Below are 57,671 nucleotides of genomic sequence, written 5' to 3' on the forward strand. Positions count from 1 at the left end.
AACTTTTGCCCTAGAGGCAAGCAACGCTTTAGGAGAATCGACCTCTACTCTGACTGGAGCAATCCAGAAGCAGCAAGTTGACTCGTAGATTAAAGAATCCCTGCGCGTTCACGCCAGGGAGTGTCAAATTGTCCGCCTTGATGAACAAACAGGTAATGTGTTTATTTTGGCAGGAGATAACATAGAGGTAGAAATCTATCGCAATGGTCTTTGGAGGTTCTTGTGATTGAGCCAGAATTTAGCAGCATGAGCAAAACCGAGTTAAGAGCCTTCGTCATTGCTCACCCCGACAACAAAGCAGCGTTTCGTGCTTTTGTTGACCGCTTTACATCTGAAGCGTCTCCAGAGACTTTTGACATCCCAAAATCGAATGCTGAGATTGAAGAAGTTGAAATTTTGATTAAACAAAAATTAGAACAATTAAAAATGAGCTAGATTTTAGAAGTTTCTTTTAAATGTCGCAAAATTAATTGAATCGAACAACTGTTCGGTTTTGCAACCTACCAAGCTATCCGACTCGGTTTTATATTCGGAGGTTGTCGCCTTCCTCGCTGGTTCAGGTCTGGACTCCCTGATGTACGCTCGATAAATTCCCACTTATCAACTCTGACTTTGGGGAGTACTCACGCCACAGCCACCGCCACCACGCGAAAACCAACAACGTCGTCACGATAGGCGCGCGCGTAGTAGAAACGATTGGCAGAACGGCAATCCCTGGCAACGTAGTCCCAACTACCGCCACGCAGCACCTTTATGTTATTATCTTTACCAGTTAGCCACGCACTACCATCTTCTGGCGCACCCTGGTAATTGTCATTATATACATCTAGACACCATTCCCATACATTACCATACATATCGTATAAACCGAAAGAGTTAGGCGGAAATTTTCCTACATCTGTTGTTTGTTGACGATATTCGCCCTTTGGTGCAGAGGCGTAAGGATAGTCACCGTTGTAGTTAACTAAATCTGTGGTAATCGTTTCACCAAAATAAAATGGGGTCTTGGTTCCAGCACGACAAGCATATTCCCATTCGGCTTCACTGGGTAGCCGATAGGTTTTTCCTGTCCTTTGGCTCAATTTTTTACAAAATTCTACTGCATCATCCCAACTCACCTGTTCTACAGGTCGTTTCTTTGCTTTGAAGTAGGAAGGATTATTACCCATAATTGCTTGATACTGCGCCTGGGTGATTTCATATTTACCCATGAAGAACCCAGGCACTTTTACCTGATGCTGTGGACTTTCATTTTGATATCTCTCTGCTTCTTCTTCGGGTGAACCCATCATAAAGGTTCCCCCTGGTATCTGTACCATTTCCAGGGTGACACCATTCTCTAAATCTTCAACAAAGTGTTTTGCCTCACTATTGCTACGGTTGGTGATATTTCCCCGTGCATCCACCGTGACAACTTCAAATTGAAAGCTTTTTAGGCTAGATGGCCAAAAACGTGGTACTGCAATTGTCAAACCCAACCCAGCAACTGCAAACCCAGCAGTTTGAATTACACGTCGTCGTGACCAGTTAGGTAAGATTGGGTTTTTTGATGGTGTTGAAGGTGTTGAAATTGTAGATGTTGTAAATTGTTCCGCACTAGAAGCCTGAGTATTAGTATTTGTGACTGACTTAGATGCTTGTGGAATTGTTTGCTGAGGTAAATCAGGAATTGCAGAACTATTTCGCAACCGAGCAATTTCTTCCAAGGCTTCTATAGCTTCCATATCTTGACCTGATGCAGCAGCTAGTACCCTAATCCAGAGTTGTTTTGCTAAATCAAAGTCTCTCTTACTCTGAGCGCGATAAGCATCATTTTTTAACGTGGCGATATCTGCTAGAGTTGCGTATCGTGGCACTAGTATTAGGTGGGATTTATTAACAGGTTCAGCAATCACATAAGGCGTTTGCCTTGTATTCTTATACTGGTGAACCAGTTCAGGCACACGAAACTTGAGATATTGCTCCAAGCGTTCAACAGTAGCGCATTTACCTTGAATTCCTAACCCTTCTAGTAATGCCCTGGTAAAAGCACCTTGTTGTAAAGCATTAATTTCATAAGAATACTCCTGGGGAATACAAGAAAAAATGCTGATAACTCCTTGTTGACGTGCTTCTTCTGCGGTTTGTCGCCCAATTCCTTCACCTGTTTTTTTACCTTCATTGCGACAAGCATCCAGAATCAAGACAATATTATCAGCACCGCAGCGACGCAGGCGTTCACTCACAAAGTTAATCGCAATTGCCGTATTTTCAATATCCTCTGGATCGCCATCACAGGGCATGAGATAATCACGGTCAGCGTATCTTATCCCATGACCACTGAAGAAAAACCAGAAATTATCCCCTGCTCCCATAAAGGGATTGTCAAATAACTGTCGCAAGACTCGCAGTAAGTTAGTGCGAGTTGGGCGAGTCGATTTTCCAGCAAGTTCAGGGGAGTCATCGGAGAAGAAGAAAATCGGCTCAAATCCGGCTTCATTGCTCAGAAACTCTTGCATTAATAGTGCATCCCGCTTGGCAAAGTTTAGCGGTTGCAGATAATCATACTGGTTAATTCCGATCGCGATCGCCCAATTTTTTGCCATCTCACTGTGATTCTTGGCGCTTGAACTTCAGCTTAATAGCTCCTTTGCTACCAGCTTTGGCACCATTACCAATTAATTTAACTTCTCCTTCCCCACTAATTTCCACCGATAGCTCAATTTCATCTAGCTGCATCTTGGAGTTGACTTTTGCTTGCTGTTGGGCTTGACTAAACAAACTTCCCACGAGTTTGAGAAAGTGAGTCATATTTTGCTCTAATGTTTGAGCGCTAACCTTAACGGCATCTCCTACCCCTTTGCTACCAGTGCTTTCCCTGATAGTTTCCTCTCCCCAACCGCGTGTATTAGTACTCCCGCCTTTAGCACCATCAGGAATCGATATTTGCGGCACTTCATCCGTCACAATCCAAATGCCGTCATCTTGGGGTGTTTCTGACATATTACTTTAAATATTTACATGAAATTTTCCTATAAATTATACATACAACAGTAGAGATAGCGATTCCGATTACTAGAAAATCTCACAGAGCATCTTAGACATCTCCTTTGCGAACCTCTGCGCTTTCCTTTGCGCCCCTCTGCATTAAAAAGTTTTCTCTAGTCAGGAATTGCGTAGGCAAAGCCCGCACTTCGACTTAGCTCAGTGACCGTCGTAGACATCGCACTCAAATTATCTCAGATTGGATGCGATCGCTTTCCATAAAGTAGTCAAATAAAAAATCTAAATATCTGTAATCCAGTCTTAAGTACAATTATTTGATAACTTTCAGTGCGTTTACAACCCCATGATCAAACCCGCCGATGTCAGCACCAAACGCTTAATCAGCCTTGCACCTGATAACTGGGTAAAATGGGTAACGCAGATTCCTGATATTGTTGCTGGCGAAATTCTCAACTCAGAATTTCAGTGGATAAGTCGAGAAAGTGATGTTTTAATCCGTGTCGAAAGTCCTCAGCATGGAAAATTTCTCGTTCTTAACGAATTACAACTCCGCTATAAACCAGAAATGCCGCGCAGGATGCGTGCTTATGCAGCACTTGCAGAAGAAAAATATAATTTGCCAACGTATCCAGTACTAATTAATATCCTCAAGGCAAGTGATGCTGAAATACCTACAAGTTATGCATTAAATATAGCTGGTTTACGTGCTATTCAAGATTACCGTGTCATTAACCTGTGGGAAGTTGATGTCGAGATTGCTTTTCAACAACCTTTACCATCCTTACTGCCGTTTGTACCCATTCTCAAAGGTGGTGAAAATGAATCTACTATTAGAGAAGCATTACAAATTCTTCGTGCTGATGAACAACTAAACCAACTAGAAACAGTCTTGGCTTTTTTTGCTACGTTTGTTTTAGAGAGTACGCTCGTTCAAGAAATTATGAGGTGGGATATGGCTGTATTACATGAATCGCCTTGGTATCAAGAAATTTTACGCGAAGGAGAAGCACGCGGAGAAGCACGCGGAGAAGCACGCGGAGAAGCACGTGGAGAACTGCGAGGAAGAAAGGAAGAGTTATATTCAGGGATTGAATTAGCATTAGAAATTAAGTTTGGCAATCAAGGTTCAGAATTGATGGCGATAATCTCTGAAATCACGGATTTGCAGAAATTAAAAGCAATTCAACAGGCAATTAAAACTGTAAATACAGTCAATGAATTACAGCAAGTTATGTCAACTAACTTGACATGAAACACCAAAAACATAACCCCTCTCCGCCACCGGAAAGGGGTTAATCACTGCCGAAACTCAGCACTATCTTGTACAGACGCGATTCATCGCGTCTCGATTCATCGCGTCTCGATTCAGCAATCTCTAATAAGCGTCTTGCAACTCGTAGAAATCAGGCGAGATGTAATCCTTCCGCAAAGGCCAACCCACCCAATCTTCCGGCATCAAAAGCCGCTTGAGATTTGGGTGTCCTTCGTAGATAATGCCAAACATATCGTAAGACTCGCGCTCTTGCCAATCTGCGGTCTTCCAAATCCAGTACAGAGAAGGCACTACGGGGTTTTCCCGTGGTAAGAACACCTTAACTCGAACTTCTTCGGGGCGATCGCTATTATCACCCACTTTAATCAAGTGATACACACTCACCAATTCCTGTCCTGGCCCAAGGTCAACGCCACCTTGGAACTGGAGATAATTAAACCCGTAGGCATAAAGGGCTGTAGCAGTAGGAAGCAAGAAATCTGCCGCCACCTTAATTATCTCTACACCATTCTTGTCTGGTGCTAAAAACTCATGGTCAAAGCCATTTTCCGTCAACCACTGGGAAATTTTACCCGCTTGTACCAATGACTCTTCTTTGGCTGCTGGTACTGGTTTAGATTCTTCTTCAGCCACGGGTTTGTTCCTCCTTTTGCGCCTTTTCTGTCAGCAGTGCAGGTGGTATTGGCATACCGATCGCTTCTGTCAATTCCTTCGGTGGTGCAGAGCGAGTTGCTGACTGCAAATACTTACCAGTTAAGATTTCCTCTACTGGTTTCAAATTATGAGTCGTGCTGTAGTAGCGGTGGGTTTGCTTAATTTTATCCCGCTCTTGCATCGATTCATTAGAGATTTTCTTTCGCAGCTTAATGATTGCGTCGATAATTGCTTCTGGACGGGGAGGACAACCAGGCAAATACACATCCACAGGAATCAGTTTATCGACTCCGCGTACTGCTGTGGGGGAATCAACGCTGAACATCCCGCCAGTAATTGTGCAAGCACCCATCGCAATTACATACTTTGGCTCTGGCATTTGTTCGTAAAGACGCACCAGTTGGGGAGCCATCTTCATCGTAATAGTCCCTGCCGTAATAATTAAATCGGCTTGGCGGGGGCTAGAACGGGGAATTAGTCCAAAACGGTCAAAGTCAAATCGGGAGCCAATTAAAGCTGCAAACTCAATAAAGCAGCAAGCAGTACCAAACAACAACGGCCACAGACTAGAAAGCCGCGCCCAGTCGTAGAGATCATCAACCGTAGTCAAAATGACGTTTTCTGAAAGGTCTTGAGTGATTGTAGTCCGCTCAATGGGGTTGATGATTCGTTCTTTGCCCTGGGTTGTTAAGTTAGAATTCAAGACCATTCCAAAGCTCCTTTACGCCATGCGTAAACTAAGGCGACTACAAGAATTGCAATAAAGACTAGTGCTTCAATAAATGCCAATAGCCCCAAACGGTGGAAAGCTACCGCCCAAGGATACAAGAACACAGTCTCCACATCAAAGACGACGAAGACCAAAGCAAACATGTAGTAGCGGATGTTGAACTGAATCCAGGCTCCCCCAATGGGTTCCATGCCAGATTCATAGGTGGTGTGCCGTTCTGGACTGTAACCACTGGGTCGTAGGAGCTTGGAAGCTGAGAGCGCTAAGGCAGGTACTAGGCTACAGATGATGAAGAAGCCTAGAAGGTACTCGTAACCGCTGAGGACAAACACAATGAGTATCTACCGCTTATGGAGTATTTAAAGTAGGGAGTGGGGAGTGGGGAGATGAGGGAGCAGGGGGAGCAGGGGGAGCAGGGGAAGCAGGGGGAGAATAACTAGATTTTTAACCAATGCCCAATGCCCAATGCCCAATGCCCAATGCCCAATGCCCAATGCCCAATGCCCAATGCCCTAACTGCGTAACTTTCTTTTACATTATATCTGTTTGGTTTTTCTGAAATCTGGGAAACAGATACACTTCAACTATTTAATTCGCTTTTGATAGTGATAGAAAAGCCTAACAATTATGTCATAATTTTTAACGTATATTTCAGATTTCTCCTCTGCGAGGCCCTAGCCATGAGCGAACCAGCTGTTGAGACTCCGGTGTTAGACCGCTACGAGTGTCGAGCCTGCGGTTATGTTTACGAACCTGAGAAGGGAGACGACACGCATGATATTCCTTCAGGGACAACCTTTGCAGAACTGCCCGGAAATTGGCGCTGTCCAGTTTGTAGTGCTAAAAAAACCGCTTTTGCCAACATCGGCCCTGTGGGTACTGCATCCGGCTTCAAAGAAAATCTCGGTTACGGTTTGGGTGTCAACAACCTAACGCCAACCCAAAAGAATATCCTAATTTTTGGTGCTTTGGCTCTTGGCTTCTTGTTTTTTATCAGTCTCTACGGCTTACAATGACAGCCGTTATCTCAGAAACAGCGACTAGTGAGTAGGGAAAGAGATTTTCATTATTGATTGTGTGATTATAATCACACAATTATTTTATTTTACCTATTTCCTAGAGCGTTTAATTAAGCGAAGAAATGCTCACTTTTTGACATTGATTAACAGTGTATTCTCTGATAAAATATCAGAGATTCAGGTGATAATCCGTAACGTCAAGCAACCTCTATACTGATAAGTTGCCTCTGAGGTGTTACAGCAACTAATCACAAATATGTTGCTTCTCAAAGCAAGAATCACGCTAGAAGCAAACAAGTAGGAGTGCATAGAACTTGTTTTTATGCATCGATTGATACACCTTGGTTGAGATTGAACTGCTCAACTTATGTATTTGTTAGCAAATGTTAGCAAAAAAGTATCAGTAAACCTTTTAGAGAACAGCTACAGAAATTTAGAAACAAGTTAAGAAATACTAATGCATTCAATTGTGAAAGGTTGGCAACGGATAGCTGCCTTGTTGATAGTAGTCCTCATGTGTATAGGTTGTAGCAAAGTCCCCTCTGTTAGCTACAATCCTTGGAAAGTCATTTCTGTGCCAACAGACTCGAATCTCCTGGATATTGCATTTACTAATAACCCTGAGCATGGCTACTTAGTAGGTAGCAATGCCACCCTATTGGAAACCAATGACGGTGGTAATACCTGGAAACCAATAACACTGCAACTGGATGAGCAAAAATATCGCTTTGACTCAGTAAGTTTTGCAGGTAAAGAAGGCTGGATTGCCGGAGAGCCTGGACTGTTGCTGCACACTACCGATGAAGGTGCTTCTTGGTCGCGTATTCCCCTGAGCGAAAAGCTACCAGGTAGCCCGATCGCAATTAAGGCACTGGCAGATAATACAGCTGAGATGGCTACTGATGTAGGAGCCATATATAAAACCACAGACGGCGGTAGAAATTGGAAAGCTAGGGTTGAATCAGCAGTCGGTGTGGTGCGTAACTTAGAACGTTCTCCTGATGGCAAATATGTTGCCGTTTCCGCCAAGGGTAGTTTCTACTCGACTTGGGAACCAGGACAAGATGCTTGGGTACCCCATAACCGCAATAGTTCTCGGCGGGTAGAAAACATGGGTTTTGCTGAGAATGGGCAATTGTGGTTGCTAGCTAGGGGAGGTCAAATTCAGTTTAGTGACCCAACTAAACCTGAAGAATGGCAAGAGGCAAAATATCCAGAGTTATCCACCAGCTGGGGTTTACTGGATTTGGCATATCGTACACCCAATGAAATTTGGATAGGTGGCGGTAGCGGTAATTTGCTACGGAGTCCCGACGGTGGCAAAACCTGGGAAAAAGACCGTGCAGTAGAAGAAGTTGCTGCTAATTTGTACAAGATTGTGTTCTTAGAGCCAGAACGGGGATTTATAATTGGCGATCGCGGCGTTTTGCTCAAATATCTACCAAATCCTGAAACAACTTCCTCACCAGAAGCGGCTTAGTGGGAAAGGGGGGAGTGGGGAGTGGAGAGTGGGGAGTAGGGGAGATGAGGGAGATGAGGGAGATGAGGGAGATGAGGAAGAAATAAGCAATTCCGAATGCCCCATGCCCCATGCCCAATGCCCCATGCCCAACGTACAATTTCTGAGAAGAACTTTGCAACTTGTAACTCTTTCTTAACTTTGTAGGATAATAAACTCAATAACACTCTATGTATAAGGTAGGGATCTAAATGTCAGGTACCACTGGAGAACGTCCGTTTTCGGACATCATTACTAGCGTTCGTTACTGGGTAATTCACAGCATCACCATCCCGGCATTATTTATTGCCGGTTGGCTATTTGTCAGCACCGGACTGGCTTATGATGCTTTTGGCACACCCCGCCCCGACGAATATTTCACACCAGCGCGGCAAGAAGTGCCCATTGTGAAGAACCGTTTTGAAGCTAAAAAACAAGTTGAACAATTTATTGGAAAGTAGTTTGAGATCATGACTAGCGGCAATAACATCAATCAACCAGTTACCTATCCAATTTTTACCGTTAGATGGCTGGCAGTTCACACTTTAGGTGTACCAACTGTATTCTTTTTAGGCGCGATCGCCGCAATGCAATTTATTCAACGTTAGGAGCAATTATGGCAGAAAGATCGCCCAATCCCAATAATCAACCGGTTGAACTAAACCGGACTTCGCTATACCTGGGACTATTACTAGTTTTCGTTCTGGGGATTCTGTTTTCCAGTTACTTCTTTAACTAACTGGAAATCCTGTTGTTAATCTTTGTTTATTGAACCTGTGTTGATTAGTTGTTAAGGGAGGAGAGAAGCTGTGTCTGGAAGTGGGAGAATTCCCCTGTGGGTCGTCGCTACGATCGCAGGTTTAGGTATAATTACAGTCTTGGGCATTTTCTTTTATGGTGCCTACGCCGGACTCGGTTCTTCGATTTAACATGAGTTAGTTTGAACCGAACACTATAAGTTAGAATTTTCTAGCATTTGTTGAGAAATCAACGTTAAAAAAACCGCCTGTCTCCATGAGATAGGCGGTATTAATTTTGGTCAATAGTCTAGAAATATATCCGACAGAATTGATAGCAATACGGTTCGGATAAGATACCCCCACCTGTGGCGACCTTCTTCAAAAGGGGGTAAAGGAGGAAAATAGCCTGCCAATTGATCGGGAGTCACCGCAATCTTGGAGTCTTCCAAAGTGGAGCAACTGGCGTGGTTTGGGGGGATCTTCGCAGGGTAAACAAGCTAACTGAACTGTATTGGGATTGATAGCACTCGCTTGTCCAAAAACTTGACTATTGACTAATGACTAATGACTAATGACTAGATTAGCCAATATCGTCCCTTTCAATGTATAAAAATAGAAACGCGAAGGTCACAGCTGGCAAAACCCAACCAATGATGGGAACTAAGATAGAAGGCAAAAAGGAAGCTGCCATAGTAAAGGTTCCTGTTAAATAACACTACAATTCAAAATGAGCTTACTGCAAATGCTGCCAAGATTTTTGAAATTCTAAAGATTTTTAACACAGGCAATATGGGGAGTGGGGAGTGGGGGGAGCAGGGGGAGCAGGGGAGGCAGGGGGAGCAGGGGAGGCAGGGGGAGCAGGGGAGAATATTTAACTAGTTCCGTGGGTTTAAGTCCCCCGGTTCTATAACCGACAAGTTTTGTGTTGGGGTTAAATCCCCATTACAAAACAAAATTTACGAAAGCGTTGCGGGGCGAAGCCCATTACGAATTACGAATTACGAATTATTTAATAATCAATGCCCAATGCCCCTCATACCTGATTTACATACCCAGGAGTTCATCTAGCTGCAAGTTTGGCAAGTCTGGAGGAATCACAGTTCGCACTATTGTGACTTTGTGACTCTCCTGTTGGGTTGTCAGATCAAGTGCGATCGCTTCCAAGCGAATTTCCAAACACCCAAAGGGAATATTTAATTGCGTCATCACTTCCAATCCTCCCAAGGCGTTAGGTAGCAAATTTGTCAGTAAATGGGGCCCCTCTAGTAACCAGCGAGTTTGATAATCTTCAAGCCATAACTTGACAACAACTTGGGGAGGTACTTCAGGCAGTACTACGCGCACTATGATAAATTTGCCAGCGATTAATTCGCCGTCTGGTACATGCAGTTCTGGAATTGGCAAAGGCTCAATAGCTGCGGCAGTTATGGGTGGGGAAGAGGATAAACCTAACAGTGGTTGCTTCTCTTCTTCAAAAGAATCATTTTTCGTTCCATTGGCTTCCAGTTCACTATATGTATCATCTACAACGATTTCTTGCGCCAACCAAGCTGACGCTATATTCATTTTTATCGGAGGAGGGGGGGGCGGTAGTTGTCTTACCACCATTGAGACTGTTGGTTCGGATACTTTTTCTACTACCGGATCTTCCCCTGTTTCTAGATCAGCTTCCTTTGCTGTGTCTGCATCTTCCGCAAAGTTCCCAAGATCAAAAACCGATTGCTCTTGAACTTCTTCCCATGTCTCTATATCACCATCCAGGCTTAACGGCAAGTTGACATCAACATTGGGAGTTTCAGCACTAAGAGAAAGCTGGGTCTGCTGGGCTGGAACATAGCTATCGTGGTCTTCAGGTTCCAGTTCATCGATGGATTCAGGTAAAGAGTATCCTTGGCTGTGCATCCACTTTCTGAGCAGGGGAGATGAGTAAAGGTTACCTGTTGTAATGAATTGTGCATTTGGCTGGGCTTCTACCTCAGCAACAGATTCTTCTTGAAATTGTGCATTTGGCTGGGCTTCTACTTCAGCAACAGATTCTTCCTGGAATTGTGCATTTGGCTGGGCTTCTACTTCAGCAACAGATTCTTCCTGGAATTGTGCATCATCTACTACTAATTCCAGTGTATTTTCATCAGCTACAGTTGTGTCCAACTGCGGGAAGTCCTCATCTGCTGGAACTTCCAATGCATCTGGAGCATTGTTTTTTACTTCTTCTGTATCATCTGGCAAAGCTTGTAGCCGTTTCAAGTATGGCAAAGTAGTGTCAAGTATTGGCATTCGACGTTGCTTGATGACCAACTGCTCCAAGTTGATGGCAGCCATAGTAGCATCCTTTTCCAGAAGTTCCTTTTCTGTAGGGGCTTCTGTAACAACATCTGTGGGAGTATTGACATGGGTTTGAATAGGAGGCAGTTTCGGCAATTGAGGCGAAGTGCCTGAATTCTTTAAGTTAGATGTCCGCAGGATGGCTTCTCGCAGAACTTGTAAGTTAATTTGCGGTGGTAAAGGTCTATTTGGGGATGGATTGAGTATCTGAGACTGGTCTGTTTTTGGAATCTTGACCAGATTGAATAGTTTCAAATCGATCCTCCCAGCGGCCTTTGGCTCCGTGACAACAGCAGACGAGTCCGATGGTGCTATGGGGTCATTTAAGGATGTACTAAGTTTTGCTGCAGCTGTGATTGCCAGTAATTCTGTTACATCTGCTGTAATGGTGAAGAACTGGCTGGCTAACCGGATGACTTCACCAACATCGGCGAATCGACCATACAAACTGATATCTGCCAAAATTAACTTGGATTCCAAGTCAGCAGGAATATCAATTGAGGTATTGATAGTGAAGGGCAACTCCTGATCTGGTAAGGGTTGCCGTACCTGGGTCAAGATTTTCGAGTTTTTGGGCGATCGCAGTTCAATTCCTAGTTCAAGCGCTAGCAAGCTTTTGGGCAATAATATTTCAGCCTGATCTAGATTTATCTTTTCTTTGAGTTCTATGTGCCCATTGATTGTAAGAGGTTGTCCCCAACGAGCAATGTAACTATCCTGGTCTAAAGTTAGCAGTAATGGAGGCGGTGGTTGTATTGCTGGAGAATCTGTAACCTTTTCATCATTGAGCAGGGCTTCAGAATTGGGTAAAGCTAAATCTATTAAATTTTGTAAAATCTGCTCTGCCGTCTCACCTTTGAGCCACACAGGACTCACAGGCTCATCGATATCTTTTTCGGTTTCATCTAGCAGAACAGTGGTATTAAGGTTGCTGTCTGTAGTAACCGCCTGTTCTGTAGCGATCGCTGTATCTAAGTTAATTTCGGGTTCTTCTGGGGCAGTGTATTCTAAGTTCCCTTCATCTGGCGCAACAATAGTAACAAAGTTGCTAACTGCCTGTTCTGTAGCGATCGCTTTATCTTGCGTAATTTCGGGTTCTTCTGGGGCAGTGTATTCTAAGTTCCCTTCCTCTGGCACAACAATAGTAACGGGGTTGTCGTCTGTAGCAATTCCCTGTTCTGTAGCGATCGCTGTATCTAAGTTAATTTCGGGTTCTTCTGGGGCAGTGTATTTTAAGTTCCCTTCATCTGGCACAACAATTGTAACGGGGTTGTCGTCTGTAGCAATTCCCAGTTCTGCGGAGACTGCGATCGCTTTATCTAGCGTAATTTCGGGTTCTTCTAGAGCTATACATTCCAAGTTTTCAGAAACAGTATCTGGGTGATCGGATGAATTTGATACTACATTCTCCCCCTGCTCCCCCTGCTCCCCCTGCCTCCTTTGCTCCCCCTCTACTCCCTGGCACAATACTTGAAGTTGGACACTGTATTGCCAAGATTTACCGAGTAGCTCCGACATCAAATCGCCCATACAGCGCAAGTCCCAAACTCCCGGCTCGAAGTAGGTAAAAGGAATTAGCGCCATTAAGCCTTCTGAATTAGTGCGACGCGATCGCTTGAAAATACGCCGCTTTGGTAGAACTTCCTGAGTTGAAGAGTGAGTTACTCGCACTTCCACGTCTGTATTAGGAAGGTTAGAACGAGCCAAAATTCTATACTCCCCTTCCAAAATTTCCAAATTTGGCGATTCTAGGATATGCCACGAGCGATCGCCTTGTTTCTGTATCAGAAATTGCCAGTGTTCCATTGTGAGTGATGCCCAGACCGACGAGCCGCCCAATTATATAGTGTATTAACTTGCTTGCAAGTTTACCCCAGTATTTTGTAAATGCATCCCTTAAATGGCTATCTAGTTAACTCAGTTTTACTAACTTGACTTCTGGCACTTTAACTAGTCCCATCAAGGGAATTTCAATGGATCGCTGTGTTGCTTGTGCGTAAAGCTTTTGTTGTTTCCTGAATATTAATTTTGACACTCTCCAGTGCTAAATTAACACGGTTGCAATAAATACCCTTACCTGTATATGCTCAACTTAGTGCGAATGTTTTCGTATTATTTTTTACCAAAATCTTCATTTACAATAAATAGGCACAACATACAATAAATAAAGATTCACTTGACAATTTTATTAAATTGTGATTGCCCACATTTTTGCGACAAAGAGTTAGGATGTGGCTCTTAAGTGTCCTGTGCGATCGCCCACTCTGGGTGCGAAGCGCGATCGCAAATCACAACACTTAACCGCGCAGCACGCGCCCAACCTACAAAGCAGCGTTTCTTTGAACCTCTACAAAGCGTATCCTCACCTGAGTAGAATGTGGGTGACAATGAGGATTTACAGGAGGGATTCGATGCTAGTCATTTTAATGGACGAGCAAATCCTTGCCCCTGAGCAAGTTTGCCAGTCTTGTTTACTCGCTGACAGGAGCGGTCAACCCCGTTGGCGTGGGGGTCAACTGCGTTGTGGTCAAGCCATTCGCAAACTTACTCAACAGCAGCCAGACCAGTATGAGTGTGTAATGGGTTTTCGTATCGCCTATATAGAATAGTTGAATTTGCCAGCAAGACCAAGCAATTGCGTTATCCTAAGCTCAAGTAACTATTAAAATTTAACCACAGGAGAACGCATAATGTCTTGGCGCGGGTCTACAACGGTTTCAGATCGAATTTTTGCTTCCTTGCCTTATTTGCTGCCCCTAGTTGATGGTTTAGTCTTTGGCAGGTTTTTATTGAATCAGTTTCCAGCACTACAAGTTCTGCTTTTACCGCTGCAACCAGTGCTAATAATTTACGGTAGTTTAGGACAAATTGGACAAATAATTGTGTTCTTTGCCTTGTTCCTATTAGTGGTGAGAAACGAAAAAATCAATCACTTCATTCGTTTCAACACAATGCAGGCGATTCTTTTGGACATAGTTATATTTTTGTGTTCCATACTGGTGCGAGTTTTAGCACAGGTTCCTGGTACTGGCTTTGCAATAGAAACAGTAGCTAACACCATCTTTTTAGGCGTTGTAGCAGCAGTTGGATATTCCGCCGTTCAGTCTCTACTGGGACGTTATGCGGAAATTCCGGCGATTTCCGATGCAGTGTATATGCAGGTGCGTTAGAAGTTAACGGGTTAACGGGGCGCTACGGTGTTTTCCAGGCGACCAATACCTTCAATTTCGACGCGGACGCGATCGCCTGGATGCAATGGACTTACACCCTCCGGCGTACCTGTAAGCACCAAATCACCGGGTAGTAGCGTCATCACCTGACTGATGTAAGAAACTAGAACATCGGGGGAAAACACCATCTGATCTATACAGGCAGATTGGACTGGATTGCCGTCGTCATTCACAAAAGTTTGCAATCTCGCTCCTGGATTTAATTCCCGCACGATCCAAGGCCCCAAGGGACAGAAAGTATCAAAACCTTTGGCTCGCGTCCATTGACCATCGCGTTTTTGTAAATCCCGCGCTGTTACGTCATTGGCGATGGTGTAGCCCCAAATTTTCGTTTGGGCTACCTCTGGTGTACATTCAAAGGCGTAATCGCCAATCACTAACGCTAACTCTCCTTCGTAGTCAACTCTTTGTGACTGGGGAGGATACTTAATTTCCCTCTCAGATGGAATGATCGACGTGGGTGGCTTGAGAAAGATTAGTGGCTCAGAAGGTACTGAAGTTCCCATTTCAGCTGCATGTTCTGCATAATTCTTACCCACCGCCACAATCTTTGAGGGAGCGCAGGGAGCCAGAATTTGGTAATTTCCCGGTGTCAAAGTTAAATCAGTGGGTTGTCCTTGTAACCAGGGCGGAGCATCTAGCACCTGCACATTCAGGGATAGTTGTAGTAACCCATAGTAAATCTGTCCTTCTTGATTTTGAATTCGCACATAGCGTTGCGCCATAACCTTGATGAATATCCTTTTATCTGCTTTTTTGTTGCTGTGAGCGGGTAGCAATCATCAGTTAGCTTGTTAGCGAACCGATTGAGCCTTGAGCCTGAAAGCGATCGCTCGCTATAATATATGTTTTAGGGAAAGATACCCATTGGCAAGGCTGATAGCTTGATCAATCTTTTCAAAAAAAAGACTACCTACGTTCACTGCCGTCTCATCATTCCCCTTGCGGGTAAGTGAGAGGTTTTTTTGGAATAAGCTAACGAAATATGGGAGCCGGGAAGCGACCTAGTTTTCATTAGGGACAGCCAAAAAAGTCAAATTTTGGCAATTTGACTAATGATTCAAATTTAAAACTGGTAAGATTATAGTTCCTTGTTGCTTCAGATGTTGATTAATACTGGCATTTTGAATTAATTTAGGTATAAATTAGCATCAGCAGCCATTTCTGTCCATAAGGAGACTGAAAAATATGACTACAAGTTACGAAACAATGTACATTCTCCGCCCTGACCTGGGAGACGAACAGGTAGAGCAAGCAATTACTAAATATCAGAATTTGCTTCGTGACCAAGGCGCCCAGGATATGCAAATTCAAAATCGTGGTAAGCGTCGTCTTGCTTATGAAATCAAAAAACACCGCGATGGCATCTACATCCAGTTAAACTACACTGCGCCTGCAACTGCGATCGCCCCCTTTGAACGCGCCATGCGTTTGAGTGAAGAAGTGATTCGCTATCTGACAGTTAAGCAGGAAGCTGAAGAGGAAAAACCTCCTAAAGAAGAAAAAGAAAAACCCACTAAAGTGACAGCAACAGCGCCAGCAACAGTCTAAAGAGTACAGAATAGGGGATAGGGAAGGTTTTCCCAATGCCCCATGCTCAATGCCCAATTCCATTCAATAAAATTTTGTTTTTTCTTTTTTCGTGACTTGCTTGGGAATGCTAAATTAAAAAATACTTGCCAAAGGTAGTACTCCCGCAGTTATACCTAAGAGTGGACAAGATTCTGAATGGGAGCTGGAAGCTACTGTGAGCCAATCTGATACACCCAATATTCAAGTTCTCTCTACGGAAGTATCGCAGCTACGCCAAGAGTTGCAACTTCGCGATTCCTTAGTGCAACAACTATCTCAAGAACTCTTCCGGCTGATAAAGGGTAACACTAGTTTTATGCCCCAGCAGCCGGAGCTTGAGCGCGATCTGACCCAGTTACAGGCTTTGCAAGAACAACTCCAAGCTGTGGAGCAGCAGGTGGCGTTCTACCAAGAGCAAATTACAACTCGTGACTCCGAAATTTACCAATTGCGACAGTCAGTTCAAGAACTCACTGATCGCACTCGGATGTTGGAGCAAGTAGTACAAGAGTTGCCTCAAATTTACCGTCGGAAGTTTGAGGAGCGGATGACGCCAGTGAGAGAAAAGGTAGCAATGCTACAACGGGAAAACCGCCAACTACAAGCAGAACTGCAAAGTGTGAGTTACCGTTTAGCACTCAAAACTCGCAATGCTAGTCATAGTGGCATTGATTTGCCAAATTTTCCCCGCCCAGCATCCGACGAAGAAACTAACATTTCGACTCCCCAGAACGCCTAAATTTATTATTATAGTGGAATCGAACAGGTAAAAAATTGCCGCGACAAAGTGTCTTGGATACATCCAACTAAGCTGTTACGCATTTAACTTGTACATTTACCTGATGACTGATGACTGTTGACCGTTGACTGATGACCGATAACCGTCAACCGTCAACCATCAACGATTATAAAGAATGTTTATATAATTTAGACGCATATCAGCTTAGTACACCAAAGCAATAAATAACAACTATGGAGTTTTGACACTCTTAGAGCTAAATTAAAGCCACACTCGATTCGGCGGACAGAATTAGATTTATAGCCTAACTCTCGCTACGACTGTCAAAGATCGTCTACTGAGTTGATTAAGCAATATACCTAATTTTCCCGCTACTTTTCTTAGGCTAGAAAAAATAGCTTCTGGTTGGGGAGTTTCCCAGTCTTCTGCTATCCAAATAGTAATTAGAAAATATAAAAATCTAAGCGACTAAAGTCGCACGAGTGGTCACTGAGCAAGCTGTTGTGTCGCTTGTATCTCAACCCTAAAGGGACTGAGGTTTGCGCTTACCGAATATTTCTATAAATAACGCAAAGGCTGATAGTATAACCTTTCTTGCCTCCGCTTTTTTGCACTAGTTACGTCGGTTATAGAACAATTAGCTCAGAGTAATTTGAAAAGCCCTGTCTTTCAAAAGCTGGGGAGTCTTACAAATAAGGGACTTCCAAATAAAAAAATATCCCACTGTTCACAGTCAACAGTCAACAGTCAACAACTTCAAGCGGTTGTTTTTATTTCTTGGAGTTCCCTAATTGCATTGTTTTGACCGATTTTGGTCATTTCTTACTTCACTGCTTTAGGTAGATGGCTTCCAACAAGCAGGTTGATTCATCTGCTTATTGATATTACCTACGTCAAAGCCATGAGTTTCGCTCAACATTCTTCTCTAGAAAAAAAAGAAAATCAGCCTGCTAGCACCAGACTGTTCTCTTTGAGAATATGAAAAAATGCAAATATTGCTTGACTCCACCATCCATCTATAGGTAGATTTATTATCTAGCCTGCTAGCACCAGACTGTTCTCTTTAACAGTGGAAAAAATGTCTTCGTAAGTGGGAAAAATTTCAAATACTGAATCTAGTTGAGTAAGTTCCAAAATTAACCGTACAGGAGCTTGCACGTTGCAGAGAACCAAGCGGCAACCACTCTGACGTGCAGCTTTCAACCCTTTTACTAAGGGGACTAACCCAGAACTGTCCATGAAATTGACTTCTGCTAGGTCGATAACCCAGAGTTGATGAGCTTGGGGCACGACTCTAGCCATCTGTTCACTCAAAGTCTTACCGCCTTCCAAATCTATGCTTGCTTGAGGTTTAAACAAAATAACTTGAAGTTCTTGTGTGAGAATCATGAATTTAACAGGGTAGTTGGAACACTTGAAAAAAAATTGAAAAAAGACATCAATACCTTTTCTCTTTCAACAGTAAAATTACTGTTTTACCCTGATATTGGGGTAAGTGCAGTCGTGCAGTTGAGAGGGATTATTTCAGTATTCATGCCGTATAATTTGTGATAACTTTCATCAATATAGGCATAAACGCCTAACAATTTCGGTATCAACCGTATCTTTTACAAGATTTTCATCATTTAACGGGATATTTATAAATTTTTTATAAATATTTTAATTTGTTTGTAATAAATTATGAACTTGTGGTATCAACCTCTAAAAATGGATAGTTAATAGTAAAAAATTAATAGTTACCATAGGCTATAACTTATGGATTATTCAGAATTAAAGTAATCACTTAATGGCTCTATGTACCGGTTTAATTGACACCCCGTGCATGAACAAGCAAAGATATAATAAAAGTAAAAATTTGTAAAGACGGCGGTGCGGGATGTCTTTAGAGCTGATTTCACTAGAAAATATCCAGGAAGTCGCCCACACTTACGGGTATTGGGCAATTTTTTTGGGAATTTTGCTAGAAAATTTAGGCATTCCCCTTCCTGGCGAAACCGTGACCTTAGTAGGCGGGTTTCTAGCTGGCAGCGATGAACTGAATTTCTGGCTGGTTCTCGGTGATGCAATTATGGGTGCTGTAATTGGCGGCACTTGTGGCTATTGGGTTGGTAGGGTTAGCGGCTGGCCTTTTTTGGTAAAAGTTGGTAGCATATTTCGGATTTCTGAAGTGCGGCTGCTGACTATCAAAGAACAATTTAGTCAAAATTCTGCTAAAGCAGTATTTTTTGGACGTTTTCTGGCATTGCTGCGAGTTTTTGCTGCACCACTAGCTGGTATAGCCGAAATGCCCTTTGGAAAATTCTTTTTATACAACTTTTTAGGAGCAGTTGCTTGGGCTAGCTTGATGGTGACATTAGCTTTTTTTGCAGGCAAAATTGTTTCTTTAGAGCAATTGGTTGCTTGGGTGGGTCAATTTGCGATCGCAGCGTTACTGATCTTGGCTGCCTTAATTATTGTGCCTCTGTGGCTAGAGTCTCGCCAGGTTAAGGAAGTCAGTGGTGAGGAGTGAGGAGTGAGGAGTTAAAAGTAAAGTAAAAAGTTATTTTTTACTTTTTGTATTTTGCATTTTTAACTCCTAACTCTGCCAATTTTGGATTTTAGATTTCTCCTTCAATCCAAAATCCAAGTTGCGCTGGAAGCGCACTAAAGGTGCGGCCCAAAATCTAAAATTGAATGACTGCTAACTTTTAATTTTCTGCGACCAAATGCGAGTCGGTAGTCCCCAAACGTAAATAAAGCCTTCAGCAGCTTTGTGATCAAATTGATCTTCGGCTCCGTAGGTTGCCAAATCGGGAGTATAGAGAGAATTATCACTCGAACGCCCAACTATCGTAGAGTTGCCCTTGAACAACTTCACTCGCACAGTTCCAGAAACTCGCTCTTGTGTCTTTTGAATAAAGGCATCCAGGGCAACTTTGAGTGGACTGTACCACAAACCGTTGTAAACGATTTGGCTGTAAGTCTCTTCAATCCCACGCTTGTAATGGGTGACATCTGCCGTCAAAGTCAAGCTTTCTAAATCTCTATGTGCCTGAATTAGCACTAACATCGCAGGTGATTCGTAGATTTCCCGCGATTTGATGCCCACCAGACGGTTTTCGATCATGTCGATCCGCCCGATACCGTGATTTCCTACCACCTGATTGAGTTCTTCAATTAGTTCAACTGGCTTTTTAGCTATACCGTTGAGGGTTATCGGAATACCACAGTGGAAGCCAATTTCGATGTACTCTGGCTCGTTGGGAGTGTCCGCGATCGCTTTGGTCATTTCATAAATTTCTTCTGGTGGCTCAAATGACGGATCTTCGAGTAAACCAGCTTCAATGCTACGACCAAGCAAATTCTTGTCAATGCTGTAGGGAGAGGATTTTTTGACTGGTGAGGGGATACCAAACTTTTCACCATAAGCGATCGTTTCCTCACGACTCATGCCCCATTCTCTGGCTGGTGCGAGGATCTTTAAGTTGGGGTTTAAGGCGGTTACAGAGACATCAAAGCGAACCTGATCGTTACCTTTGCCGGTGCAACCGTGAGCGATCGCATCAGCACCATATTTTTCGGCTGTTTCTACTAATACCTTGGCAATCAGTGGACGAGCAAGGGCAGTTCCGAGAGGATAACGATTTTCATAAAGGGCGTTGGCTTGAATCGCTCCAAAGGCGTAATCTTTAACGAAGCTGTCTTTGACATCCGCCACGAGGGATTCACTTGCACCCGATTTCAGAGCTTTTTCTCGGATTGGCTCTAATTCATCTCCCTGGCCTAAATCTGCTGCTAGGGTAATCACCTCTTCCACACCCCACTCCTGTTTGAGGTAAGGGATGCAAACAGAGGTATCCACTCCACCAGAATATGCCAGGACAACCTTTTTGGCGCGACCCATTAATTTCTCCAGTTAGGAAAACAAACAATGAGTCATTATTATATCTAAACTAATCCATGTATATTTTATTCATGCAACAACCTATAGGCAGATTGTCAGCAAACTCAGACAGCAGAATCTGTATAACCTAATTTGTGGTTAACTCTCATCTGAGTTTGCCGATAGAGCTATATAGCCCTCCCTACTTAATTTGGTTTAAGCTTTTGTGCTTGATGAGCTAGCAGATGCTGTCTTTTTCGCCAAGAACAAACTCAACCCGAATACAGACAATCCAAGCATTAAACTTGGCTCTGGAACACTGGTATAAGTGACGGTTTGAACACCCGCAGCAGTGGAATCATTCAGATCAATAAAATTATCACGGTAGACATTAAAACTGCTAGGTGTAAAATTCAAGCCCAACCCTGCTTGGTTAAAAATTGTTCCCGAAAAGTCGGTTAAAACCGATGCTAAAGGATCATCAGCTTCAGTGTATGACTGGCCACCATAGCTAGCAGAAATCTTTAAACCTTCTGCGATCGTTACTTCTTGATCGTCTGCTGCTGCTTGGTCGAATGAAAAAGTGCCTGTGAGAGTTTTATCGTCGTTAGAAAAATTATAAGTTACGGCTGCTGCTTGAGCAGGGATAGTCTCGCTTAACGAAAAAATCAAAGCAGTTCCTACCGTTGCAGCTGCTAACTTCTTGAAGATGGAGTCAGTCATTTTTTCCCCTTGATAATAGAACAGGTGCAATAATACCGCAATAGTTTTTTGAGACAGAGACGTGTGTTACCACGTCTCTGCAACAGAAAGCTTTTCAGTTATAGGACTTACGCACGGGTAACGGAAAACGTAGACGCTGCATCGGCTTGCCGCAGGCTACCACAGAGAAGCCAGTGCGCCCTTGCGGTTAAGAGACTTGAAGCAACTGGCGCGGCGCAGAGGTCACGGAGGAATGAGAGTTTGAGAGGGTTTTTGCGTAAGTCCTAAGTTAGTGTCTTAGTGAAGCGGTGTATTCAATTTACGGACTTGCGATCGCAGTTTTCATGGCTTGGAAGATATGATTTTGGTCAACCACGCCCCGAACACCAGGCACAGTATAAGTTCCAGAGCTATCTGTAATCTGGAAGCCTTGTCCTAGCGATCGGGTCAGAGTTGATGCGTAAGCACCCTGGTAGTAAACAGGTACAACCCGGCGGCTATGGCTACCCCAGAGATATTTGTAATTTGGATCAGACCCCCAGAAGTGACCAGCATCAGTAGGATTGTGCTTGACAAAGGTGATGTCTTTGGCGTTATATTTTAAGCCTTTAGCGTGATTTGCGTCAGGATTGGGAGTCAATTTAGAGGCAAAGTCATTATTTAGAGTTAGATAGTGGTCATGGTCAGCAGTAACCAGTAACAGGTTCTTGCTCCAACCACCATGATTATCTACCCAAGTAATGACCTGCTGGACTGCCTTATCAAAATCATTCATGGTACCAATCAGGTTATCCATGTTGTTGTCATGAGCAGCCCAGTCGATATCGCCTCCCTCAACCATCAGCCAGAAGCCATCTTTGTCTTTACCTAAAACGGTTAAAGCTGCTTTGGTTAAATCAGCCAAAGTTGGATTTTCGTTAATCTCTTTAGCGATAAAGCTGGCATCGGTTTCACCAGGGGCCAGAGGACGAACAGTATCGGGTGCAGGAGCATTAGGAGCGATGGGATTACCAGCTGCATCAATGACAGGAACACAATCCCCAGCAGTACCAGTAATTATCTGACCTGATGGACAGGTATCCGGCGTTCCAGCCTTGACAACAGAGGTATAGAGAGAGAAGTTGTCCAAACCTGTCAAACTATAGTCTCCCTTAGAAGAACTAACAGGAATGTTGCCATTCTGTCCACGCGCACCATACAGACCAAATAATTTGCCTCCCTTGTTGGGGTCGATTTTAGCAGCCGTTTTTAGCAGTGTCTTAGCTGCATTAGGGCCACGTTCCAAAAAGGTATAGCCGTAACGATTGGACGTAGGATTATTCTTTAGATGCTGGTAAGTGTCTTCTGTAATGTACGTATACTTAAAGACGCCCTCTGCTGTACTTGTACTTTCTCTATTTTCAAAATCTTTGGGATGACCGCCACCCAACAAAATATTGGGCTGAAAGTTGAGCAATGTCTGTTGCAAAATGCTGTCTTGGTTGGTCTTGCTGGGGTCGTAAACACTGTCGTACTTACTACGACGATTTACGAAAGAAGCCGCAGCACCAGGCGTTGCATGGCTAACAGGTACGGAAGTGACCAAGCCTGTAGACTTACCTTTTTCTTTGGCAATTTCTAGGATGGTTTTCAACTTCTTCTCGTAAATGTCTACCCCCATCGCGTTGTTAAAGCTCTTTACTCCTGTATACAGAGTTGTAGCTGTGTTAGCAGAGTCGGGATAACTGTACTTGATGTAATCTTTGTCATAAGTACCAGAGTTAGCAGGGGTCAAAGGAACCCAAGGAACAGGGCCGCCCTTACTGATGTCATAACCCGCCAGATTACCATCCTCTAGGCTATTGCCATCAGCTCGATTGCCAGGGTTAAAAGGAGTAGGCTGGAATGAGAAGTTGGGACGAAGAGGACTTGCAGCAGTCACTGTATTAGACCCATCCAGAGCAGAGTTACCTGTTAGATGGGGCTGGTCTGTTGGATTAGCTGGTGTATTTCCTTGAATAGTTGTGCCGTAAGTAGTCACCAATCCATATCCAGTTAGCTTTTGGAAGCTCAGACCTGAGCCTTTACCACTTGTGTAAAAAGGAGCGCCTTTGGCAACGGCTGCGGCCCGTGCCATATTCCAACCCATACCATCGCCAATCATGATAATTACGTTAATTCCATTACCAGCGGCCATAGTGGGCTGAAAAACAGAATTACCAACTACCAGTAGAACGGTACAAAGCAAGCCAGCCATAGTAAGGGCTAGAAATCGCTTGTACTTTTGCAAAAATGAAATCATTGCAGTGTGCCTTAAAGTTAATTGAGCAAGTGTTAAGGCGTGTTTTCAAAGTCTTAGATCCCCCCCAACCCCCCTTAAAAAGGGGGGCAAAAAGTCTCTTAAAGTCCCCCAATTTATCGGGGGATTTATTATGGGGCAAAATGAGTAGTTTGAAAACACGCCCTAGCCGTTAATACTGATAAAAATTTGGTTCTAGATGACTAGCACCAAAATCTGAGTATGTAGCAGTCACATCTGGCACAGTTGAGGCTGTGGCTTGACTTTGCTCAAAAGCGGTTGCTGGCTGTTGATTTGATGTTCCCAAGAACAACAAAGCTGTCATAACCAGACCAGATATAAACCAAGCCAAAGCACGTTTGTACTGTTTCAGTAATGAAATCATTTTGGATTTTTGAATGAAAGTCATCATCAGGAAACCTCTTAGTAAATAACCGAGTTGCAATCAGCGTAGGCGTAGCCCGTCGTAGACATCGCTATGCTTTGATAATTGTGAAAAATGCCAATAAGCATTATGTTTAAATGCTCTTTAAAAAATAAATATAGGCAGGTTGAATTAGCACAAATATTTTGGTATCTCTACTAATAATTAGTAAAATTATCTATTTAGCTAGGTTCCAAGTTTGAATGCGTTTTACTTGCAGATAACATGAAAACTAAGTCTTGGTTAAATAAAGGATGAATTGGCAACGGTAAAGCTTTTCTACAGCTAGTTAGCTGCAAAGTTATTTCAGCAATATTAAAAGTTTTTTGTATATGGCTTTCCAACTTATTGAGTAAGCGATCGCGTTCCTGGATAGTTATACATTCAACTGTCAAATTGGCAGAAAGCATTACCTTATCTAAGCTAATTGTCCAGATGTGGAGTTTTTCTACTTGAATAACACCAGGAAAAGATTTGAGAGATATTTCCACTTCAACTGGGTCTATTGATTCCGGTGCATACTCCAAAAAAATCTTTAAACTTTCTTGCACTAAAGGTAAAGCACTCAAACCCGTAAAAGTTGCAACGAGTAAACTGATAGCAACATCTGCCCACCACCAATCCCAAAGATGAACTGCTAAAGCAGCTATAATTACGCCAACAGAACTAACAGTATCGGCGATGACATGAAGCAAAGCTCCCCGCAAGTTTAAGTCGTCGTGAGTGTGGGGATGAAGCAAAGTAATATTGAGCAGATTGACGATTAAACCTAATACCGCAATTGCTAACATTGGTATGCCTAAAATTGCTGCTGGATGTTGCCAGCGTTGAATAGCTTCCAATATGATAAAAGTAGCGATCGCCAGCAAACCTAATCCATTAAACAAAGCTGCTAAAACTTCGATGCGCTGATGTCCAAATGTTGCTTTTTTATTAGCTGGTTGCTGTGCCAAAAAACTAGCAAGTAGCGATATCGCCAAGGCTGTAATATCCGATAAAATGTGTCCTGCATCCGCCTGTAAAGATAAACTTTGACTCCATAAACCCACACTCCACTCAGCAACGAAAAAAACCGCAAGTAAACCTACTGTTATCCACAAAACTTTTGCTTTCTGGGAATTATTAACTACTTTTACAGAATCATCTGCACATCCACACCACTGAAGTGAAACCATTACTCAAAAACCTTTTTACAGTACAGTATTAGCTTCAAAAATTATCACCCACCGTATTTGTGGCGAGGATTTTCTTAATTCGGAATGTATATCCTTAAATATTGTCTTTGAACAGGCTACAGTTAAAAAAAATTTTCCATGCCTTTTTATAAAATTACTCACCAATTTCTTCTGAAAATATGTTTTTGTAGATTAATAAATATACGAATACTAGAAAAAAATATCTCTCTATTAAAAAGTTATACTACCTAATTTAAGAAATGGTAATGCTTTTGTTAAAATCAGAAATTAAAGTAGATTGACACTTACAATTTCCAGCAATCATCCTGTTAATAATTTGTTACTAATTACACATTAGTTTATTGGTAATAAAAACTCGCTATCGACCTCCCATTCTGCCTGAGAGGATGATAATCATTATCTTTTGATATCCTACTGATATAGGTGATAAACACTTTTCTGATGCGCGATATTTCTAGATAAATATATATTGAGAATAATAATCTTTTTTACTGATTTCTCTAACTTTTGAATAAAATTTTAAAAATTATCAGCTTCAGATTTGCATATTCACTTACTACTAATACGGTTCGATGAATCATTTCCATCTGATTTAATGACAACTTGACAGTAACAAAAATGTTGTTAATGACAAATATCTAAAGTCAGAGGTTTGAAACTTTTTGATGCCGAGTGGATGAGTTAAATTTTTACTTTACACAAAATTTATATATACGTGACAAGCTTAAAGATTTTATAAAAATAATCTTTTGTTTGAAATTTCTTAACCTCTACAGAGCGCTTAAAAGCTTATTTAAGTGAAATTACAGGATTATCCATTTTTTAACTTTGGAGTATTTTTTGATGAAATTAGCTAAAAATCTTGGCATTGCTACTATTGCAGCTACCATCTCTGTTGCTGCTATTGGGGCTAATCCAACGCAAGCTGCTTTAGTCAATTACGGTTTCACTGTGAATGCCACATCTGGCGATAATCCCGGTCAGTATTTCGGCTCTTTTCAATACGATGACTCGACCTTAACCAATACAGGTCTTGAGACATTAGGAGTTGAGAATGGATTAGCAGTTACATTCAACTACTTAGGTACTAACTATACAGAGGTAGATGATGCTGATTTCAACAGTTTTCCTATAGCCAGCTTCAATAATGGCGAAGTTCTGGGACTAAGCTATTTTGTTGCAGACCAGTTTGCGATCGGAAGTGAGCCAAACACTCCAGATGTAGGAGGAAACAAATTTTTTGTGATTGACCAATCAGTAAACACAACACAGGTGGGTACTGTAAGCTACGCTAAAGTACCAGAACCGTTAGCTGTTGGTGGTACGGCTATTGCTGGTGTTATGGGATTGTGGATGCAACGTAAGAAGAGAGCAACAAAAGTTGTGGGTTAACTGTAGACAATAAGTAAATCACCTTATCCTTGCCCGTGTTTAGGTTAAGGATTAAGGTGATTTAAATAATTCGTAATTCGTAATACTTCGGCTTACCTCGGCTTCGCTACCTCGACTTCGCTCGGCACAAGTCGGCACAAGTCGCTCAGTACAAGTTCGTAATGGGCTTCGCCCCGCAACGCTTTCGTAAATTTTGTTTTGTAATGGGGATTTAACCCAATACGCTTGGGTTAAGGCTTTACTCTTTGTCAAAGTGAATTTTTTTAACGAACCGCAAAGAACGCAAAGGACACGTTCGCGCAGCGTCTCGAAGAGAAGGAAGAAAAGGAAGAGAAGAAAGAGAAGAAAAAATGCTTAACTGAACTGTATTGGGATTTAACCCCAACACAAAACAAAATTTTTATTGAACCGGGGGACTTAAACCCACGGAACTGGTTAAAACTATTTAAGATACTGTAGTGACAAAGGAGCGATCGCTAAATAAATCTGTTCCTATCGTCTTTAAAGACCACCAACAACGCCACCATCATTACGGGTAATTACTACCACTGATGAACGTGGGCGACCTGATGGGCCATACCCTTGACTGTTAGGCCAGTTGCTGGCAATCGTGGGATTCGAGGTAGTTCCGCGATCGCCAGGGTGCTGGATGTTGATAAACATCGCTTTGCCATCGGGTGTGCTGGTAATACCAGTTACCTCACAATCCGTAGGGCTGGTTAAGAAGCGCCTAACTTGTTTAGTGTTGGGGTCAGCACACGACATGGTGTTGCTACCGATGTTTACCAAATCACCGATACCATCGCCTGAGTGGTCGGTCTGAATCCAGAGGCGACCGAAGTCGTCAAACCACAGACCATCTGGTGAACTTAAGTCGTCACCTTTAATGTTGCCCTGAAGATTTGGTTCGGGTCTAGTTTTGTCCCCAGCTTCAAAGAAGATATCCCATTTGAAGGTAGTTGTTGTAACTTTACGTCCATCCTCGCGCCAGCGAATGATGTGACCGTAACGGTTGTCAGGACGTGGGTTGGGAGCATTCACGGGAGGACGCGCACCGCCTGCTGCTGTTGTGCCGTCTGGCTGGTTGGAGGAAACTGGAGTTGTGCCCCGACGATTATTGTTGGTCAATGTGCAGTAAACTTCAATCTCTTTATATCCACCGATGCGAGGACGCACAGCTACCCACTCTGGGCGATCCATCATGGTTGCGCCGACGCGATCGCCAGCTTGTCTTGTCTTGACAAGCACCTCAGCTTGACTTCTAAAACCATTTTCTGGTGTCAAACCACGCTGACCGTAGACCAAAGGAATCCACTCACCAGTACCGTTGTCATTGAATTTGGCAACGTACAGAACACCGTTGTCGAGCAAATCGCAGTTAGCAGAACGATTTCCGGGATTGAAAGGTTGGGCACAAACGAACTTGTAGATATACTCGTTGCGCTCGTCGTCACCCTGATAGAAAGCAACACGGTTATTGTCGTCAACAACAACCTGAGCGCTCTCATGCTTGAACCGACCAAGAGCAGTGCGCTTGACTGGTTTGCTTTGCGGATCGTAGGGATCAATCTCAACCACCCAGCCGAATAAATGGGGTTCAAGTGGGTTGGTGCTGGCATCGAAGCGTGGATCAACTTCGGGCCAGCGATAGCTAGATGCTGTTGAAATGCCGTACCGATTCTGTCCTGCCAGGATATCAGACTTTTCGATGCCCGCAACTGCAACTACATCTCCTGTAGGATTAGCAAAGTAGCCGTTCCAATTTTCCTCACAGGTCAAGTAAGTTCCCCAAGGTGTGTAACCGTTGGCACAGTTGTTGAGTGTACCATAAGCGGTGTAGCCGTCGTTCAGTGTGCCAGTGTCAACAGAGCCAGTTGGCGTAATGTTAAACTTCTTCGACTTCAATAGCGCATCGCCAGCCGCAGGCCCCGAAACTCTGATTTCGGTGTTGCCGGTAATGCGGCGACCATAAGACGAATTACGATTGAAACTCCACTCATTGCCGTTTTTGGAAATTTCCACAACAGACACGCCATGAGCAGCCTGAGACTTCCGTACCTTGGCAATTGTGACTACATCCAGACCATCGGGATGCAAAATTGATTCCTGGGTGTACTCATGGTTGACGCACAGCAGACCGATATTGATGGGCTGGTTTAAAAAGCCTCTTAGCGATCTTGTTTGTGAACTTACTGTCCGACCAACAACATTCCCTGGCTGTAAAGGGAAGTAGTACATACCGTCATTGTGCATACCAAACTGCTTTTCTTGAGCAGCCGCATCTTGGGAGGCATCTGGTAGCCAAGTTGGGCCACCACGCGCGATCGGATCTCCCCAAGCAATCAGTACTTTGGCTGTATAACCTTCAGGAACACTGACAAGATCCTTTTCCAGCAGCCCTGTAGCTGGGTTGAGTAGATTCGGTGGGATGCTCTTAAAGCCTATGCCAGCAAATCCCGTTCCCTTGGGAATCGGAGCTGCATCAACACTTTGGAGAAAGCCACCGATAGAAACATCGCCCAGAACAGTTAGCACCGACGTACCCACAGCCGTCATGATAAACCGCCGCCGACTTAGACTAACGCGGTCAATCACATCACGAATTGACTCGTTAGCGGATGGGTTGAGGGTCAAATTGTTTTTAGGGTGAAAGCGTCCTTTCATTCTTTGTTCTCCATTTAAGGCTTACGAGGTTGTTATTCAGTTCATCTCTCAATAAGATGAGTAATTTTGTAAAGGAAAACTTTAAATATTTACATAAATTACTTCGATATTTATTGAAAATTGACACTTTTTTAACAGCCAATAAATAGCAGTGAATAACAAATTAAGACTAGCTGATACTGCTTAGGCAAAGAAACATTATCAAGCTTTTATTAATTTAAATATCACTGATTAACATCAGGTTATATATTGATTAATTTGAATTTATCAACTGTTATTATTTACGAGAAAATAAGCTTTAAAAGCACAAATACCTGTAACTGTAAAAACAACATACAGCAGAATTCAGAATTCAGAATACAGAATTCAGGAGTAAAACACGCTTTATACCTGGATAACAGACTTAGCTTGTGTACCTCACCAACTTGAAATCTGCTGTAATATTGAACAGACATACAAAAATACATATTTTCCGATTTGAAATATGGTAAACTTATATACCTATTTTTTAAGACCCAGCAAATATTGCATCATCAGTAGATTGACCATTTCCGTAACTAGAATCAGATAAGGAACAGTGTCAGCGTCGCATCTGTCCTATCCTGGAGATGGATAAATAGTGTTGTGGGTGAGACTGTGTTTTTCAGCGTTGTGATACCGACTTATAATCGCCAACCGATTTTAGAAAAGTGCCTCCGCGCCTTGGAGGTGCAGGAGTTGAGTAAGTCAAGTTCGGTTACTGATTACGAAATTGTCTTAGTGGATGATGGTTCTACTGATGGCACATTAGAGTGGTTAGCAGGACACAAAGAAGAGTTTCCCCATGTGCGCTGGTTTCAGCAAGATCATGCTGGCCCAGCTGCGGCGCGGAATCTGGGTGTAAAACAGGCACTGGGAGACACAATTATCTTTATTGATAGTGATTTAGTAGTGCTGAAGAATTTCCTGCAAGCTCATGCGGAGGCGCTAGTGCAGGGAAAGGAGAAATTGGAAAGCGATCGCTTTTTCACTTACGGTGCAGTTATTAATACTTGTAATTTCGATAATCCAACTTCTGAACCCTACAAAGTAACAGATTTTTCAGCAGCTTTTTTTGCTACCGGCAATGTAGCAATTCCCAAACATTGGCTAGAGAAAGCCGGACTTTTTGATACCAGCTTTCAACTCTATGGCTGGGAAGATTTAGAACTAGGTGTACGGCTCAAAAAACTAGGTTTGACACTAACTAAATGTCCCGAAGCCGTTGGCTATCACTGGCATCCAGCATTTAAATTAGAGCAAATTCCCCGATTAATTGACCAAGAAATTCAACGCGGACGTATGGGTGTTTTATTTTATCAAAAACATCCTACATGGGAAGTGCGAATGATGATTCAAATGACTTGGCTGCATCGTTTACTTTGGGGCATTCTTTCACTCAATGGTACGCTAAATGAACGAACGATGGCTCCATTGTTGCAATGGCTAATTAACTTAGGTAAACCACAATTAGCTTTAGAAATTGCCCGAATTTTCCTCAACTGGTATAACGTGAAGGGTGTTTATCAAGCTTATGCTGAAATGCAGCAAATATCTTGATTAAAAATTGAGGTGCAAGCAGGGTGCGATTTTAATTTGGCTTCAAATCAGGGATGTGTCCAAGTAATTGTACAACCTTGGCTACCTAAAAACAGTTTTCCTTGTAACAGCAATATTTCAACTACTTCATCAAAATGTAAGTGCAGGGTTTGATTGCAACTTTTAATAATTAGTATAATAAGCTACGGTTATCTTGATTGAATCCAGAGCCTGAAAATATTAGGCATAGGGCATTTGCTAAATTTTCTCCCTAAATCTGGAAAATAATCCGAAATACTTTGATTTGCATTTGAATCTTAATGTATTATCTTGTTGCAGCATACATAAGTGAGATGCGCTTCATATGCCAAAGTACAGCGTTAGCGAAGTTTTAGAGATTATCAAAAATCTCACACCCTCAGAAAAGTTGGAATTGCAACAGTCTTTACCTAGCGTTTTAGACCCTATATCTACTGCTGCGAAAGCTGCAAAATCCCATTCGCAGAATATTGCAGGGATCAACATTGGTGATGGAAACTCTGATATTGGATTTAATCAGCTTCAGGCAGATCAAGGAAGCAGCGTCAATCAAAACAGAACTGAAGCTAAAGTTGAGAATGCTGATGTGCAATCAGCCTTAAAGTTACTCTTAACATTAAAAGAAGATATTGTAGCAAGTAATTCCCTCAACTCGATAGAAAAGAAAACTTTAGAAGTGCCGATAAAGACAATCGAAGAGGAATTGAAAAAGCCCAAGCCAGATAAGAACTTAGTAGAACAATCAATTGAAGCATTGAAAAAAGGTTTAACAGGCGTGGCAGAACTAGCTGACCCAGTGTTGAAATTAGCTCCTCTAGTTGCTAAGGTCTGGGCGGGGATATGAGCCAAGAATTTCCTAATAGCCAGGATGAAGTTAGGCAAAATATTAGTAATATTTCGATAGGTGACAGTAACGTTGTTACCTTTAACCAAACTCAAATTCTACAAATCTCTATTGAGGAGATTAAAACCCGTCAATTTCGAGAAAATTCACCCTACAAAGGCTTAAAGAAGTTTGAGCCGGAAGATAAAGATATCTTTTTTGGGCGCGATCAATTTCTTACGGGTTTGGTAAATGAACTAGAACAGACTAACCTAATTTTGTTATTAGGAGCCAGTGGTAGTGGTAAATCATCAGTTGTGCGTGCAGGGCTGATTCCTTGGCTAGTACAAAAAAAGGGGTCACAGTTAGTACACTTTATGTTTACTCCAGATGCTGACCCGTTTGAATCTTTTTATGCCAGCTTACTTAGTAAATATAGGCAATCTGAAGCCCAAATTGCCCGTGAAGCAAAAGTTGATACTCTAACTCAGGTGGTGACGAGGTTAAAACAGTCTGAGTCTTATTGGTTCATCTTAATTGACCAGTTTGAGGAATTATTCACTACCACTCAACCACAAAAGTGTGCTCAGTTTATTGCTAGCTTGGTGAATTGGAGTAAAACCAAGCAGCCAAACGTGAAAATTATCGCAACAATGCGGGCTGATTTTCTTGATAGGTTAAGCCCTTATTCCCAACTAGTAAAAGCTACACAGAAACATCGTCCATTGATTGCAGAAATGCAAGCTGATGAGTTGCGATTGGCAATTGAACAACCTGCGGCACATCATGGTGTCGTGTTTGAAACTGGCTTAGTAGGGGAAATTATTAAGGATATCCAGGGACAAGCAGGTTATTTACCGTTATTACAATACACTTTGAATTTACTTTGGGAAACAGAAATAAATAGTAGCAGTATCCAAGATCGGACATTAAATACCAGCACTTACCGTCAGTTAGGTGGTGTTAGAGGAGCGCTGCAACAACGGGTAGATTCCATTTATGGAGCATTAACAAAACAAGAAAAGTTAGCTGCTCAGAGTATTTTTTTAAAACTGGTTGACATCGGTAAAGATTCTGAATCTGGTACTGAATGGAGACCAGTTCGCAGAAGGGCTTTGATGTTTGAGTTTAGTAATGAACTTGAGCGCATTGTACTGGTGAAGTTGATTAATGAGAATTTATTGGTGAGTAATAGCCAATCAATACCTCAAGAATCTACAGTGGAAATTACTCATGAAACGCTGCTGACTTCTTGGACTAATTTAAATATTTGGATTCAGGAAAATCGTCAGGCTATAGCTCTACGTAATAGGCTCAATGACGATGTTGCACATTGGCAAGTCAAGAAAGCAGACGATGAACTATGGGCTGGTTCCAAGTTGGAGCAGATTTTAGAACTGCGAAAGGATTCAACGTTTAATCAAATTTTGGGTGGGTTTAGTCCGACTGCGAATCAGTTTATTGATGCTAGTGTAGGGTTGCGCGATCGCCTGCAAAGACGGAGAATTGCAGTTGCGATCGCCTTCGCAATTGGTGGAATATTGTTTGGGTTGCAGCAATGGTATTTTGGACAGGAGCAACAGAGGTTTAAACAAACCAATGATGCTGTTTTTCTCGGCACAGATACGACAAAAATTCTCAATTCCTTACCCGATTTTCTCAAAGAAGCAGACAGTCTGAGAAATGAAGGAAATATAGAGCGATCGCTACCTTACTACCGCCAGGTAAGAGCAGCGACTGTCAAACTTCTCAGGAACTTCAAGGAAAATCCTCAAGAAAAATTAAAAATACAAAAATTATCAGATAAATCTGAGGAATCTCTAGCACAGGTAATTCAAGCAAAGCTATTTAAAAATCTTGAAAATGACTTAAAGAATGGTCATTATGATGATGCACTAAAAAAAACCTATGACATTTTAATGTCAGACAAAATGGGAGCAGGGGCTGACATAAACCAGAATTCTATCCTAGATAGTCAATACGAAGCAGATATTATCCCTTGTAAAACTTTAATTGACATAAGAGAACAGTGGCTGAAATATACTAAGAAAACTTGTGATTGGTATGGATTAGACCCCTATCAAGCTCCAAATTGTACAGTTCTAAATCAAGAAACTCTTACTACTTCAATATTTCAATTTCCCTACGATCATGCAATCCAAAGGATTAATTTATGCTATGAAAAATTCCAAATACCTGTTTTAAGTGAGTAGCTAAATCTAGTTGATTGTACTAATAAAATCACCACTATTTTTCATTATTTGTACACCTTAAACCAGTATGAGCAATACAAATCATTTAAATCTGCTAAAGCCTGCTACAGCAGCGTTACTGATTCCTTTGTACATTTTGACAACTTGTATCACAAGCTATGCTGAAATCCCTGAAACTGCGGTGATTAATTACGCATCCGATCCTGGAGTGAGACTGCTTCTAGGTGCTACAGACTCTGGCAAGGCTCTGGCAGGACAGCGAATGCAAAAGTATAAAGATGCTATAGGAATTCCTGCTTCTAAGAAATCCCTGTCACGGCTTAGTCTACGAAACCAAATAGATAGTCAAATTGGAGGATTAGTACAAGCTGGGCCTGCTTCTGTCACTTCTGCTTACACATTTCCTTGTAAGGTAAGTGGTTCTGTTTTATACGGGTGGCGGCAACGTAGCAGTTCATGTAGTGATAGATTATGGGTAGTACCAGTAGGATCTCAGTTGCATAGCTCCAAAGTTCCACCTTCAGGCTCTAAAAATACTTACAGTACGACAGCCTCTAAAAATCTCCTGCAAGCTCAAGCTTCTACCGATCTAGTTAGATATTACTGTAGTACAGTAGCCAACCCAAAAATGGGTCAGTGGATGACCTCAACAGGTTCACTTTCACCGGAAGCTGCTTGCCAGGAAGCAACCCAAAAATGTGAAGCAAGTACAGGCGGCAAATGTTTAGTGGCAAGCTTGGGTGAGTGGAATGTCAACGATCCCGATTTAGTGGTATCGATGCAGTGTGCTAGTAATAAAACTACTGAAATTTCGGCACTTACTCGCAAAGGCAATGGCTCGGTGATAGACAAATTGCTGTCAGAAATAGAGCAGATGTCTCTATTTGTTAACGCGATTAACTGCGTACCTAGTATTTACCACCCTAACGAGCTGATTGTTTCACCAATGAAGGATGAACTTACTTTAATCCAAACCAATAATGTTAATGGCAATTTAGAAATTAATGTTTTGGTTGGAACTGTTAATATCGTATCGGTTAAAAGACCCACTGGATTCAAGGTACCAAAAGGGTTCAGTTATCGCTTAAGCGAGGGTAATCTTACTAGGATAGACTGCGATAATATACTCCAATCACAGCCTGTTCAGGAGTTCTTAAACACTGCTAACTGGCCCCAAGAGGCCGCAGAGCAACTGCAAGGTTACCGTTCGGGTTTCTGTAAGTCTCCTGACCGACCTACACGACCTACACGTACTGGTCCTGTTATTATAATTAGTCCTGGAGGTGGAGGTGGAGGTGGAGGTAGACAAACTACACCTAGCGCTAATGAGTAATAACAAGTTCTAGTTCTAGATGAGAGCTTTAGCGGAATTTAGTATACTATGTCAAAATCGCCCCACCCATTAACCGCTCATACCGATACTTCAACTCTTCTTTCATCAAATACCAACGCTCTAAGGTTGCATCCATCTCTATAATTTTCTCTGCTGCTTGCCGCGCTAAAAGTAAAACTTCCTCATCCTCAACCAAACTTGCTAATGTAAAATCTGGCACTCCAGATTGACGAGTTCCCAGTACTTGCCCTGGGCCACGAAAACGCATATCCATCTCTGAGATGAAAAAACCATCCTGAGATTGTTCCAACACCTTCAACCGTTGTTGAGCATCAGGATTTCTGGAACTGCTCATCAACAGACAATAAGACTGAGCCGCACCACGACCGACACGCCCCCGCAGTTGGTGGAGTTGCGATAAACCAAATCGCTCCGCATTTTCAATGAGCATGACTGTAGCGTTAGGTACGTCTACACCAACCTCAACAACAGTAGTAGAAACCAAAATTTGTGTTTGGTTATCACGAAATTTGGTAATCGCTTCATCCTTCTCGGCTGAATTCATGCGACCATGTAGTAGCCCCACTTGAAAATCGGGAAAAACGCTTTCTTGTAGCTTTTGATGCTCCTCCACAGCCGATCGCAAATCCAGTTTTTCTGATTCTTCCACCAAGGGCAAAACCACATAAACTTGTCTACCTTGGGCAATTTCTCGCCGGATGAGGTCGTAAGCATGGTTGCGTTGCTGACCCGATAGCACTGTTGTCTGAATCTTTTGTCGCCCTGGCGGTAACTCATCAATCTGGCTCACATCCAAATCCCCGTGTATTGTTAGTGCCAACGTTCGAGGAATCGGGGTAGCTGTCATAGTTAACACATGGGGTTGTTCACCTTTTTGCTGCAAACGCGCCCGTTGTTCTACCCCAAAGCGGTGCTGTTCATCAATCACCACTAACCCCAGCTGATGGAAGTTTACGGGGTCTTGAATCAATGCATGGGTTCCTACTAACAGAGGTAATTCACCAGTTCCTAACTGAGAATGTATTTGTCTTCGTTTAGCAGCTTTAGTAGAACCTGTCAGTAATTCCACTGGTAAATGCAAGAGGTTAAACCAGCTAACTAACTTGCGATAATGTTGTTCTGCTAAAACTTCTGTGGGAGCCATCAGCGCTGCTTGGTAGCCAGATTGAATTGCTGCGAGGATAGCTAGCACGGCGACGACTGTTTTACCAGAACCGACATCGCCTTGCACCAAACGATTCATTGGTACAGGTTTTTGCAAATCGTTGAGGATATCGTTGAGGACTCGTTGCTGTGCTACTGTGAGTTGAAAAGGCAGTATTTCGTGGAATTTCTCTACAAGTTGACCTCTTGGGACAAGGATGGCGCTGGTTTGAATCGCTCTTGCTTGCTGCTGACGTTGCAGTAACCCAAGTTGTAGGTAGAAAAATTCATCAAAAACCAGGCGACGACGGGCAACTTGCAGAGCGGCGCTATCACTGGGAAAATGAATGTTAGCGATCGCATCTTTCAATTCCATCAAACCATACTTCTGTCGCAAACCACTTGGCAAAGGGTCTTTCAAGTTAGCAGCAGCAGGTAAAGCAGCAATTACCGCCTGTCGCACTGTATTCGCCACCACCCCTTCTGTCAATCCATAAATTGGCACTACCCGCCCAATATTCAGCGACTCAATCGAATCTCCTGGATTTGCCAAAACCTCTAGTTCTGGATTATCCAGTGTCAAGCCATATTTACTTTCTTTTACCAACCCACACGCCGCCAAAATACTACCTACTGGATAACGGCGTTTTAAACTTTCTTGCCAAGCGCGACTGCTAAAGCGCGTACCTGCGTAAAAACGACCAATTTTGATTTGACCACTGTTATCTTTGACTACCAGTTCTAAAATTGATAATTTCTGATTTTTAGGGCTAGTAAAGCAGTTGCAACGTTTCACTGTAGCCACTATTGTCACCGTCTCACCCGCCTGTAACTCGCGGATATTCACCTGACGTGCATAATCAATGTGGTCACGGGGATAGTAGAAAAGCAAGTCGCGGACGGTGTGTAAACCAAGCCGTGCCAAATTATCAGCTTTTTTGAAGCCTATTTCTGGTAAATCGCTGAGTTTTTGCTCAATATTCGGTGCAAGCCTCCGACTCACCTCAGTGATAATTTGAGATTTTGGACTTCGGCTACGCTCAGTCAAACGATTTTGGATTTTGGATTGATAAATTCTCCCCTGCTCCCCTGCTCCCCTGCTCCCCTGCTTCCCCTGCTCCCCCTGCTCCCCCTGCTCCTCTTGCTGTAATTGGGAGAGATACCTACGAGTCTCTGCTACTAAATGTTGTCTTTCTTCCAGTGCTAGATGTGGATAACTAGCAAATTGCACCGCTAGTCCTTGCCAACGGCGGCGTTCAGTTTGGGGTAAGCCTGTTGGGAATTTGCCCAAAGTTAGGCTTAGAAATTCACTGAAACGGTATTCTCTGCCCACCAAGTCTGTAAAGCCGCGTTCGGCTTCTATTGCCAAGGCTTTGTGCAATCGTATCCAATCTGGTTTTTCATTAGTCATTGGTCAGCAGAGTTAGGAGTTAGGAGTTAGGAGTGAGGAGTTAGGAGTTAGGAATAAATAACTCATAACTCATAATTCATAACTCATAACTTTATTCAAACCAACTAGCACGCCATGCAGCTTCAGCTTCTGCGATCGCTCTTTCTCGATGTTTCTTTTGATACTCTCGTCCTAGCTTGTTTAGCTGAACTAAAATACTGCGGATTTGCCTGCGCTCAGATGAGAGTGTCACATCAGCAAATTCAATTTCTCCTAGCCGCAGGTTAATAGCCATAATTTGCGTCAGTCCAGAATCTTCTGACTGCTGCTCATTTTCAATTTCAATTACTAAGTTTAATAAGTTGGGTGGCCCTGGCATTACCTCACCAGACGCTTCTGATGCCGCCGCCGCAGCTGCGGCTAAAATCGGTTCTGGTAATTTTTTAGGTAATACCCCAGATTTTTGTATTAAAAGATTAGCATCATGCGAAAGTTTTTTCAGTATCTCTTGCGTCACCTCTTCTAAGTTCTGTTGCCATTTTACTAGTTCTATAGGATTAGAGGTGTCGGCGGTGAAAGACTGAGAATTAGAGGTATCTAGAAGTCCAGAAGATAAAGAGGATGTTACTCCCTCATCCCCCTCATCTCCCTTATCTACCCCAGCTTCCTCACTTTTAATACAAGCAAGCAATTTCTCCCCTGCCACTTGACCCAACTTGCGGATGGCTTGTTGCAATTGTTGACGCTGATTCAATGACAAATTCAGAAAGTTTTCAGGATACCCCTGAGTACAAAGGTGGTAACTCGCCAGAATCAACTGTTTTCGTACAGCTAGCCCCAAGGTGTTTAGATAACTAGCATAAGCGCTTTGTAGTTCTACTGCGATCGCCCGAATCGCTTCTTTTATTGCTGCAATATCTCGTTCAATTCGCTCGATTGCTCTTGCCATATCTTTTCGTTCTTGCCCATGTGAACTATTACATAGTACAAATGTACAAATTTATTTTAGGATAACTTTCCAGAGGATTTTAGATTTTAAATTAAATGCGTTATTTCGCGTCTCTACTAAGAAAATACAGGTCAGGCTATCTGCTTGACCTGTCCTTTAAGCAGTTATGAATTATGAAGCAACTTCCTATTAACTCCTAACTCCTGTACAGACGCGATTAATCGCGTCTCTACTCCTGTACAGACGCGATTAATCGCGTCTGTACTCCTAACTAATATTACTTAGTGCCCATTTGTGCAGCGACTTCATCAGCAAAGCTAATTTCTTGCTTTTCAATGCCTTCGCCCAGTATATAGCGGACAAAGCGGGTCACTTGAATCTCTTCGCCTAATTGCGCCTTCACTTGCTTCACCAAGTCTTCCACGGAAATACTTTGATCGCGAATGTAAGGCTGATCGAGCAAAGTCAATTCTTTCAGGCGTTTTTCAATTCGTCCCTGAACAATTTTTTCTTTGATGTTATCTGGCTTGTTCGCCAAATCATCCTTGCCCATTTCAATATCTTTTTCTTTTTGGGCAACTTCGGCGGGGATTTGGTCTACGCTCACATACTCGACATTTGGACAAGCCGCAACTTGCATTGCAGTGTTCCGTGCCAAGCTTTGGAACTCTTGATTGGTAGCCACTGACTCAGTTTGAGAACCCAGTTCTACCAATACACCAACTCGACCGCCAGTATGAATGTAGCTGTCTACTACACCTTGTGTGCCTTCTGCTAGTGCAAAATTGATAAAGCGACGCACTTGGATGTTTTCACCGAGCGTAGCAATAGTTTGCTTGATGAATTCTTCTACAGTTGCACTTTCATGTTCAATATAGTGTTGAGCCAACAAAGACTCAACACTATCAGCAGTCGCAGCTTGCTTTGCTAGGTTCTTAACTAAAGCTTTAAAAGCCTCGTTACGAGCAACAAAATCGGTTTGGCAGTTGACTTCTATGAGTACACCCACCCGACCACCGGGCTGAATGTAAGTGTCCACTAGACCTTCTGCCGCAACGCGATCGCTTTTTGCGCCCGCCTTAGAGATGCCCTTTTTCCGTAGCCAGTCTACGGCTTCTTCTATGTTGCCATTAGTCTCTATCAGCGCCTTTTTGCAGTCCATCATGCCGGCACCAGTTTTTTGGCGTAGCTCTTGGACGAGTTTTGCAGATATTTCCGCCATGTTGCCTCAATTCCTAACTTGACCTCGAGTTGTAATCGCTCACGGGTGTTGAGTATTTATATCTTACTCAGGGCTGGGGTAGAAAAAATAATGAAGTTATGAGGTATGAGTTTTTTCGTCTCTACCTTAGCCTACGATTTGCAGCAGGCTAGGGCGGCTTGCTGCTACTCTGCCAGCCACCGCCCTCCTTCGGACACTTACTTCACCCCTGTTTTACTTATTCGTCTGTTTCCTCGTCGGGAATTACGGTGTCAGTATATTCGGTTTCTTCGTAGTCTTCGTCATACTCACCGCCGTCGTAATCTTCGTAATCATCTTCAGCATCCAGCTGACCGTGACGACCTTCATAAATGGCATCCGCCAATTTTCCAACTATCAGCTTAATTGACCTGATAGCATCGTCGTTTGCTGGGATGGGGATATCTACTACATCTGGGTCACAGTTTGTATCCAGCATGGAGACAATCGGAATACTTAGCTTTTGGCATTCTTGAACTGCGTTATATTCCCGGCGTTGGTCTACAATCACCACGATATCGGGTACTTTCCGCATTGTTTTAATGCCGCCCAAGTATTTCTGAAGCTTCGTCATTTCCCGACGTAGCATTGATGCTTCTTTTTTCGGTAATAAATCTAGTGCGCCAGTTTCCTCACGGCGTTCTAAATCTTTCAGACGGTCTACCCGTGTTTTGATGGTTGCCCAGTTGGTCAACATTCCACCCAACCAGCGTTGGTTAATGTAGTGGGAACCACAACGGCTAGCTTCTTGAGCAATAATTCCAGCTGCTTGGCGTTTAGTGCCGACAAAAAGAAATTTCTTTCCTTGTTCAGCGTGCGATCGCATGTAGTTATAAGCATTATCCATCAACTGGGCAGTTTGCACCAAGTCGATAATATGCACACCATTGCGGGAAGTATAAATGTAAGGAGACATTTTTGGGTTCCAACGCCGGGTCTGATGCCCAAAGTGAACCCCTGACTCCATCATTTGAGCCAATGAAACTACTGGCATATATTTTCTAACTCCTATTCGGGTTAAACCTCCATCTAAGTGCATTTCCAACTGGAAACACCCGAATTCTCAGATGTGCGAGATTAGTTAACCATACTAGGTTAACACACGTTAACACCCTATGTTAACCCAGTAGAAGAGTTGTAGATTATGGGTGAAAAATTCAGATATAGCAAATTTTCAAACCGTCTTGCAAAAAACTACACATATATCGGTTTCATGCATGGTCTAAAATACTACTCATTTCTTGCTGATAACGCTTGGGAGTTGTGTGTAGCATTCGTTGAAAGACAGATGTCATGTGACTTTGGTTACCAAATCCCGCTTCCATAGCTACCTGTGCAAGCGATCGCCTTTGGTTTTGTAAGAGTTTTTGAGCCAGTTCCAGCCGACACCGGAGGACATATTGATAAGGTGACAGTCCAGTTGTGACTTTAAATGCTCGTGCAAAATGGTAGGGACTGAATCCTACCGTGGCAGCAATCTGGTTCAGGTTTAGTTCCTGGGATAGATGCGCTTTGATGTATTCTAAGGCAAACTTTAACAAATTTGGGTCTAAAAACTCTGGTGGACGTTTGAGCCGTCCAGATAGGTTTGAACGTCGGTGAATAATCTGTGCCAACACCGCCGTTGCAACCGATTCTAAGTAAAATGCACCACCAGTTTGTCCATTATAAAAAAATTCTTGTATAGCGATCGCAGCACTCAAGCCCCAATGAGTCTTGGGAATTTGCCCTGGATGTAATTCAATTGTCTGTCCCTCTGCTTCCACTTTGACTATGCGTTCTAGAAAAGATTGGGAATATCCAAACACCACAAAACAAGAGGCATCTTCCACCGAACTATAAGTACTGCCTTGAGGCACAATATCAAAACCTCCTGGTAGCGCTTGGTAAGGTTGCAGTCGATCAGCATTGAAGGCAGCAATCCCACGAGTTTCCCCAAAGCTGGTTACCACAAGGTTAAGTGGTGAGCGAATATTGACTTCTAAATGTCCTGGCGGAATGATTGCTACCATCAACTCTGGTGTTTCTAGCCAGTGTCCCCACTGGGGTAGAGCTTCTAGTGGGGGCTGATCAAGGGGAATTTTACGTTCTGGGGGATTGAACAAAAACTCTTTTAGCAGATTCATGGGCAGAGGCAATTAATAGCAATTTAAATACTTCAACCCTATTGTCTCAAAAAGCAGATTTCGATATTCCGCAAGAATTGAAAAGACAGTAACAATTACAGCCAAGTATTTTCAAAGTTAGGATTTTGATTTGAGTGATTGTCAATGCCTGTTCTGATTCCCATTTCAACTTTTTTTATCGGCTGTCATGGGCTACTTGCTCTGGGTTTGTCCTATCGAGTAGCAATCGAACGCACCCGTACTCGGATTTGGCATGGTGCATCTCCATCTGAGGTTGCCTCACAGCCCAATTACCTAGATCATCCGAATGCTTGGGCAGAGTTTGTGGAAAAAATAACACAACAGTCTATTGTCACGAAAAATATAGAATATGGGGTGTTGCAGCGTACTATCAGAGCGCATGGTAACTTTACAGAATACGTACCCCTTAGCCTCATATTCCTAATTGCCCTAGAGTGGATGCAAGCTGGGAAAGGACTGTTGTGGATGCTAGGTACTCTATTGACACTAGCTCGGATTGCCCATGCCTGGGGATTAATACAGACCTATGGCCCATCACCGGGTAGGGCGATTGGTTTTTTCGGAACTTGGCTAGTTTATATCGTCGGCAGTCTGGCTTGTCTTTACTACAGCGTGCAGCAATTTTTATAGCCCAGCCAGCGACTTCATCTTTAAGTGAAACTGCTCAAGAAATAGCTGAACGAACCAGAGGATACTGGGGTGTTGAAAATAAAGTCTACTACGTTCAGGATGTGACTCAAGGTGAGGATGCATCGAGAATTCGCACTACTCCCCTGACTCAAGTTTTTGTGCTTGCTAGCAATTTTTCACTCAATTTATATCGGGACAATATGTTTAAAAACATGGCACAAGCTTAACGTTTATGTTCTTTTGGATTGGACATACCTAAGCGGCTTTTTAGAATGAAATAGCCCTGCTCATAATGGTCTTTCATTTGGAAGTACTAAGTGATAAACTTAGTAACTATAAGGACTAAATATCGAAAAGCAGTAGATGATCCTAAATTTTAATAGACGTAAATTTATTTTGTATGGTTCAGCTACTTTTGCTACTAGCCTATTGCTGAAAGCTTGCAGTAGTAATCAAAGCACGACACCAACAGTTAGTAGTAGTGGAGAAGGTTTTAAAATAGCGATCGCACTCCCTGGAGTCATCACTGATAAAGCTTGGAATCAGTCTGGTTACGAAGGCATAAACCTAGCTAAACAAAAGCTGGGTGCAGAAGTTGCATATCTGGAACAAGTCGCCCAAGCAGATCAAACGGAAGCATTAACAGATTTTGCCCGCCAGGGTTATAATCTTGTATTCGCCCACGGAGGACAATTTGATGCAGCAATAGAACAAGTTGCTGCACAATTTAAGAATACATTTTTTGTGGGTGTAAATGGTAATTCCAAGGGAGAAAATATTGCCTCTTTGCGTTTAGATCACTTGCAAGGTAGTTATTTATGTGGAATTATTGGCGCAGCAATTACTAAATCTAATAAATTAGCTTATATTGCTGGGCAAGAATTTCTGGCTACGCAAGAAGAACTACGGGGATTTGAATTAGGAGCGAAATCAGTAAAACCCAATATTCAAATTGTTTCAACGTTTACAGGCAATTGGAATGATGTTGCTAAGGCCAAAGAAGCTACGCTTGCCTTAATTTCTTCTGGTGCTGATGTAATTTATCAATGGTTAGACAGTGCTTCACCCGCAGTTTTACAAGCTGCTAGTGATAAAGGAGTTTATGCTTTTGGTAATACAAAAGACCAGTTGGATGTTGCGCCCAAAGCAGTGTTAACAAGTGCAGTAAAAAGGTTGGATATAGCAATAGCTTACATAGCAGAACTTGCAAAACAAAAACAACTTAAAGGACAAATATATTCTATAGGCTTAGAAAGAGCAGATATATTAAGTTTAGGTAAATTTGGGTCATTAGTGCCCGAAACAGTGAAACAAAATGCTTTAAAAGTAAAACAGGAGATTGTCGATAAAAAAATTACCTTTGAAAATTGTCAGGAAGCGGGTAAAGATACACGCTGTGTTAAAAAAGCATGAACATAAATGTATTTACGTTTAGAAAAAATTAGCAAATGCTTTAATTCATTTATTGCTAATGAAAATATTAGTTTCAGTGTTGATGCTGGTAAAATTCATGCAATTTTAGGTGAAAATGGCGCGGGTAAGACTACTTTAATGAATATTATTAGTGGTCTATATCAACCTGATAGTGGAAAAATTTATTTAGAAGATAAACCAGTAAAAATTACTTCCCCAAATAAGGCAATCAAACTAGGTATAGGCATGGTATATCAGCATTTTATGCTTGTGCCTCAGTTAACTGTGACTGAAAATATCATTTTGGGGATAGAAAATAGTTGGTGTTTAAATCTGCGGCAAAAACAACAAGAAATTGCGGCTTTATCCCAAGCTTATGGGCTAGGAATTCACCCCGCAGCTAAAGTAGAAAATTTACCAGTAGGGATACAACAGCGAGTAGAAATTCTCAAAGTGTTATATCGCCAAGCCAAAGTATTAATTCTCGATGAACCAACAGCAGTTTTGACACCAACGGAAGTTGAATCATTAATTAATATTTTGCGAAAATTGGCGGCGGCTGGTAACACTATTATTTTTATTAGTCACAAGTTAGAAGAAGTAATTAATCTCTGCGATACAGTCACAGTGTTGCGACGAGGTAAGGTAGTAGCGACAACGACAACTAAAGATACGACTCCTCAGCAATTAGCAGAATTGATGGTGGGGCGGGAAGTAGTTTTACAAGTCAATAAATTTGCATCTGTAATAGGGGAAGTGATATTTTCAGTCCAAAATTTGCAAGTTGCTGATGATAGGGGTATTCCTGCTGTCCGCAATGTTTCATTTCAATTACGGGCTGGGGAAATTTTAGGAATTGCTGGTGTAGATGGCAATGGACAGCGAGAATTAGCTGATGCGATCGCAGGTGTAAGAAACATCATTAACGGTAAAATTGATTTTAATAGCTCCCCTACTCGGCAGAGAATAGGTTACATCCCTGAAGATAGGCAAAAAATGGGTTTGGTGTTGCAATTTAGTATTGCCCAAAACTTGATTTTGAATGCTTTTAAAAACTTGCCATTCTGCCGCCATTTTTTATTACAATCACCAGCAATAAAAAATCATGCCCAAATTGCAATGCAAGAGTTTGATATTCGGGCGACTGGGGAAGATATTAAGGTAAGCCAACTCTCAGGGGGAAATCAACAAAAGGTAGTTTTGGCGAGGGAACTGGCGGGAGAACCAGATTTAATTGTAGCGATGCAACCCACGCGAGGATTAGATGTAGGGGCAACAAGTGCAGTTCATTCTCGTTTATTGGCAGAACGCGATCGCGGTGCCGCAATCTTGTATATTTCTACTGAGTTAGAAGAAGTGATGGCTATGAGCGATCGCATTGCCGTAATCTACAGAGGTGAGTTTGTCGCTATTTTGGATGCACAGACGGCGACGATAGAAGAGATTGGTTTGTTGATGGCTGGGGGGACACGCAGAGGATAAAATGCCAAGCCTTTATATCATCGGTGGTGCAAATGGTTCAGGAAAAACTACCGTTTCCATGAGTTTATTACCAAATTTTTTAGACTGCTTTGAGTATGTGAATGCAGATGCTATTGCTGCTGGTTTATCCCCATTAAATCCAGAGTCGATGGCTATAGAAGCAGGAAGACTAATGATTATACGCCTGCGGAAGTTATCTAACTCTGGTAGTGATTTTGCTTTTGAAACCACATTAGCTGCGAGAACTTTTGCACCTTTTATAATTGAATGTAAAGCTAAAGGCTACATAATTAATTTAATTTATTTTTGGTTACAAAGTCCTGATTTGGCAGTAGAAAGGGTAGCACAAAGGGTTGCTAGCGGCGGACACTCGATTCCAGAAGATGTGAGCCGAAGACGCTACCACAGAGGGAGAGTAAATTTAATTTCTTTATATTTACCTTTGTGCGATCGCTGGATTATTTATAATAACTCTAGTAATGATGCTAGCTTAGTAGCTGAGTATAGCTATAGTCAACAGCTTATTGTATATGAAAGTATAATTTGGAATCAAATCAGGGGATAAGAATGGCTGATCAAGAATTAGAGCTTTTATCGAGTAAAATTGATGCTGGAGTTAAAACGGCAATTGCAGCAGCAATAGAACGGCATCGTAAACTTGGTCAATCAATTAGTATTATGCAAAATGGCAAGGTAGTAACTTTAACTGCTGATGAGATTTCAGCAATTCAGAATCAACATAATAATATAAATCACTGATCAGTAACAGCGATCGCATTGCCGTAATCTACAGAGGTGAGTTTGTCGCTATTTTGGATGCACAGACAGCGACGATAGAAGAAATTGGTTTATTGATGGCTGGCGGGACATGTAGAGGATAAAATGCCAAGTCTTTACATTATCTGTTGTTTGCTTTAATGCCCACTTAAACGTCGAAGCTGATCTCGAAAATAGCAAAAACTTGGTGATTGATTATTGTCAATGTCCATAAGGGGAGAGATCCTTTCTGCCCAAGTTGCCTTCTCCTTACCAATTCCCTGCCAACCAAGTTTAGACAATTTTTGAACACCACCGGAATATACTGCATCGGCTAACTTCTCCCATGTGCCACAAATATCATCATTGGTATATGAATTTAGGACTGCTTGTTTGGCACTGGGATAAACTGCCTTCACTGCTGTTAAATCACCTAAATACCATGCTTCTCCTTCCTCAATGGCGATGCAAAATTGCGTCTTTGGTTTAGGCTCACAAGAATTTACGATGTCAAGTAGTTCTTTGCGAAAAGCACTCAGGCATCGGTCATCAATATCGCAAATAATGATGAGGACAGCATGATAATCAGGGAGATAACTGGCAAATGTATTGCCGTAGCCTTGAATAAGTCTTGGAAGTTGGTCGAGCAAAATTCGTTTTTTGGGATCAGAAGTAGATTTTAAACCTTGAGGAATATGCCCTATTCCTTTGTAAGAATGGATAATAAATGTATGCTGTTCAGTGTTAATAATTTTTGGGACAAGAATCTCAAGAGCCGTTTTGCCAGAAATATCCTCAACGAGTATCTCAAAGTGCATATACTCACCTTGCATCCAAATAGTCACTATACCAAAGTCCGCCAAGGGGTAAGCCTTCAGAAACAAGGTTATTGATCAGAGGATCTTCACTAGCTCGCCTAATTTTAGCAAACCCATTCTCGCCCTTTTCCAGAACCCAAACTTCTTCAGGTTCAAGGGCATCTACAAAATATGGTTGATGTGTTGTCACAAATATTTGTGATCCGCCTTTCTGGCCCGTAGCGTGTTCTCGAAATTCTCGTGCTAGAGTTTCTAAAAGTTTATGGTAAAGTCCATTTTCTGGCTCTTCGACGCATATAAATGGTGGTGGTGATGGGTCTTCTAACAGAAGGAGATAGGCAAATACTTTTAGTGTTCCGTTTGACATTTGTTGAGCATAAAATGGATCTTTAAATCCCTTGTCATTGAAACGCAAAAGAAGTCTTCCGTCTGGGCTTTTTTCAGTGCTAATTTTGTTGATACCTGGAATCTTGCTGGCTATCTTTTCAAGTATGGATTGAAACTTTTTGGGATGTTCTCTTTCCATAAACTGAACTACATTGCCCAGATTATCCCCATGAATATTAAGATGTTTTTGTGGGCCAGCTAGAGGCAAACTTCGTGCAGCATCTGGAGTAAAATAGCTTAAATACCATCCTTCAATAAATCTACGAAACACAGAAATTCTTGGGTGTTGTTTGAGTGAGCCTAAAGTTGCAATTCCCAGTTTTCGCTTATCGTCAAGTTCGACTACTTCAGTTTCTTTACTTTCTTCTTCCGCTTCACCTTTCTGTATTTTTTCTATTAATTGTGACAAATCAAAATCACCTTCTTCTTCAACTTGTTTACCTTCTTGTTCACCTTTCCATGCAATTCCTCTACCTTCATTGAGAATTAAAAAAGAAAAAGGTTGTCCTCTGCTTTGTCCTTTTCTTCGTTGCCTGAGTCTCTCCCCTTTTACATAAGGTCTTCCAGATAAATCAATATCTATTGCCAACTCATACGTAATTGGTCGGGCATTATGATCTTCTTTATAATAGATATCAAACTCAATGCTTCCCTCTTGTCCTTGGGAACGAATTCTCTCAAAGCCACCACGACCACGAGAATCACACGCTTCCTCTACTCCATTTTTCAAGCAGTCTGCAAGAAAACCAAAAGTGTCGAAAATAGTACTTTTTCCCACACCATTCTTACCAATGACGGCTGTCATTGCCGTTAATGGTTTAGCATTCTGCGTGTTCCATAGCTTGCCCAAGGTGACATCATGAATAACTCTATAATTTCTTACCCTAAAGCCTTCTACTTTAGACATTTAAGCCCTCTGCTCAACTAAGACTAATCCTATCAGTTCCCAATACTGCTCGGTTAAGCTAAAAACTTACGTTAATGTAGTTAATGTAGTAGTTAATGTAGGTTGGGTTGAGGAACGAAACCCAACATTTACCGAGATTTGTTGGGTAACGCTTACGCTCTACCCAACCTACAATTTCCCTTAACCGAGCAGTATTGTATCAGTTCCTACACTGAAAGTTTAAGGCTAAGGACGTTAAATAACTTCTCAATCGATATGCACCAGGAGAACAAAACTTCCACGGTATTATCTTACCAAAAGCCGACTTACGGGGTGGCAATCATTGCATCATGATCACAAATAAACGCTTTCAATTCCTGCTACCAATCCTATCACCGCTAATTGCCATCATCTCTGCCCTCATTGTCGGTGCCATCCTCATCCTACTTGCAGAGGCAAATCCGATTACCGCCTACACCGTCTTATTTCAAGAATCTCTCTCTAGTTACTTTGGGTTTGGCAATACCCTCACCAAAATGACACCCCTATTATTCACCAGTTTAGGGGTATTAGTAGCATTGCGGTCTGGTCAATTTAATATCGGTGGCGAAGGACAAATTTACCTTGGTGCATTAGGTAGCACTTTAATTGGTTTATATGTGCAAGGATTACCTGCAATCATCCACATTCCCTTAGCACTTATCGCTGGGTTTGGGTTTGGTGCGGTTTGGGGTTGGATACCGGGTTATCTCAAAGCAGTACGGGGAATCAATGAAGTTATCACTACCCTCTTACTGAATTACATAGCAGTGAATTTAGTTAGCTACTTGGTGCAAAATCCCCTAAAAGCACCATCAGCGCCTAGTCCTTATTCGCCATTAATTGCCAAATCTGCACAGTTACCGATTATCTTACCCCAAAGTCTTGCCCATGCTGGCATAATACTTGCGTTAATCGCCGCCGGAATATTGTGGGTGTTGTTGGTGCGATCGCCTCTAGGATACCAAATCGCCGCCGTTGGTTTTAATCCCACAGCAGCCCATTATGCAAGAATTTCAGTAAAAAATACCATCATGCTAGTCATGTCCTTAGCAGGTGGTTTAGCCGGGTTAGCGGGTGCATCTGAGGTGATGGGGTTGAAGTACCGCTTATTTGAACAGGTTTCCCCTGGTTATGGATTTGATGCCATTGCGATCGCCTTTTTAAGTCGCGGTAGTATTAGCGGTGTAGTGTTGACTTCTCTATTTTTTGCCGCCTTGCGTAGTGGTGCGAATGTCATGCAACGTAGTGCTAGTGTACCTGTAACTGTAGTTTATGCAATTCAAGGATTAACTGTCTTATTCATTGCCATCAGCCTCGCCGTAGAAAGACGAATAAAAACGCAAAGTAACGCTGAGGTTTAACGCGAAAGTTTCTCTGCGATACTCTGCGCTTCCCTTAGCGTTCCTCTGCGTTTAAAAAAAAATAACTATGAATAACCTTAACTTCCTCTCTGATTACTTAATTGCTAGCTTAAACTTAGCCGTACCCCTAGCATTTGCTGCCCTTGGGGGAATGTACTCAGAACGTTCAGGAGTATTAAATATTGCCCTCGAAGGGATGTTATTAACAGGAGCTTTTACCAGTGCAGCCGCTACCTTTTATACAGGCAACCCTTGGCTTGGTGTTATCTGTGCGTTGATTGCTGGGGGATTAGTCGGTTTACTCCACGCTTTTTTATGTGTAACTTTATATGTTAATCAGTTGGTATCAGGGTTAGCGATTAATCTGGTCGCTGCGGGCTTAACATCATTTTTAGCGCGGTTAGTATTTAATGGCACTAATACTCAAAGATTACCAGGAATTGAGCCTATAGTCATTCCTGGTCTTGCGAATATACCTATACTTGGAGCGATGTTGTTCCAGCAAGATGTTTTTGTATATTTACTGATAACTCTAGTTGTTACAAGTATCTATTTCTTATTTCATACTAGCTTTGGGCTGACTTTGCGGGCGGTGGGAGAATATCCCCAAGCTGCTGCGACGGCTGGGGTTTCAGTATCAAGGGTGCGATATGGGGCTGTAGTACTCAGTGGTTGTCTTGCCAGTTTAGGAGGGGCTTATCTCACCTTGGTACAAATCAGATTTTTTACCGAAGGGATGAGTGCAGGTAAAGGATTTATTGCGATCGCAGCTTTAATTTTTGGTAGGTGGCATCCTTTAAGTACTACTCTGGCTTGTTTTTTATTTGGCGCTACGGAAGCTTTACAGTTACGAATTCAAGCTTTTGGTGCAAATATTCCTTATCAGTTTCTAGCAATGCTACCGTATGCGATCGCTTTATTTGCACTAGTGGGGTTAGCTGGTAAATCTATACCCCCCCAAGGGTTAGGTGTTCCTTACTCGCCAGAAAATCGCCAAGACAATTAAAATAATTCGTAATTCGTAAAAGGTAAAATCAGTGCTACGAGATTATTGTAGAACAACTCTACTTTTCCCTAACTTGAGATGTGCAAGCTTTTCAAAATATAACTAGATAACTCACAAAATCCTTCCCCTTCGGCAGCGTTAGTAATATAAGCAGGGTGATATTTCAACTGATTCACATATTCCAGCACATTTGCCACGCCTACAGAAACAGGAAAATAACGCCGATCAAATAAACTTTCATCATTGGGGCTATCGCCAACAGTGACAATTTGTTCTGGTGAGTACTGGGGCAAATATTCGCGTAATACCTGCAACAATCCCACAGCTTTATCTTGCCCTTGGGGTTTAATGTGACATTGCACGTTGCTATAGGTAAATCCCCAACCCATTTGTTGACAGAGATTCTCTAGGGTTTGTAGTTCCTCTTGATGCAAACCAGCTACATCAAAAGTCCAATCGGTGATGCGAAAGCGATTATCAGCAGATTCTTGGATTTGGGGAAATTTGGTTTGTAAATTCTCAAAAGTTGTAGCCAAGTGCTGGCGATGTATTGCTAAATCGGGAATGGGTGTTAAAACTACTGCTTTCTGGTTCCCAGGTGGAAAGTACAAACCGCCATTTTCTGCCATAGCACCTGCCACTGGCATAATCGCACTCAATCCACTCACCCACCCAGCAGAACGTCCTGTGACAATCAGCACCTTAATGTCAGCTGCTGCTAAATCCTCTAAAGCTTGCAGCAGCGCAGGAGTAAATTTTCCTCGTCTAGTCAGGGTGCCATCCATATCTGTGGCTATCAGACGAATATTGCTCAAGCTTGTAGATGAAAACTCAGACAGGGCAGGGATACTGTGGTGTCTGGACATAGGTGGTTTGTAAAAGGCTGTAAAAAATATTAATGATACAGCAAGATGGCATTGAAGATTTGGGCATTCTAAACATCAGGAGTCAAGTTTTTCAGTTTCCAACCATGTCCACTTCGATATTTCTTGCCCAATCCTCCGGGACAAAGACTAAAAAGGCATCCCAGGAAGTGCCAGCAAGTAATCCTCAAATACCACCGTTATTGTTGGTAACTTCAGGAGGGCTGGCTTTAGCGGTGATTGCTTTGATTGTGTATAGTAAGCTCCAGAAGGATAAGCTGGAGAAAAAACTTAAGTTTGAACAATTCCGTGCGCGAGAATTAGAAAAAAAGTTTAAGCTGGCGCTGGAAACGATTCGCAAAATGGAAACTAATCCCGATTTGGTCAACTCACGGGACTTTAACCTGGATTATCTGCGAATGCGGATGGCAGAAGAGGTGTTTCATTTTGCAATCCTTAATCAAGTGAAGATTCAGATCAAAGAAAAAGTTACTCAAGCCCTGCGTCCAAATCAAGCCCAACTTGGATCAGTCGGAATTGCTAATAGCGCTGGACGGCAAGTAGATGAAATTTTTGATGTAGAGTATGAAACTGGTAGTCCAGGGAACTCTGCTAAACGAGTGCTGTTTCGGATTCAAGTCCGGTTAATGAAGTTACCAACGCAAGCAACTTCTGCAACTATTAGTCAAATTATTGACTGTATAGAAACTTACCTAAGCCCCATAGAATCCGAAGATAGTTGGCAACCAACAATTCAAGGTCGGATTGCTACTATGCATTGGGATCAAAAGGCTAAACCTACGCCTCTACTGGTGCTGGAGCAATCAAATGAAGGCGTGAATGTGACTTTTCGTACTAGTCGCCAACCAAATGCTCCAACTCCACCAAACCAACCTGGAATGAAAAAATCAGGCTCGGCTAGACAATAAATTATGGCTGTCATTAGTCATTGGTCATTAGTCATTGGTCATTAGTCATTAGTCATTAGTCATTCAGAAAAAACAAATGACCAGACACATTGCGGCGTGCAGAGCAACTAAATTTATTTATGGGGGTAGCACTAGTGCGAATTTATGACGCTCGTTCGCCCTTGGCGTGCCGTAGGCAAGACTCGCTAACGCTGCGCTATCGCCGTCCAAATTCCTCGATTAATTCGCTAACACTAATCCCACGAAAAGCCGCTTCGGTTTTAATATTTTGCCAAGCTGTAGGTGTTAACACTACGATTCTTTTTGTCTTCACTTCATCGTGTAAAACTGGTATATTTTTTAATCGTTTTTTAGTTGGAATCCCCCGCCTTTAGGCGTGGGGAGTGTCAATAAGAACTAAAATCATGACTGAATAGCGGCATTGGGGGAATTACGGGTTAAAAGGCCATCTTCCATTTCTACGATGCGATCGGCTATATCTAAAATGCGGTTGTCGTGTGTCACTAATAAGATAGTAGTTCCCTGATTTTTGGCTAAACTCTGCATTATTTCCACGACATCGCGTCCTGATTGTTTGTCTAATGCAGCTGTCGGTTCGTCTGCTAACACTAGTGGCGGACGATTCACTAAGGCGCGAGCGATCGCAATTCTTTGTTTCTGTCCACCAGAAAGATTGTCTGGGTAGTAATCAACTCGTTCTTCTAAACCAACAGACCCCAGCATAGCTTTTGATTTAGCTACTGCTTCTGTTTGAGAAATATTATCATTCAATTCTACCGCCATTTGCACATTTTGCTTTGCTGTCAAGAACCCTAGCAAATTGTGAGCTTGGAAAATATAACCAATGTTGCGTCGCATCTGCACCAGTTTGTTTTGACTGACGCCAACGAGTTCTTCACCTAAAAATTTTAAACTTCCTTCTTGTACAGACCGCAAACCACCAATTAAGCTCAGTAATGTTGTTTTACCTGAACCTGATGGCCCGGTCATAATTACAATCTCACCTGGATAAATTTCTAGGTTGATGTCAAATAATATCTGTTTTCTCAGTGCCCCTTTGCCATAATAGTGGTTGAGATTTTTAATGGCAATTACAGGTTCTTTTTCTATCATATTCTTATTACTTAAAATTAACAGTTTTGAAACGTAACTGTAGTGCCTACCAAAAATCAAGCTTTCTTAATTATTGATTATAAACTATAGTTATCAATAATTTATTTTAATTAATATTGACTTAATTAAAATATATCTGCTGGATCGGCAGAACGTAATTTTCGGACTGCGATCGCACCAGAAATAATACACATTAACATAGTCAAAATCAACACCATTACCGCCCGATCAAAACTCATGAAAACTGGTAAAAGTGTTGCTTCTCTGGCACTTTTATACATAAAAAAAGCAAAAACTATACCAGGAAAATATCCTAAAACTGCTAATAGCAAAGCCTCTTGAAGAATGACTGTCAATAAATAGTTTTGTGTGTAACCTATTGCCTTGAGAGTAGCGTACTCAGCTAAATGATCTGCAACTTCTGTGTAAAGGATTTGATAAACAATCACAGTTCCTACAATGAAACCCATGACAGTCCCTAATGTGAAAATAAACCCAATAGCTGTACTATTTGCCCAATAATTCCGCTCAAAATCAATAAATTCTTGCTTAGTTAAAACATTTACCTCGTTAGGTAAATACTTTCGTAATTCTTGGGCAACAACGTTAGCATTGGCTCCGGGTTTTAATCTAATTAGCCCAATATCAATTAATCCTTCTTGACGATTGCTAAATATTCGCAGAAAGTTAATGTCACTTGTAATTAAATTACCATCTGCGCCAAATGATGCACCTAATGTAAATAGTCCTTCAACTTTAATTCGCCGCCTTCGCACTTCTGCTGTTACAGTCTTTCCTTGGTCATAATTAGCAGCAATTGGGCCATATTCCACTCTAGAAGAACGATCAAATAGAACTACATCAGGCAGTTTAAGTTTATCTAAATTTTCCTGAACTCCAGGTAAGTTAACTATGTTAGTTTCTGGGTTCATTCCAAATATCAGGATACTACGAGGGCGGCCTGTAACAGGATTTTTCCAGATTGTAAAGTCCAAATATATCGGATGTACCGATTGTACTGCGGGTAACTCTAAAGCTTTATATAACCGTCTTTGAGAAAAACTTCTCATAGCCAGAACAGCACTGGATTGACTATTGATTAAAACAATATCGCCCTGCAAGCTGTTATGAAATCTAACGTTACTATAATATAAGGCATCTCGGAAACCGAGTTGCATAAACATTAAAATATCAGCAAAGGAAATTCCTGCTAAAGCCACAGCTAGGCGAGTTTTTTCTCTTGTCAGTTGTAGCCACGACAAAGGTATTTTTTGACTCATTTTATAGGCATCCAAGCACAGCTAAAATAATTCGTAATGGGCTTCGCCCCGCTACGCTAACGTAATTCGTAATGGGCTTCGCCCCGCTACGCTAACGTAATTCGTAATTCGTAATTCGTAATTAGTTATTAATATCGACAACAACTTTGGCGTAAGTTAAACCAGAAACTTTCTGGCTATCTTCTGGAGACAGAGCAATTTTCACTTCTACGACTCTGGCATCCACATCTGCTGCTGGATCTGTATTCAGCACATCTTTTTTACCAATTTTTCTGCCAATTTCAGTGACAGTTCCCTTTAATTCGCCGCTAAATGCTCCATTATCGCTGCTGATAGTGGCGTTTTGACCAATACGCACTTTACCAATACTGTCTTCGGCGACTTCAGCAATCACAAACATTTGGCTAGTTTGTCCAATTTCAGCAATGCCATTTGCACCGATCGCTTCGCCTGATTTGGTGTAAACTTTTAAAATCTCTCCAGCGATTGGTGCTTGAACGTAGCTTAACTTGAGTTCTGCTTCGGCTTTTCTGATATTTGCGATCGCATTACTAACTTGGGCTTGCGCTATTTGCACATCGGTAGGACTAACGTCTAAGATTCTGCTCAGTTTGGCCTTTTCTTCATCGATTTGTCTTTGCAAAGTTGCTACGGTTTTATCACGGTTAACTTTGGCTTCGATTAGTTGCTGTTGCAAAGTTGCTAAATTTTGTATTTGGGTAGCTCTGGCTTCGGCAAGTTGCTGTCGTAGAGTTGCCAATGTCTGTTTCAGGGTAGCTTGGCTTTCGGCCACCTGTTGATTAGAAGTTACTGCACTCAAGCGTCTTCTGTCCCGCTCTTGCTGAGAAATAGCACCTTCTCTGTATAAAAAATCATAGCGTCCGGCATCGACTTGAGCATTGCGCTGTTCGGCTTTAATACGTGCAAGCGTTGCTCTGAGAGCATCTCTTTGCCCACTGAGTTCAGCTTCTAAGCGATTCACGGTTGCTTGTTGGACGAGTTTATCACCACTTAACTGGGCTGCAATCCGTGCGATCGTTGCTTGCCCTGCATTCCTTTCCCCAATTAACTGCGCTTGTAGGCGAGCAATAACTGCTCTTTGGGCTTGAATATCTCTTGGAGATCCAGCCCTAACTTGCGCTAAATTCGCACGGGCTTCTTGCACCTTGGCTTTTGCCTCTTGTAGTCCGGCTATTTGGGTATCGCGGTTATCCAAAATTGCGATAATTTGGCCTTGCTTTACCTGTTCACCCTCTCTCACCAGAAGTTGCTGAATTCGTGATGATGGTGCTAATCCTGATGATGGGGCAGACAATTTAACAACTTCGCCTCGCGGTTCCAAACGCCCAACAGCACTAATGCTATTGCTAGATGGCATTACGGGGACGGATGTAGTTAGTTTTCTTAACTGCTCGATTTTAGCTGTACCTAGTATCCCAGCAGCGATTACTATTGGCACGGCTACAGCGATACCCCACCAAATCTTAGGTTGTTCTTGATTAAATGCCTGCTCACTTGGCTTTGGCTTTTCAGTCACCCTTGACATAGTATGTTGCCCATTTACCTGAATTGTGCTGATGGAAGTAAAAATAAAAAGGTTTTTAATCAACAGCCAGCCGCTTAGGACAAACAACAGTGGTTTAAAGCTGGGTATGGCTTAAAATCCATCGCGTGATGAACGCTTAACACTATGGCTTTACAAAATGGTGTTTTCTATAGTGCTTCTCGTTTGTATGCAATACATTTTGACCTCTCTCCAAACCTCTCTCCTAAAAGGAGAGAGGCTTTGAATATTACTCCCCTTCCCTTGTAGGGAAGGGGCTGGGGGTTAGGTCTGTATTGAAACCTAGAAACGCTATAGTAGCTGGCTATTCAATAACTCTGAGTATTATTGAGACATGAGTGCAATGAACGTTAGCAAAATTCACAAGCAGTATGAATCTAGATGTATAGACGCGATGTATTGTGTCTATACACAAAATCCTAAATTGGTATGATGCGGTACTTTACTGCTACATTCACTACGGCTACAGTTAGTCACAAAATTGAAAAGAAACATCAAAAATAGACTGTTGCCTTTGCTGGATACAATCTTGGTACAAAAGTTAGTCTTCCTTAAGTGAATCAAGGATTAATTAACTAAAAAATATCTGTCAACTTGAGCATTCCTAACATTAGAGTTTCCTTAACTTTCTGGTCAATGACTTAGCTGTCTCTAGTTGCTTGCACCTACCAAGACAACAAACCATTTTGTGATATTCGCTTCAAAGACCTTACTATTCTCCCTGCTGCTGTTTTGGGACTCCATTAAACTCTCGTTGAATGAATTCTACATTTATCCGTTACGCGAAAACGTAACAGAGCCTACAGATGAGGGGAATGAAAAAATGATTAATTTGGGAGATCGAATAAAACTGTGGTCATGTAATTTTCTGCCCAAGCTGGGCCAAAGGCTTTTTCTAGTACACGGCGGGTTTTATCGTTTTGCTGTTGTTTGGTGCAGTAGTTGTGTTGTCCGGCGAGATTTTGTGTAACTTGTTCAGGTGAAACAGGATGTGAGGCGATCG

The 57,671-nt window shown here is 42.3% G+C and carries 57 protein-coding genes (1 of these 57 running past the window's edge); 29 read left to right on the plus strand and 28 right to left on the minus strand.

From position 1 onward, the window contains the following. Window positions 1-127: 127 nt before the first annotated feature. Both LC586_RS42725 and LC586_RS21930 read left to right on the plus strand, forming a co-directional pair. Window positions 128-226, plus strand: a complete 99-nt coding sequence (locus LC586_RS42725) for a DUF6888 family protein (RefSeq protein WP_438822921.1) — start codon at window positions 128-130, stop codon at window positions 224-226. After that, window positions 223-435 (plus strand): DUF6887 family protein, encoded by a 213-nt coding sequence (locus LC586_RS21930; protein ID WP_229486806.1) that lies wholly within the window; start codon window positions 223-225, stop codon window positions 433-435. Before LC586_RS42725 ends, LC586_RS21930 begins: the two co-directional genes overlap by 4 nt. A gap of 188 nt (window positions 436-623) precedes the next feature. Here the strand turns inward: LC586_RS21930 and LC586_RS21935 are convergent, their stop codons facing one another. Beyond that, on the minus strand, window positions 624-2,585 hold the full coding sequence (locus LC586_RS21935; protein ID WP_229486807.1) for an SUMF1/EgtB/PvdO family nonheme iron enzyme: 1,962 nt from the start codon (window positions 2,583-2,585) through the stop codon (window positions 624-626). Between the two features lies 1 nt (window position 2,586). Next, window positions 2,587-2,982 carry a Pepco domain-containing protein gene (locus LC586_RS21940; protein WP_229486808.1) on the minus strand — a complete coding sequence of 132 codons (396 nt, stop codon included), beginning with the start codon at window positions 2,980-2,982 and terminating at the stop codon, window positions 2,587-2,589. Between the two features lie 346 nt (window positions 2,983-3,328). On the opposite strand from LC586_RS21940, the gene LC586_RS21945 reads away from it, so the two are divergent. Next, window positions 3,329-4,237 (plus strand): RpnC/YadD family protein, encoded by a 909-nt coding sequence (locus tag LC586_RS21945; protein ID WP_229486809.1) that lies wholly within the window; start codon window positions 3,329-3,331, stop codon window positions 4,235-4,237. Between the two features lie 123 nt (window positions 4,238-4,360). Here the strand turns inward: LC586_RS21945 and LC586_RS21950 are convergent, their stop codons facing one another. Genes LC586_RS21950 through ndhC form a run of 3 tightly spaced genes read right to left on the minus strand, consistent with a single transcriptional unit; the run spans window position 4,361 to window position 5,974 of the window. Beyond that, window positions 4,361-4,891, minus strand: coding sequence for an NAD(P)H-quinone oxidoreductase subunit J (locus LC586_RS21950; RefSeq protein WP_309143397.1), 531 nt, complete (start codon window positions 4,889-4,891; stop codon window positions 4,361-4,363). After that, window positions 4,884-5,621 (minus strand): photosynthetic/respiratory NAD(P)H-quinone oxidoreductase subunit K, encoded by a 738-nt coding sequence (ndhK, locus tag LC586_RS21955; protein WP_109010102.1) that lies wholly within the window; start codon window positions 5,619-5,621, stop codon window positions 4,884-4,886. The genes LC586_RS21950 and ndhK overlap by 8 nt, the downstream gene beginning before the upstream one ends. Then, on the minus strand, window positions 5,612-5,974 hold the full coding sequence (gene ndhC, locus LC586_RS21960; protein WP_196526961.1) for a photosynthetic/respiratory NAD(P)H-quinone oxidoreductase subunit C: 363 nt from the start codon (window positions 5,972-5,974) through the stop codon (window positions 5,612-5,614). Before ndhC ends, ndhK begins: the two co-directional genes overlap by 10 nt. 348 nt (window positions 5,975-6,322) lie before the next feature. Here ndhC and LC586_RS21965 point away from each other — a divergent pair, with 348 nt between their 5' ends. The 7 genes from LC586_RS21965 (at window position 6,323) to LC586_RS21995 (ending at window position 9,088) form a co-directional block, all read left to right on the plus strand. Further along, the gene (locus tag LC586_RS21965) at window positions 6,323-6,658 is read left to right on the plus strand and encodes a rubredoxin (RefSeq protein ID WP_229486810.1); all 336 of its coding nucleotides are present in this window, start codon (window positions 6,323-6,325) and stop codon (window positions 6,656-6,658) included. 460 nt (window positions 6,659-7,118) lie between these two features. Further along, on the plus strand, window positions 7,119-8,141 hold the full coding sequence (locus LC586_RS21970; protein WP_229486811.1) for a photosynthesis system II assembly factor Ycf48: 1,023 nt from the start codon (window positions 7,119-7,121) through the stop codon (window positions 8,139-8,141). Window positions 8,142-8,169: 28 nt separating this feature from the next. Continuing rightward, entirely contained in the window at window positions 8,170-8,319 is a 150-nt protein-coding gene (locus LC586_RS21975; RefSeq protein WP_229486812.1) for a hypothetical protein, read from the plus strand. 52 nt (window positions 8,320-8,371) lie between these two features. Beyond that, the gene (psbE, locus tag LC586_RS21980; RefSeq protein ID WP_162399775.1) at window positions 8,372-8,620 is read left to right on the plus strand and encodes a cytochrome b559 subunit alpha; all 249 of its coding nucleotides are present in this window, start codon (window positions 8,372-8,374) and stop codon (window positions 8,618-8,620) included. Window positions 8,621-8,629: 9 nt separating this feature from the next. Next, a complete protein-coding gene (psbF, locus tag LC586_RS21985; RefSeq protein WP_015115279.1) occupies window positions 8,630-8,767 on the plus strand; it encodes a cytochrome b559 subunit beta in 138 nt (45 codons plus the stop codon). An 8-nt stretch (window positions 8,768-8,775) separates the two neighbouring features. Beyond that, window positions 8,776-8,898 carry a photosystem II reaction center protein PsbL gene (gene psbL, locus LC586_RS21990; RefSeq protein ID WP_094332364.1) on the plus strand — a complete coding sequence of 41 codons (123 nt, stop codon included), beginning with the start codon at window positions 8,776-8,778 and terminating at the stop codon, window positions 8,896-8,898. Window positions 8,899-8,968: 70 nt separating this feature from the next. Next, window positions 8,969-9,088 carry a photosystem II reaction center protein J gene (locus LC586_RS21995; RefSeq protein WP_012411803.1) on the plus strand — a complete coding sequence of 40 codons (120 nt, stop codon included), beginning with the start codon at window positions 8,969-8,971 and terminating at the stop codon, window positions 9,086-9,088. 391 nt (window positions 9,089-9,479) lie between these two features. Here LC586_RS21995 and LC586_RS22000 read toward each other — a convergent pair whose 3' ends face one another. The 3 genes from LC586_RS22000 to LC586_RS22010 all read right to left on the minus strand — a co-directional run bounded on the left by LC586_RS22000 (window position 9,480) and on the right by LC586_RS22010 (window position 13,612). Beyond that, window positions 9,480-9,590 (minus strand): photosystem I reaction center subunit VIII, encoded by a 111-nt coding sequence (locus LC586_RS22000; protein ID WP_229486813.1) that lies wholly within the window; start codon window positions 9,588-9,590, stop codon window positions 9,480-9,482. Window positions 9,591-9,943: 353 nt separating this feature from the next. Next, a complete protein-coding gene (locus LC586_RS22005) occupies window positions 9,944-13,030 on the minus strand; it encodes a hypothetical protein (RefSeq protein WP_229486814.1) in 3,087 nt (1,028 codons plus the stop codon). A 432-nt stretch (window positions 13,031-13,462) separates the two neighbouring features. Further along, on the minus strand, window positions 13,463-13,612 hold the full coding sequence (locus tag LC586_RS22010) for a hypothetical protein (RefSeq protein WP_229486815.1): 150 nt from the start codon (window positions 13,610-13,612) through the stop codon (window positions 13,463-13,465). Between the two features lie 23 nt (window positions 13,613-13,635). Between LC586_RS22010 and LC586_RS22015 the strand changes: the two genes are divergently transcribed. Both LC586_RS22015 and LC586_RS22020 read left to right on the plus strand, forming a co-directional pair. Beyond that, window positions 13,636-13,833, plus strand: a complete 198-nt coding sequence (locus tag LC586_RS22015; protein ID WP_100899263.1) for a hypothetical protein — start codon at window positions 13,636-13,638, stop codon at window positions 13,831-13,833. 81 nt (window positions 13,834-13,914) lie between these two features. Next, window positions 13,915-14,394 (plus strand): Tic20 family protein, encoded by a 480-nt coding sequence (locus tag LC586_RS22020; RefSeq protein ID WP_229486816.1) that lies wholly within the window; start codon window positions 13,915-13,917, stop codon window positions 14,392-14,394. An 11-nt stretch (window positions 14,395-14,405) separates the two neighbouring features. On the opposite strand, the gene LC586_RS22025 is transcribed toward LC586_RS22020, so the two are convergent. Then, window positions 14,406-15,179, minus strand: coding sequence for a fumarylacetoacetate hydrolase family protein (locus LC586_RS22025; protein ID WP_229486817.1), 774 nt, complete (start codon window positions 15,177-15,179; stop codon window positions 14,406-14,408). 463 nt (window positions 15,180-15,642) lie between these two features. On the opposite strand from LC586_RS22025, the gene rpsF reads away from it, so the two are divergent. Together rpsF and LC586_RS22035 are read left to right on the plus strand one after the other, a co-directional pair. Continuing rightward, the gene (gene rpsF, locus LC586_RS22030; RefSeq protein WP_229486818.1) at window positions 15,643-16,005 is read left to right on the plus strand and encodes a 30S ribosomal protein S6; all 363 of its coding nucleotides are present in this window, start codon (window positions 15,643-15,645) and stop codon (window positions 16,003-16,005) included. Between the two features lie 196 nt (window positions 16,006-16,201). Beyond that, the gene (locus LC586_RS22035) at window positions 16,202-16,765 is read left to right on the plus strand and encodes an Npun_F5560 family protein (RefSeq protein ID WP_229486819.1); all 564 of its coding nucleotides are present in this window, start codon (window positions 16,202-16,204) and stop codon (window positions 16,763-16,765) included. Window positions 16,766-17,800: 1,035 nt separating this feature from the next. Here the strand turns inward: LC586_RS22035 and LC586_RS22040 are convergent. After that, window positions 17,801-18,154: an STAS domain-containing protein gene (locus tag LC586_RS22040; RefSeq protein ID WP_100899258.1), complete on the minus strand. Its 354-nt coding sequence runs from the start codon at window positions 18,152-18,154 to the stop codon at window positions 17,801-17,803. A 487-nt stretch (window positions 18,155-18,641) separates the two neighbouring features. Between LC586_RS22040 and LC586_RS22045 the strand changes: the two genes are divergently transcribed. Next, window positions 18,642-19,274, plus strand: coding sequence for a DedA family protein (locus LC586_RS22045; protein ID WP_229486820.1), 633 nt, complete (start codon window positions 18,642-18,644; stop codon window positions 19,272-19,274). Between the two features lie 171 nt (window positions 19,275-19,445). On the opposite strand, the gene LC586_RS22050 is transcribed toward LC586_RS22045, so the two are convergent. The 5 genes from LC586_RS22050 to LC586_RS22070 form a co-directional block, all read right to left on the minus strand. Continuing rightward, the gene (locus LC586_RS22050) at window positions 19,446-20,648 is read right to left on the minus strand and encodes an argininosuccinate synthase (protein ID WP_229486821.1); all 1,203 of its coding nucleotides are present in this window, start codon (window positions 20,646-20,648) and stop codon (window positions 19,446-19,448) included. A 195-nt stretch (window positions 20,649-20,843) separates the two neighbouring features. Next, a complete protein-coding gene (locus LC586_RS22055; protein WP_229486822.1) occupies window positions 20,844-21,350 on the minus strand; it encodes a PEP-CTERM sorting domain-containing protein in 507 nt (168 codons plus the stop codon). Between the two features lie 298 nt (window positions 21,351-21,648). Next, window positions 21,649-23,610, minus strand: a complete 1,962-nt coding sequence (locus LC586_RS22060; protein ID WP_229486823.1) for an alkaline phosphatase — start codon at window positions 23,608-23,610, stop codon at window positions 21,649-21,651. Between the two features lie 169 nt (window positions 23,611-23,779). After that, the gene (locus tag LC586_RS22065; RefSeq protein ID WP_229486824.1) at window positions 23,780-23,992 is read right to left on the minus strand and encodes a hypothetical protein; all 213 of its coding nucleotides are present in this window, start codon (window positions 23,990-23,992) and stop codon (window positions 23,780-23,782) included. 221 nt (window positions 23,993-24,213) lie between these two features. Further along, window positions 24,214-25,206: a cation diffusion facilitator family transporter gene (locus LC586_RS22070; protein ID WP_229486825.1), complete on the minus strand. Its 993-nt coding sequence runs from the start codon at window positions 25,204-25,206 to the stop codon at window positions 24,214-24,216. Window positions 25,207-26,070: 864 nt separating this feature from the next. Between LC586_RS22070 and LC586_RS22075 the strand changes: the two genes are divergently transcribed. Next, window positions 26,071-26,619: a PEP-CTERM sorting domain-containing protein gene (locus tag LC586_RS22075; RefSeq protein WP_229486826.1), complete on the plus strand. Its 549-nt coding sequence runs from the start codon at window positions 26,071-26,073 to the stop codon at window positions 26,617-26,619. Window positions 26,620-27,120: 501 nt separating this feature from the next. Here LC586_RS22075 and LC586_RS22080 read toward each other — a convergent pair. Next, window positions 27,121-29,283 carry a PhoX family protein gene (locus LC586_RS22080; RefSeq protein WP_229486827.1) on the minus strand — a complete coding sequence of 721 codons (2,163 nt, stop codon included), beginning with the start codon at window positions 29,281-29,283 and terminating at the stop codon, window positions 27,121-27,123. Window positions 29,284-29,907: 624 nt separating this feature from the next. Between LC586_RS22080 and LC586_RS22085 the strand changes: the two genes are divergently transcribed. The 4 genes from LC586_RS22085 (at window position 29,908) to LC586_RS22100 (ending at window position 35,248) form a co-directional block, all read left to right on the plus strand. Next, window positions 29,908-30,861: a glycosyltransferase family 2 protein gene (locus LC586_RS22085; protein WP_229486828.1), complete on the plus strand. Its 954-nt coding sequence runs from the start codon at window positions 29,908-29,910 to the stop codon at window positions 30,859-30,861. 343 nt (window positions 30,862-31,204) lie between these two features. Next, on the plus strand, window positions 31,205-31,723 hold the full coding sequence (locus LC586_RS22090) for a hypothetical protein (RefSeq protein WP_229486829.1): 519 nt from the start codon (window positions 31,205-31,207) through the stop codon (window positions 31,721-31,723). Continuing rightward, window positions 31,720-33,915, plus strand: coding sequence for an ATP-binding protein (locus LC586_RS22095; RefSeq protein WP_229486830.1), 2,196 nt, complete (start codon window positions 31,720-31,722; stop codon window positions 33,913-33,915). Before LC586_RS22090 ends, LC586_RS22095 begins: the two co-directional genes overlap by 4 nt. 67 nt (window positions 33,916-33,982) lie before the next feature. Then, window positions 33,983-35,248, plus strand: a complete 1,266-nt coding sequence (locus tag LC586_RS22100) for a hypothetical protein (protein WP_229486831.1) — start codon at window positions 33,983-33,985, stop codon at window positions 35,246-35,248. A gap of 46 nt (window positions 35,249-35,294) precedes the next feature. On the opposite strand, the gene recG is transcribed toward LC586_RS22100, so the two are convergent. From recG to LC586_RS22125, 5 genes are all read right to left on the minus strand, one after another. Next, complete coding sequence (gene recG / locus LC586_RS22105; protein ID WP_229486832.1) at window positions 35,295-37,823, minus strand: ATP-dependent DNA helicase RecG; 2,529 nt, start codon at window positions 37,821-37,823, stop codon at window positions 35,295-35,297. Between the two features lie 91 nt (window positions 37,824-37,914). After that, a complete protein-coding gene (locus LC586_RS22110; protein ID WP_229486833.1) occupies window positions 37,915-38,751 on the minus strand; it encodes a hypothetical protein in 837 nt (278 codons plus the stop codon). A 277-nt stretch (window positions 38,752-39,028) separates the two neighbouring features. Continuing rightward, window positions 39,029-39,973: a translation elongation factor Ts gene (tsf, locus tag LC586_RS22115; RefSeq protein WP_229486834.1), complete on the minus strand. Its 945-nt coding sequence runs from the start codon at window positions 39,971-39,973 to the stop codon at window positions 39,029-39,031. A gap of 217 nt (window positions 39,974-40,190) precedes the next feature. Continuing rightward, a complete protein-coding gene (rpsB, locus tag LC586_RS22120) occupies window positions 40,191-40,985 on the minus strand; it encodes a 30S ribosomal protein S2 (protein WP_229486835.1) in 795 nt (264 codons plus the stop codon). A gap of 217 nt (window positions 40,986-41,202) precedes the next feature. Then, window positions 41,203-42,117 (minus strand): helix-turn-helix domain-containing protein, encoded by a 915-nt coding sequence (locus LC586_RS22125; protein WP_229486836.1) that lies wholly within the window; start codon window positions 42,115-42,117, stop codon window positions 41,203-41,205. A 144-nt stretch (window positions 42,118-42,261) separates the two neighbouring features. Between LC586_RS22125 and LC586_RS22130 the strand changes: the two genes are divergently transcribed. The 6 genes from LC586_RS22130 to LC586_RS22155 all read left to right on the plus strand — a co-directional run bounded on the left by LC586_RS22130 (window position 42,262) and on the right by LC586_RS22155 (window position 46,422). Further along, a complete protein-coding gene (locus LC586_RS22130; protein WP_229486837.1) occupies window positions 42,262-42,768 on the plus strand; it encodes an MAPEG family protein in 507 nt (168 codons plus the stop codon). After that, the gene (locus LC586_RS22135) at window positions 42,735-42,995 is read left to right on the plus strand and encodes a hypothetical protein (protein WP_229486838.1); all 261 of its coding nucleotides are present in this window, start codon (window positions 42,735-42,737) and stop codon (window positions 42,993-42,995) included. The genes LC586_RS22130 and LC586_RS22135 overlap by 34 nt, the downstream gene beginning before the upstream one ends. A 136-nt stretch (window positions 42,996-43,131) precedes the next feature. Beyond that, window positions 43,132-44,181, plus strand: coding sequence for a BMP family protein (locus LC586_RS22140; protein ID WP_229486839.1), 1,050 nt, complete (start codon window positions 43,132-43,134; stop codon window positions 44,179-44,181). Between the two features lie 6 nt (window positions 44,182-44,187). Next, window positions 44,188-45,663 (plus strand): ABC transporter ATP-binding protein, encoded by a 1,476-nt coding sequence (locus LC586_RS22145; protein WP_229486840.1) that lies wholly within the window; start codon window positions 44,188-44,190, stop codon window positions 45,661-45,663. 1 nt (window position 45,664) lies between these two features. Then, window positions 45,665-46,228 carry an ATPase gene (locus LC586_RS22150; protein ID WP_229486841.1) on the plus strand — a complete coding sequence of 188 codons (564 nt, stop codon included), beginning with the start codon at window positions 45,665-45,667 and terminating at the stop codon, window positions 46,226-46,228. Window positions 46,229-46,230: 2 nt separating this feature from the next. Continuing rightward, window positions 46,231-46,422, plus strand: a complete 192-nt coding sequence (locus LC586_RS22155; RefSeq protein ID WP_229486842.1) for a hypothetical protein — start codon at window positions 46,231-46,233, stop codon at window positions 46,420-46,422. Between the two features lie 155 nt (window positions 46,423-46,577). Here LC586_RS22155 and LC586_RS22160 read toward each other — a convergent pair whose 3' ends face one another. Beyond that, entirely contained in the window at window positions 46,578-47,264 is a 687-nt protein-coding gene (locus LC586_RS22160) for a DUF4276 family protein (RefSeq protein ID WP_229486843.1), read from the minus strand. Beyond that, a complete protein-coding gene (locus tag LC586_RS22165) occupies window positions 47,242-48,531 on the minus strand; it encodes an AAA family ATPase (protein WP_229486844.1) in 1,290 nt (429 codons plus the stop codon). Before LC586_RS22165 ends, LC586_RS22160 begins: the two co-directional genes overlap by 23 nt. Before the next feature lie 329 nt (window positions 48,532-48,860). On the opposite strand from LC586_RS22165, the gene LC586_RS22170 reads away from it, so the two are divergent. Further along, window positions 48,861-49,913 (plus strand): ABC transporter permease, encoded by a 1,053-nt coding sequence (locus LC586_RS22170; RefSeq protein WP_229486845.1) that lies wholly within the window; start codon window positions 48,861-48,863, stop codon window positions 49,911-49,913. A 67-nt stretch (window positions 49,914-49,980) separates the two neighbouring features. Beyond that, complete coding sequence (locus LC586_RS22175; RefSeq protein WP_229486846.1) at window positions 49,981-50,919, plus strand: ABC transporter permease; 939 nt, start codon at window positions 49,981-49,983, stop codon at window positions 50,917-50,919. A 68-nt stretch (window positions 50,920-50,987) separates the two neighbouring features. On the opposite strand, the gene LC586_RS22180 is transcribed toward LC586_RS22175, so the two are convergent. Beyond that, window positions 50,988-51,785, minus strand: coding sequence for an HAD family hydrolase (locus LC586_RS22180; protein WP_229486847.1), 798 nt, complete (start codon window positions 51,783-51,785; stop codon window positions 50,988-50,990). Window positions 51,786-51,889: 104 nt separating this feature from the next. Here LC586_RS22180 and LC586_RS22185 point away from each other — a divergent pair, with 104 nt between their 5' ends. Then, window positions 51,890-52,711 (plus strand): hypothetical protein, encoded by an 822-nt coding sequence (locus LC586_RS22185; RefSeq protein WP_229486856.1) that lies wholly within the window; start codon window positions 51,890-51,892, stop codon window positions 52,709-52,711. 402 nt (window positions 52,712-53,113) lie between these two features. Here LC586_RS22185 and LC586_RS22190 read toward each other — a convergent pair whose 3' ends face one another. The 4 genes from LC586_RS22190 to LC586_RS22205 all read right to left on the minus strand — a co-directional run. Beyond that, window positions 53,114-53,824 (minus strand): DevA family ABC transporter ATP-binding protein, encoded by a 711-nt coding sequence (locus LC586_RS22190; protein WP_196525879.1) that lies wholly within the window; start codon window positions 53,822-53,824, stop codon window positions 53,114-53,116. Window positions 53,825-53,949: 125 nt separating this feature from the next. Then, the gene (devC, locus tag LC586_RS22195) at window positions 53,950-55,104 is read right to left on the minus strand and encodes an ABC transporter permease DevC (protein ID WP_229486848.1); all 1,155 of its coding nucleotides are present in this window, start codon (window positions 55,102-55,104) and stop codon (window positions 53,950-53,952) included. A 121-nt stretch (window positions 55,105-55,225) separates the two neighbouring features. Further along, the gene (locus tag LC586_RS22200) at window positions 55,226-56,650 is read right to left on the minus strand and encodes an HlyD family efflux transporter periplasmic adaptor subunit (RefSeq protein WP_229486849.1); all 1,425 of its coding nucleotides are present in this window, start codon (window positions 56,648-56,650) and stop codon (window positions 55,226-55,228) included. 845 nt (window positions 56,651-57,495) lie between these two features. Continuing rightward, window positions 57,496-57,671, minus strand: the 3' end of a protein-coding gene (locus LC586_RS22205) for a phycocyanobilin:ferredoxin oxidoreductase (protein WP_229486850.1). The gene runs 562 nt beyond the window's last position; only the last 176 of its 738 coding nucleotides appear in the window; its start codon lies beyond the right edge, outside the window — the gene reads right to left on this strand; its stop codon occupies window positions 57,496-57,498.

Source organism: Nostoc favosum CHAB5714, assembly GCF_020829495.1.
Classification (GTDB): Bacteria; Cyanobacteriota; Cyanobacteriia; order Cyanobacteriales; family Nostocaceae; genus Nostoc; species Nostoc favosum.

Coding starts and splice junctions, on each gene's coding strand:
- LC586_RS22185 (WP_229486856.1), top strand. CDS start 51,890: ATGTCCACTTCGATATTTCTTGCCCAATCCTCCGGGACAAAGACTAAA.
- LC586_RS22055 (WP_229486822.1), bottom strand. CDS start 21,350: ATGACTGACTCCATCTTCAAGAAGTTAGCAGCTGCAACGGTAGGAACT.
- LC586_RS22110 (WP_229486833.1), bottom strand. CDS start 38,751: ATGGCAAGAGCAATCGAGCGAATTGAACGAGATATTGCAGCAATAAAA.
- rpsF (WP_229486818.1), top strand. CDS start 15,643: ATGACTACAAGTTACGAAACAATGTACATTCTCCGCCCTGACCTGGGA.
- LC586_RS22020 (WP_229486816.1), top strand. CDS start 13,915: ATGTCTTGGCGCGGGTCTACAACGGTTTCAGATCGAATTTTTGCTTCC.
- LC586_RS22100 (WP_229486831.1), top strand. CDS start 33,983: ATGAGCAATACAAATCATTTAAATCTGCTAAAGCCTGCTACAGCAGCG.
- LC586_RS22000 (WP_229486813.1), bottom strand. CDS start 9,590: ATGGCAGCTTCCTTTTTGCCTTCTATCTTAGTTCCCATCATTGGTTGG.
- devC (WP_229486848.1), bottom strand. CDS start 55,104: ATGAGTCAAAAAATACCTTTGTCGTGGCTACAACTGACAAGAGAAAAA.
- LC586_RS21945 (WP_229486809.1), top strand. CDS start 3,329: ATGATCAAACCCGCCGATGTCAGCACCAAACGCTTAATCAGCCTTGCA.
- LC586_RS22065 (WP_229486824.1), bottom strand. CDS start 23,992: ATGATTTCATTACTGAAACAGTACAAACGTGCTTTGGCTTGGTTTATA.
- LC586_RS22025 (WP_229486817.1), bottom strand. CDS start 15,179: ATGGCGCAACGCTATGTGCGAATTCAAAATCAAGAAGGACAGATTTAC.
- LC586_RS22190 (WP_196525879.1), bottom strand. CDS start 53,824: ATGATAGAAAAAGAACCTGTAATTGCCATTAAAAATCTCAACCACTAT.
- LC586_RS22145 (WP_229486840.1), top strand. CDS start 44,188: ATGTATTTACGTTTAGAAAAAATTAGCAAATGCTTTAATTCATTTATT.
- LC586_RS22045 (WP_229486820.1), top strand. CDS start 18,642: ATGTCTTTAGAGCTGATTTCACTAGAAAATATCCAGGAAGTCGCCCAC.
- LC586_RS22060 (WP_229486823.1), bottom strand. CDS start 23,610: ATGATTTCATTTTTGCAAAAGTACAAGCGATTTCTAGCCCTTACTATG.
- LC586_RS22080 (WP_229486827.1), bottom strand. CDS start 29,283: ATGAAAGGACGCTTTCACCCTAAAAACAATTTGACCCTCAACCCATCC.
- LC586_RS22155 (WP_229486842.1), top strand. CDS start 46,231: ATGGCTGATCAAGAATTAGAGCTTTTATCGAGTAAAATTGATGCTGGA.
- LC586_RS22090 (WP_229486829.1), top strand. CDS start 31,205: ATGCCAAAGTACAGCGTTAGCGAAGTTTTAGAGATTATCAAAAATCTC.
- tsf (WP_229486834.1), bottom strand. CDS start 39,973: ATGGCGGAAATATCTGCAAAACTCGTCCAAGAGCTACGCCAAAAAACT.
- LC586_RS22140 (WP_229486839.1), top strand. CDS start 43,132: ATGATCCTAAATTTTAATAGACGTAAATTTATTTTGTATGGTTCAGCT.
- LC586_RS22070 (WP_229486825.1), bottom strand. CDS start 25,206: ATGGTTTCACTTCAGTGGTGTGGATGTGCAGATGATTCTGTAAAAGTA.
- LC586_RS22005 (WP_229486814.1), bottom strand. CDS start 13,030: ATGGAACACTGGCAATTTCTGATACAGAAACAAGGCGATCGCTCGTGG.
- LC586_RS21970 (WP_229486811.1), top strand. CDS start 7,119: ATGCATTCAATTGTGAAAGGTTGGCAACGGATAGCTGCCTTGTTGATA.
- LC586_RS22165 (WP_229486844.1), bottom strand. CDS start 48,531: ATGTCTAAAGTAGAAGGCTTTAGGGTAAGAAATTATAGAGTTATTCAT.
- LC586_RS21965 (WP_229486810.1), top strand. CDS start 6,323: ATGAGCGAACCAGCTGTTGAGACTCCGGTGTTAGACCGCTACGAGTGT.
- LC586_RS22150 (WP_229486841.1), top strand. CDS start 45,665: ATGCCAAGCCTTTATATCATCGGTGGTGCAAATGGTTCAGGAAAAACT.
- LC586_RS22040 (WP_100899258.1), bottom strand. CDS start 18,154: ATGATTCTCACACAAGAACTTCAAGTTATTTTGTTTAAACCTCAAGCA.
- LC586_RS22130 (WP_229486837.1), top strand. CDS start 42,262: ATGCCTGTTCTGATTCCCATTTCAACTTTTTTTATCGGCTGTCATGGG.
- LC586_RS22125 (WP_229486836.1), bottom strand. CDS start 42,117: ATGAATCTGCTAAAAGAGTTTTTGTTCAATCCCCCAGAACGTAAAATT.
- LC586_RS22095 (WP_229486830.1), top strand. CDS start 31,720: ATGAGCCAAGAATTTCCTAATAGCCAGGATGAAGTTAGGCAAAATATT.
- LC586_RS21940 (WP_229486808.1), bottom strand. CDS start 2,982: ATGTCAGAAACACCCCAAGATGACGGCATTTGGATTGTGACGGATGAA.
- psbL (WP_094332364.1), top strand. CDS start 8,776: ATGGCAGAAAGATCGCCCAATCCCAATAATCAACCGGTTGAACTAAAC.
- psbF (WP_015115279.1), top strand. CDS start 8,630: ATGACTAGCGGCAATAACATCAATCAACCAGTTACCTATCCAATTTTT.
- LC586_RS22050 (WP_229486821.1), bottom strand. CDS start 20,648: ATGGGTCGCGCCAAAAAGGTTGTCCTGGCATATTCTGGTGGAGTGGAT.
- LC586_RS22200 (WP_229486849.1), bottom strand. CDS start 56,650: ATGTCAAGGGTGACTGAAAAGCCAAAGCCAAGTGAGCAGGCATTTAAT.
- ndhK (WP_109010102.1), bottom strand. CDS start 5,621: ATGGTCTTGAATTCTAACTTAACAACCCAGGGCAAAGAACGAATCATC.
- psbE (WP_162399775.1), top strand. CDS start 8,372: ATGTCAGGTACCACTGGAGAACGTCCGTTTTCGGACATCATTACTAGC.
- LC586_RS22170 (WP_229486845.1), top strand. CDS start 48,861: ATGATCACAAATAAACGCTTTCAATTCCTGCTACCAATCCTATCACCG.
- LC586_RS21935 (WP_229486807.1), bottom strand. CDS start 2,585: ATGGCAAAAAATTGGGCGATCGCGATCGGAATTAACCAGTATGATTAT.
- LC586_RS22175 (WP_229486846.1), top strand. CDS start 49,981: ATGAATAACCTTAACTTCCTCTCTGATTACTTAATTGCTAGCTTAAAC.
- recG (WP_229486832.1), bottom strand. CDS start 37,823: ATGACTAATGAAAAACCAGATTGGATACGATTGCACAAAGCCTTGGCA.
- LC586_RS22180 (WP_229486847.1), bottom strand. CDS start 51,785: ATGTCCAGACACCACAGTATCCCTGCCCTGTCTGAGTTTTCATCTACA.
- rpsB (WP_229486835.1), bottom strand. CDS start 40,985: ATGCCAGTAGTTTCATTGGCTCAAATGATGGAGTCAGGGGTTCACTTT.
- LC586_RS22015 (WP_100899263.1), top strand. CDS start 13,636: ATGCTAGTCATTTTAATGGACGAGCAAATCCTTGCCCCTGAGCAAGTT.
- LC586_RS22075 (WP_229486826.1), top strand. CDS start 26,071: ATGAAATTAGCTAAAAATCTTGGCATTGCTACTATTGCAGCTACCATC.